The organism is Kitasatospora sp. NPDC088160, from assembly GCF_044741445.1.
Lineage (GTDB): Bacteria > Actinomycetota > Actinomycetes > Streptomycetales > Streptomycetaceae > Kitasatospora.
The window spans coordinates 167,691-210,520 of the sequence record NZ_JBIUSS010000014.1 but is presented as its reverse complement, the minus strand read 5'-3'; the positions used below and the strand labels follow the sequence as shown (position 1 = coordinate 210,520).

39 protein-coding genes (1 of these 39 only partly in view) are annotated in these 42,830 nt (G+C 74.1%); 17 read left to right on the top strand and 22 right to left on the bottom strand.

Going from position 1 to position 42,830, the window contains the following annotated elements; translation table 11 throughout:
- Positions 1-66: 66 nt before the first annotated feature.
- Positions 67-609, bottom strand: coding sequence for a hypothetical protein (locus tag ACIOGZ_RS23265; RefSeq protein WP_363589385.1), 543 nt, complete (start codon positions 607-609; stop codon positions 67-69).
- A gap of 178 nt (positions 610-787) precedes the next feature.
- Between ACIOGZ_RS23265 and ACIOGZ_RS23260 the strand changes: the two genes are divergently transcribed.
- Positions 788-2,875: a BTAD domain-containing putative transcriptional regulator gene (locus ACIOGZ_RS23260; RefSeq protein WP_363589387.1), complete on the top strand. Its 2,088-nt coding sequence runs from the start codon at positions 788-790 to the stop codon at positions 2,873-2,875.
- Between the two features lie 57 nt (positions 2,876-2,932).
- On the opposite strand, the gene ACIOGZ_RS23255 is transcribed toward ACIOGZ_RS23260, so the two are convergent.
- Positions 2,933-3,586 (bottom strand): TetR/AcrR family transcriptional regulator C-terminal domain-containing protein, encoded by a 654-nt coding sequence (locus ACIOGZ_RS23255; protein ID WP_363633749.1) that lies wholly within the window; start codon positions 3,584-3,586, stop codon positions 2,933-2,935.
- Between the two features lie 70 nt (positions 3,587-3,656).
- On the opposite strand from ACIOGZ_RS23255, the gene ACIOGZ_RS23250 reads away from it, so the two are divergent.
- Complete coding sequence (locus ACIOGZ_RS23250; RefSeq protein WP_400987043.1) at positions 3,657-5,108, top strand: FAD-dependent monooxygenase; 1,452 nt, start codon at positions 3,657-3,659, stop codon at positions 5,106-5,108.
- A 135-nt stretch (positions 5,109-5,243) separates the two neighbouring features.
- Here the strand turns inward: ACIOGZ_RS23250 and ACIOGZ_RS23245 are convergent, their stop codons facing one another.
- Together ACIOGZ_RS23245 and ACIOGZ_RS23240 are read right to left on the bottom strand one after the other, a co-directional pair.
- Positions 5,244-6,122, bottom strand: coding sequence for an alpha/beta fold hydrolase (locus tag ACIOGZ_RS23245; protein ID WP_400987041.1), 879 nt, complete (start codon positions 6,120-6,122; stop codon positions 5,244-5,246).
- A 135-nt stretch (positions 6,123-6,257) separates the two neighbouring features.
- The gene (locus tag ACIOGZ_RS23240) at positions 6,258-7,481 is read right to left on the bottom strand and encodes an FAD-dependent monooxygenase (RefSeq protein ID WP_400987039.1); all 1,224 of its coding nucleotides are present in this window, start codon (positions 7,479-7,481) and stop codon (positions 6,258-6,260) included.
- Between the two features lie 306 nt (positions 7,482-7,787).
- Between ACIOGZ_RS23240 and ACIOGZ_RS23235 the strand changes: the two genes are divergently transcribed.
- On the top strand, positions 7,788-9,041 hold the full coding sequence (locus ACIOGZ_RS23235; protein WP_363628416.1) for an MFS transporter: 1,254 nt from the start codon (positions 7,788-7,790) through the stop codon (positions 9,039-9,041).
- 49 nt (positions 9,042-9,090) lie between these two features.
- Here ACIOGZ_RS23235 and ACIOGZ_RS23230 read toward each other — a convergent pair whose 3' ends face one another.
- From ACIOGZ_RS23230 to ACIOGZ_RS23200, 7 genes are all read right to left on the bottom strand, one after another.
- Positions 9,091-9,969 (bottom strand): helix-turn-helix domain-containing protein, encoded by an 879-nt coding sequence (locus ACIOGZ_RS23230; RefSeq protein WP_244293271.1) that lies wholly within the window; start codon positions 9,967-9,969, stop codon positions 9,091-9,093.
- Positions 9,970-10,082: 113 nt separating this feature from the next.
- Complete coding sequence (locus tag ACIOGZ_RS23225; RefSeq protein WP_400987037.1) at positions 10,083-10,925, bottom strand: class I SAM-dependent methyltransferase; 843 nt, start codon at positions 10,923-10,925, stop codon at positions 10,083-10,085.
- On the bottom strand, positions 10,922-12,511 hold the full coding sequence (locus ACIOGZ_RS23220; RefSeq protein ID WP_400987035.1) for a 4-hydroxyphenylacetate 3-hydroxylase family protein: 1,590 nt from the start codon (positions 12,509-12,511) through the stop codon (positions 10,922-10,924). The genes ACIOGZ_RS23225 and ACIOGZ_RS23220 overlap by 4 nt, the downstream gene beginning before the upstream one ends.
- 19 nt (positions 12,512-12,530) lie before the next feature.
- Positions 12,531-13,061 (bottom strand): flavin reductase family protein, encoded by a 531-nt coding sequence (locus ACIOGZ_RS23215; protein WP_079135392.1) that lies wholly within the window; start codon positions 13,059-13,061, stop codon positions 12,531-12,533.
- Positions 13,058-14,893: an asparagine synthase (glutamine-hydrolyzing) gene (gene asnB / locus ACIOGZ_RS23210; RefSeq protein WP_400987033.1), complete on the bottom strand. Its 1,836-nt coding sequence runs from the start codon at positions 14,891-14,893 to the stop codon at positions 13,058-13,060. The genes ACIOGZ_RS23215 and asnB overlap by 4 nt, the downstream gene beginning before the upstream one ends.
- Before the next feature lies 1 nt (position 14,894).
- Complete coding sequence (locus ACIOGZ_RS23205; RefSeq protein ID WP_363589405.1) at positions 14,895-15,674, bottom strand: hypothetical protein; 780 nt, start codon at positions 15,672-15,674, stop codon at positions 14,895-14,897.
- Between the two features lie 255 nt (positions 15,675-15,929).
- Entirely contained in the window at positions 15,930-16,871 is a 942-nt protein-coding gene (locus tag ACIOGZ_RS23200; RefSeq protein ID WP_363628411.1) for a response regulator transcription factor, read from the bottom strand.
- Between the two features lie 741 nt (positions 16,872-17,612).
- Here ACIOGZ_RS23200 and ACIOGZ_RS23195 point away from each other — a divergent pair.
- The 7 genes from ACIOGZ_RS23195 (at position 17,613) to ACIOGZ_RS23165 (ending at position 25,068) form a co-directional block, all read left to right on the top strand.
- The gene (locus ACIOGZ_RS23195) at positions 17,613-18,557 is read left to right on the top strand and encodes an ABC transporter permease (RefSeq protein ID WP_350880832.1); all 945 of its coding nucleotides are present in this window, start codon (positions 17,613-17,615) and stop codon (positions 18,555-18,557) included.
- Between the two features lies 1 nt (position 18,558).
- Positions 18,559-19,494, top strand: coding sequence for an ABC transporter permease (locus ACIOGZ_RS23190; protein WP_400987031.1), 936 nt, complete (start codon positions 18,559-18,561; stop codon positions 19,492-19,494).
- Positions 19,491-20,273, top strand: coding sequence for an ABC transporter ATP-binding protein (locus ACIOGZ_RS23185; protein ID WP_363581888.1), 783 nt, complete (start codon positions 19,491-19,493; stop codon positions 20,271-20,273). The genes ACIOGZ_RS23190 and ACIOGZ_RS23185 overlap by 4 nt, the downstream gene beginning before the upstream one ends.
- On the top strand, positions 20,270-21,055 hold the full coding sequence (locus ACIOGZ_RS23180) for an ABC transporter ATP-binding protein (protein ID WP_400987029.1): 786 nt from the start codon (positions 20,270-20,272) through the stop codon (positions 21,053-21,055). The genes ACIOGZ_RS23185 and ACIOGZ_RS23180 overlap by 4 nt, the downstream gene beginning before the upstream one ends.
- 108 nt (positions 21,056-21,163) lie before the next feature.
- The gene (locus tag ACIOGZ_RS23175) at positions 21,164-22,783 is read left to right on the top strand and encodes an ABC transporter substrate-binding protein (protein WP_363581884.1); all 1,620 of its coding nucleotides are present in this window, start codon (positions 21,164-21,166) and stop codon (positions 22,781-22,783) included.
- A gap of 67 nt (positions 22,784-22,850) precedes the next feature.
- Positions 22,851-23,912, top strand: a complete 1,062-nt coding sequence (locus tag ACIOGZ_RS23170; protein ID WP_400328617.1) for an LLM class F420-dependent oxidoreductase — start codon at positions 22,851-22,853, stop codon at positions 23,910-23,912.
- A 64-nt stretch (positions 23,913-23,976) separates the two neighbouring features.
- The gene (locus tag ACIOGZ_RS23165) at positions 23,977-25,068 is read left to right on the top strand and encodes an LLM class flavin-dependent oxidoreductase (protein WP_363624725.1); all 1,092 of its coding nucleotides are present in this window, start codon (positions 23,977-23,979) and stop codon (positions 25,066-25,068) included.
- 82 nt (positions 25,069-25,150) lie between these two features.
- On the opposite strand, the gene ACIOGZ_RS23160 is transcribed toward ACIOGZ_RS23165, so the two are convergent.
- On the bottom strand, positions 25,151-25,723 hold the full coding sequence (locus ACIOGZ_RS23160) for an RICIN domain-containing protein (protein WP_363628408.1): 573 nt from the start codon (positions 25,721-25,723) through the stop codon (positions 25,151-25,153).
- A gap of 203 nt (positions 25,724-25,926) precedes the next feature.
- On the opposite strand from ACIOGZ_RS23160, the gene ACIOGZ_RS23155 reads away from it, so the two are divergent.
- A complete protein-coding gene (locus tag ACIOGZ_RS23155) occupies positions 25,927-26,283 on the top strand; it encodes a hypothetical protein (protein ID WP_363581876.1) in 357 nt (118 codons plus the stop codon).
- Between the two features lie 7 nt (positions 26,284-26,290).
- Here ACIOGZ_RS23155 and ACIOGZ_RS23150 read toward each other — a convergent pair whose 3' ends face one another.
- On the bottom strand, positions 26,291-27,049 hold the full coding sequence (locus ACIOGZ_RS23150; protein ID WP_363581874.1) for a helix-turn-helix domain-containing protein: 759 nt from the start codon (positions 27,047-27,049) through the stop codon (positions 26,291-26,293).
- A 275-nt stretch (positions 27,050-27,324) separates the two neighbouring features.
- On the opposite strand from ACIOGZ_RS23150, the gene ACIOGZ_RS23145 reads away from it, so the two are divergent.
- Both ACIOGZ_RS23145 and ACIOGZ_RS23140 read left to right on the top strand, forming a co-directional pair.
- Positions 27,325-28,128: an alpha/beta hydrolase gene (locus ACIOGZ_RS23145; RefSeq protein WP_363581872.1), complete on the top strand. Its 804-nt coding sequence runs from the start codon at positions 27,325-27,327 to the stop codon at positions 28,126-28,128.
- 314 nt (positions 28,129-28,442) lie between these two features.
- Positions 28,443-29,183: a class I SAM-dependent methyltransferase gene (locus ACIOGZ_RS23140; RefSeq protein WP_400803045.1), complete on the top strand. Its 741-nt coding sequence runs from the start codon at positions 28,443-28,445 to the stop codon at positions 29,181-29,183.
- A gap of 51 nt (positions 29,184-29,234) precedes the next feature.
- On the opposite strand, the gene ACIOGZ_RS23135 is transcribed toward ACIOGZ_RS23140, so the two are convergent.
- Together ACIOGZ_RS23135 and ACIOGZ_RS23130 are read right to left on the bottom strand one after the other, a co-directional pair.
- Positions 29,235-30,338 carry a trypsin-like serine peptidase gene (locus ACIOGZ_RS23135; RefSeq protein WP_400803048.1) on the bottom strand — a complete coding sequence of 368 codons (1,104 nt, stop codon included), beginning with the start codon at positions 30,336-30,338 and terminating at the stop codon, positions 29,235-29,237.
- Positions 30,339-30,487: 149 nt separating this feature from the next.
- Positions 30,488-31,453: an AraC family transcriptional regulator gene (locus tag ACIOGZ_RS23130; RefSeq protein WP_400987026.1), complete on the bottom strand. Its 966-nt coding sequence runs from the start codon at positions 31,451-31,453 to the stop codon at positions 30,488-30,490.
- A gap of 197 nt (positions 31,454-31,650) precedes the next feature.
- On the opposite strand from ACIOGZ_RS23130, the gene ACIOGZ_RS23125 reads away from it, so the two are divergent.
- The 3 genes from ACIOGZ_RS23125 (at position 31,651) to ACIOGZ_RS23115 (ending at position 35,875) form a co-directional block, all read left to right on the top strand.
- On the top strand, positions 31,651-32,031 hold the full coding sequence (locus ACIOGZ_RS23125; RefSeq protein ID WP_400803054.1) for a YybH family protein: 381 nt from the start codon (positions 31,651-31,653) through the stop codon (positions 32,029-32,031).
- A 188-nt stretch (positions 32,032-32,219) separates the two neighbouring features.
- Positions 32,220-34,091 (top strand): ABC transporter transmembrane domain-containing protein, encoded by a 1,872-nt coding sequence (locus tag ACIOGZ_RS23120; protein WP_400803055.1) that lies wholly within the window; start codon positions 32,220-32,222, stop codon positions 34,089-34,091.
- Positions 34,088-35,875, top strand: a complete 1,788-nt coding sequence (locus ACIOGZ_RS23115; protein ID WP_400843322.1) for an ABC transporter ATP-binding protein — start codon at positions 34,088-34,090, stop codon at positions 35,873-35,875. Before ACIOGZ_RS23120 ends, ACIOGZ_RS23115 begins: the two co-directional genes overlap by 4 nt.
- Positions 35,876-35,912: 37 nt before the next feature.
- Here ACIOGZ_RS23115 and ACIOGZ_RS23110 read toward each other — a convergent pair whose 3' ends face one another.
- Positions 35,913-36,326 carry a cupin domain-containing protein gene (locus tag ACIOGZ_RS23110; protein WP_400987024.1) on the bottom strand — a complete coding sequence of 138 codons (414 nt, stop codon included), beginning with the start codon at positions 36,324-36,326 and terminating at the stop codon, positions 35,913-35,915.
- Positions 36,327-36,418: 92 nt separating this feature from the next.
- On the opposite strand from ACIOGZ_RS23110, the gene ACIOGZ_RS23105 reads away from it, so the two are divergent.
- On the top strand, positions 36,419-37,081 hold the full coding sequence (locus tag ACIOGZ_RS23105) for a TetR/AcrR family transcriptional regulator (RefSeq protein WP_400803063.1): 663 nt from the start codon (positions 36,419-36,421) through the stop codon (positions 37,079-37,081).
- 28 nt (positions 37,082-37,109) lie between these two features.
- Here the strand turns inward: ACIOGZ_RS23105 and ACIOGZ_RS23100 are convergent, their stop codons facing one another.
- The 6 genes from ACIOGZ_RS23100 to ACIOGZ_RS23075 form a co-directional block, all read right to left on the bottom strand.
- Complete coding sequence (locus tag ACIOGZ_RS23100; protein WP_363581854.1) at positions 37,110-38,297, bottom strand: SPFH domain-containing protein; 1,188 nt, start codon at positions 38,295-38,297, stop codon at positions 37,110-37,112.
- 37 nt (positions 38,298-38,334) lie between these two features.
- Entirely contained in the window at positions 38,335-38,571 is a 237-nt protein-coding gene (locus tag ACIOGZ_RS23095) for a hypothetical protein (RefSeq protein WP_350880803.1), read from the bottom strand.
- Positions 38,572-38,829: 258 nt separating this feature from the next.
- Positions 38,830-39,510 (bottom strand): YitT family protein, encoded by a 681-nt coding sequence (locus tag ACIOGZ_RS23090; protein WP_208869047.1) that lies wholly within the window; start codon positions 39,508-39,510, stop codon positions 38,830-38,832.
- A 180-nt stretch (positions 39,511-39,690) separates the two neighbouring features.
- On the bottom strand, positions 39,691-40,323 hold the full coding sequence (locus ACIOGZ_RS23085) for a LysE family transporter (protein ID WP_363624704.1): 633 nt from the start codon (positions 40,321-40,323) through the stop codon (positions 39,691-39,693).
- A 168-nt stretch (positions 40,324-40,491) separates the two neighbouring features.
- Complete coding sequence (locus tag ACIOGZ_RS23080) at positions 40,492-41,790, bottom strand: coproporphyrinogen-III oxidase family protein (protein WP_363624702.1); 1,299 nt, start codon at positions 41,788-41,790, stop codon at positions 40,492-40,494.
- Between the two features lie 65 nt (positions 41,791-41,855).
- A protein-coding gene (locus ACIOGZ_RS23075) for a radical SAM protein (protein ID WP_400803068.1) crosses the window boundary here: on the bottom strand, positions 41,856-42,830 show its 3' portion. It continues 531 nt past the right edge of the window; 975 of the gene's 1,506 nt are visible here — the last part of the coding sequence; its start codon lies beyond the right edge, outside the window; it ends in the stop codon at positions 41,856-41,858.

Genomic DNA, 42,830 nt, shown 5'->3' with positions numbered 1-42,830 from the left:
CGGCCTGCACCACGTGGTGCAGGCCGCCGCCCTTCTGCCGGCAGTCCCGGAGGTTCCAGGCGCCGGTCAGTTCCAGGGGTTGGCCGCCTGGTCGTTGATGGCCGTCCAGAACCGCGTGTTGTTGGGGATGTTGCCGTAGGCCCAGAAGGTCCAGCCACCGGTCTGCGCCAGGTCGGACCCGAAGTGGCCGTCGTGGAACTCGGCCTCGCGCCAGCCGGCCCCGAAGGAGGCCTGGCAGAGGCTGTCCGCCGCGGCCCGGCTGTTGAGCCGGGCGCCCTTGACCGGCTGGCTGAGGGCGACGGTGCCCTGTGCCCAACCGTTGTAGAAGCCGATGCTGATCCCGGACGGGGCCGGGCTGCCGTCGACGTTGAGGCAGAGCACGGGCAGCGAGACCGACGGCGCGGTGTCGCCGTTGTAGGCGTTGCTCGGGCTGCCCCCGGGGCCGCCGACCTGGACAGTGCCCTCCGGGCCGTAGGCGACGACGGACCAGGTCATCCCCAGGTGGGTGCCCGGTCCGGTGGCGGCCTCGGCCGGGGCCGCGGACAGCGGGATCAGGGCGGCTGCGGCGACGGCGGTCGCGGTGGCGACGACCTTCTTCAGACGGTTCATCAACTGCTCCTGGTTCGAGGCGTCTCGTCAGGCGACCGGCTCGTTTCGGCCGGTGCACAGCAAAGGTCTCAACCGGACGCACACAACTGGCATGATCTGGTCATTGATCCATCACCGCCCGTGCCCATCCACGCGCAGCGACGGTCCGGCCCGGCCCGCGGATCCCAGGGAGGGACACTTGGAGTTCAGGATCCTCGGCTCGCTGGAGGTGTGGACCGGCGACGGGAGGCGCGTCCCCTCCGAAGGCTCCCGGCAGGAGCGACTGCTCGCCGCCCTGCTGCTCAACGCGGACATCTCCGTTCCCGTCGCCCGTCTGGTCGACGCCGTCTGGGACGAGCGGCCACCGGCCACCGCCACCCGCCAGGTCCGCAACCTCGCCGGGGTGTTGCGGCGCCGCTTCGCCGAAGCCGACCCGGACGCACCGCCGGTGCTGCTGACCGACGGCCGCGGCTACCGCATCACGCTCACCGGCCACCGCCTGGACGCCCGCGCCTTCACCGACCGACTCGCCCTCGCCCGCCGCGAGGCCGCCGCCGGACGATCCCCGGCGGCGGTCGACGGGCTCCGCGAAGCGCTCGCCCTGTGGCGCGGCCCCGCACTGGACGGACTCGCCGTGGACGCGGACGCCCCGGGCGCGGTCGCGCTGGACGAACTGCGACTGACCGCCTGGGAGGAATGCCTCGATCTGGAGCTCGCCCTCGGCCGGCACCGCGCGGCCGTCCCCGAGCTGACCGCGCTGGTGGTCGACCACCCGCTCCGGGAACGCTTCACCGGACAGCTGATGCGCGCACTGCACGGTTCCGGGCGCGCGCCCGAGGGGCTCACCGCCTACCGCCGGTTCGCCGAGCGGCTGGCCGACGAACTCGGGCTCGACCCCGGGCCGGAGCTGCGGGCGCTGCACCTGGAACTACTGGCCACCGAACCGGTCCGCCCCGAGGCGGCGCCGACCGCAGCGGCCCCGGTGGCCACACCCCCCGTGGCCGCACCGCCCATGGCGGCACCCCCAGCGGCCGCACCCCCGGTGGAGGCGCCGCCGCCCGCCCAACTCCCGCCCGCACTTCCCACCTTCGTCGGACGCGGCACGGAGCTTCGCGTCCTGGACTCGCTGCTCACGACGCCCGCGACCGGTGCCACCGGCGCAGCCGTCCCCGTGTGCGCGCTCTCGGGCCCGGCCGGGGTCGGCAAGACCACCCTGGCCGTCGACTGGGCCCACCGCGCCCGGGACCGGTTCCCGGACGGCCAGCTCTACGCCGACCTGCACGGCTACTCCGTCGCCGCGCCCCTCGACCCGCACACCGTCCTCGCCCGCTTCCTGCGCGCCCTCGGCGTGCCCGGCGACCGGATCCCCGCAGCGCCGGACGAGGCGGCCGCGCTCTACCGCTCCCTGCTGGCCGACCGCCGACTGCTCGTGGTCCTCGACAACGCCCGCGACGCCGAACAGGTCCGCCCGCTGCTGCCGGGTGCCCCGGACTGCCGCACGGTGGTCACCAGCCGCACCCGACTCGACGGCCTGACCGCCCGCAACGGCGCCCGCCCCCTGGTGCTCGATGTCCTGCCCGCCCATCAGGCCCTCCGCCTCCTGGCCCGCATCGCCGGCGAGCACCGCACCCGCGCCGAGCCGCACGCCGCGGCCGAACTCACCGCCGCCTGCGGCCGACTGCCCCTCGCCCTGGCCATCACCGCGAGCCGCCTCGCCGCCTTCCCGGGCCGCAGCCTCGCCGACCACGCCGCCGAACTCCTCGACGCGGAACACCGGTTGAGCGCCCTACAGATCGACGGTGACGCCACCTCGGCGGTCCGCGCCGCCTTCGACCTCTCCTACCGCTCGCTCCCCGCCGAGGCCCGATCCCTGCTCCGGCTGCTCGCCCTGGCCCCGGCCGTCGGCGTCAGCTCCGGCGCGGCAGCCGCCCTGACCGACACCCCCACCGCCGCCGTCCGGCCCGTCCTCGACCACCTGGCCACCGCCCACCTGCTCACCCACGAGGACCGCCACCGCTACCGGCTCAACGACCTCCTGCGCCTCTACGCCGCCGAACGCTGCACCGCCGAGACCGGTACCGCCGAGCGCCGCGCCGCCCTGGAACGCCTCAGCTCCTGGTACCTCCACCACGCCGACTCCCCCACGCCGCCGCCCTCCCCTCCCGCCGCGGACCACCCGTGGAGCCGGGGCCACCACCTGATCGGCCTCCACCTCGACGAATGGGTCGAGGTGGACCGCCTGGCCGCCCTGGCCGCCTGCGCGGCGCAAGCGCCGGACGCCCCCTGATCCCGGCCCCGGCCTCCTGATCCCGGGCCCGGCCGCCGACCCCCGCGGTCCGTACGGCTACCGCACGAGCAGCGTCGCCTCGACGCCGGCCAGGACCGCCACCAGGCCCTGCTCGAAGCCCTGGTCGAAGTCCTGGAACATCACCCGGCCGGCTTCGGCGGCGAGCGGGTGGGCGGCCAGCCGCTCGGCCCGGGCGTCCAGGTCGTAGCCCTCCTCGCCGTCGAAGGGGTTGGGGCCCATGGCCTGCTCCTCGATGACGTAGCCGATCGTGTAGCTGTACGCCGTGTACCAGGCGCGGGCCGCCGCCTGCGGGGTGAAGCCCGCCCCCGTGAGCAGGAGCAGCCCGGCTTCGAGCCCCGCCGCGTACGAGGTGTCGGTGAACCGGGCTCCGCTGTAGACCCTGGCCCCGTCGCGGTAGCGGAGCAGTTCGGCCCGCAGCCCCCGCATCGTCGCCAGGTAGGCCTCCCGCCAGTCCGCCGCCGGGGGGATCCGGGACGGACCGGCGGCCGCGCGCCGCATCATCTCGGTCGCCATCTCGTCGAGCAGCGCCTGCTTGTCCTTGAAGTGCCAGTACAGCGCCGGTGCCTTGACCTCCAGCGCGGCGGCGATGGCGCGCAGGGTGAGGCCGTCCAGGCCCACCTCGTTCAGGAGTGTCAGTGCGGTGTCGACGACCGTCCGGCGGTCGAGCTTCGGGGTTCTCTGCGGCGTCACGGTTGACAGCTTAACGACGTTAAGTGCAGTCTTCCAGCAGCGACCACTTAACAACGTTAAGGAGATGCTCATGGCCACCCGCGCCACCGACCCGCACACCGACGTCCTGATCGTCGGAGCCGGACCGACCGGCCTCGCCCTCGCCGTCGACCTCGCCCGGCACGGCATCACCGCACAGCTCGTCGAACGCGAGAGCGGGCTCTTCCCCGGCTCCCGCGGCAAGGGCCTCCAGCCCCGCACCCTGGAGGTCCTGGACGACCTCGGGGTACTGGCCGACATCCGCGCCGCCTCCGGGCACTACCCGCCGAACCTGTTCTGGCGCGACGGCGAGCCGCAGGACGAACGCCGCATGTACGAACCGACCGAGCCCTCCGAGGCCGAGCCCCACACCGAGACGCTGATGCTGCCGCAGTGGCGGACCCAGCAGGTGCTGCACGACCGGCTGCGCGCCCTCGGCGGTTCGGTCGCCTTCGGACGCGAACTGGTGGGCCTGGCCCAGGACGCGGACGGCGTCACCGCCGAGTTCGCCACCGGCGCCCCGGTCCGGGCGCGGTACGCGGTCGCCGCCGACGGCGGACGGTCGGCGGTCCGCAGGCTGCTCGGCATCGGCATGACCGGGCAGGTCGTCGACCCGGACCCGATGCTGGTCGCGGACGTCCTGGTCACCGGCCTCGACCGCGACCACTGGCACGTCTTCCCGCCCAGCGACGGCGCCGCCGGGCGCGGACCGCTCGGCGGCCTGCTGGCCCTGTGCCCGCTGCCCGGCACGGACGAGTTCCAGCTCGTGGCGCAGTACCCGCAGGACACGACCGTCGACGCGTCCCTGGACGGCATCCGCGACGTGGTCGCCGCCCGCTCGCACCTGACCGCCGAACAGGTCACCGGAGTGCGCTGGGCCTCCGAGTTCCGGCCGCGGGCGGCCCTGGCGGACCGCTTCCGCGCGGGCCGGGTGTTCCTCGCGGGCGACGCGGCGCACGTACACTCCCCCGCCGGCGGGCAGGGCCTCAACACCAGCGTCCAGGACGCCTACAACCTGGGCTGGAAGCTGGCCGCCGTGCTCGGCGGCGCGGCCCCGGACGCCCTGCTCGACACCTACGAGGAGGAGCGCCGCCCCACTGCGGCGGCGATGCTGGACCTGTCGACCCGGGTCCACCACGGCGAGGCCCGCCGGGGCCGGGCGACCCAGCAACTCGGCCTCGGCTACCGGGAGTCGTCGCTGGCCGAGGAGACCCGCCCAGCCCTGCCGGAGGGCGCCCTGCGGGCCGGGGACCGCGCACCGGACGGGCGCCGGGGTGGCGTCCGGCTCTTCGACGCCTTCCGCGGACCGCACTGGACCCTGCTGGCGGTCGGGACCGAGTCCCCGCTCCCGCAGACCGCCTGCCCGGTGGTCCGCATCCCGGACTACGAGGCCTACGGCACCGGCGTGTTCCTCATCCGCCCCGACGGATACGTGGGCTGGGCCGGGGCCACGGCGGACGGCCTGACGACCTACGCCTCCCGGTACGGCGCCCTGCGCCGCTGACGCCCCGGCCCGCCCGGGCCCCGGCCAGGGCTCGGACGGCCACACCTTCTACCTCGGCGGCAACACCTACCCCGGCGGCGTTCCGGGCACTGTCGCCAGCCTGGAGATCATCAACAACTGACGAACGATCAAGTCCTAGACAGCTGAGATACCTTCGACGATCCGGCGGATCTCTCGCGCCAGGGCGTCGGGGTCGCTGGTCGGCACCATGTGGTCGGCGTCGGCCGCCAGCACGTGGCGGCCGACCTCGGCCCGACCGACGCGGTAAGCATGGGAGGCGTTCACGGCTTCCCGGACCTTCGGGCCCATGCCGGTGGAGGTCCGCATGGCCGAGACCACCGTGAGCGGGATGCCGCCGAGGGCCGGCGGGTTCTCCTTCAGGGCGGTCAAGTCCGCGACGACGGAGGCGAGTTCGGCGCCCCTCGTGCGGATGGTGGAGACGGTGAAGCCCTCCTCGCGCATCTCGGCCGCGGCGTCCGCCGGCAGGGCGTCGAGCATCGGGCGGAAGGCCCGGGCCAGCAGGCCGGTGCGGGCCAGCAGCATGCTGACCGCCTGCCCGATCCGCTCCTGGCGGCGCACCGAGGGCGCGAACACCAGGTCGCAGGACTCGTCCGTCGGGTCGGCCAGCACCAGGCCCGCGATCCGCTCGGGGCGGGCCGCGGCGGCGATCCGGACGATCGGCCCGCCCCAGCTGTGCCCGACCAGGACGAACGGCCCGTGGCCGAGGCCGCCGAGGTGGTCGAGCAGGTCGTCGAGGTCCTCGGCGAGGCGGCGCAGCGGGCGCGGCGCCGGATCCGGCGCGCTGCGGCCGAGCCCGCTGCGGTCGTACGCCACCGTCGCCGCGACCCCGTCCAGCCTGAGCTGCACCGGCGCCCAGTACGAGCGGCTGGAGGCGAGCCCGCCCTCCAGCACGACCGTCGGCACGCCCTCGCCGCCGGGCCCCGGCCGCCGCATGTAGAACAGCTCCCGGCCGTCCCGTGTCCGCGCCCGCCCCGGCTCACCCTGACTGTGCATCCCCGGCACCGCCCTCACCCTCGACCGTCCATCAAGTTTGGTTAGCCTAACCTCACTTACCTGGTGATCGCGACCACCCGTGGCCGACCTGCGGGGCGGCGGGGTCGGCGGGGGCGGCGGGGGCGGCGGGGTCGGTCAGTACTCGGCCAGGTCGAAGACCGTGGCCGCGCGGAAGGCCTCGCCCAGCTCGGGGCCGGGCCGGTCGAAGCCCTCGACCCCCTCGGAGTCGGCCTCCGTGGTCTCGAACCGGCCCCTGGTGTGGTCGAGGATGGCCTGATTGGCCGCCACATGGCCGCGCAGCCGCTGCTCGTAGGCCTGGTAGGCGGCCTCGTGGTCGCCGTCGGCCGCGTGCAGTTCCCCGGCCAGCACATAGGCGGCGGTCAGGGCCACGCTGGTGCCCTGGCCGGTGGCCGGGGAGCAGCAGTACCCGGCGTCGCCGAGCAGGGCGACCCGGCCCTGCGACCAGCGGTCCATCCGGATCTGCGCGACCACGTCGTAGTGGAAGGCGTCCCCCTCCCCCAGGGACTTGAGGAACTGCGGCACCTCCCAGCGCATCCCGGCGCAGCGCTCGGCCACCAGCCGCCGCTGCTCCGCGAGGTCGCGCGGCAGCAGGTCCCCGACCGGCTCGTCGGACGTGAAGACGGCGAAGACGCGCAGCTCGCTGTTGTCCCGGACGGTCATCGCCATGCAGCCCCAGGCGGCCTGGCCGTTGGGCTGGTGGATGACCTCCCAGTGGTCGAGGCCGAGGTGGTTGGGGGCGCTCCAGCCGGCGATGTAGATGCTGGTCGGGTGCAGGTAGTCGGCCTCGGGGCCGAAGACCAGGCGGCGGGTGTTCGAGTGCAGGCCGTCGGCGCCCACGACGAGGTCGAAGGACTGCTCGTCGCCGCTGGTGAAGCGGACCTGGACGCCCTCCTCGTGCTGCACGAGGGTGTCGATCGACTCGCCGAACCGGTACCGGACGCCGGGCCGGGCCGCCCCCGCCAGCAGGGCGGCCAGTTCGTCGCGCAGGATCTCCACGTCCGGGCCGTCCACGGCGCCCCCGGTGGCCGTCCACTCGGTGGTGCGCTTGAGCTCGCGGCCGTCCGCGTCGACCAGGGACATGCCGCGCAGTCCGGTCCTGCGGGCCCGGACCTCCTCCAGGAGGCCCATCCGCTCGATGATCTCCAGCGCGTTGCCCCGCACGTCCACCGCCTGTCCGCCGCCCCGGAGTTCCGGGGCGCGCTCGACGACCGTGACGTGGAAGCCGTAGCGCTCCAGCCAGTAGGCGAGGGCGGTGCCGGCGATCCCCGCCCCGGAGATCAGGACCGAGGTCGTGCGCGAGTGGTGCGGTCGGGTGCTGTTCGACATGGTGCTCGACATAGTGGACCTCCCGTGAGTCGATGTCGTGCCGCCAGTCTCGCCACGGCGGCCGACAGGTCGCTCACAGGACGCTGACACGACCGACGAGCGACCGCCGGACCGCCGACAGGCCACCGACAGGCCGTGGCACCGGCCGGACCAGGGCGGCAGCCTGTGACCTGGGGTCACAGGATGACCGCCTGTCTGGCTGGCCGCGAGGGCCGTCCGCAGGATGGCCGCATCGGACTCCTGCCCTCCCGTCGCGGCCGCTCGCGCCTGCCGTCCGAAGGCCCGGCCGCTCCCTCGCACGACAAGGTGGTGATCGCTGTGAGCAGCATCTCCGACCCGCCCCGACCCGAACAGGCCGAGGACGTCCCGCCCCTGGCGCCGGCCCAGGCCTTCGAACGGTGGCGCTACGCGGGAGTGTTCCTCCTGCTGTTCCTGTTCGGCACGGAGACCTTCCTGGTGTCGCCGCTGCTGCCGACCATCGCGGACTCGGTGCACACCACCGAGGCGGCCGCCGCCTCCAGCGTCACCGCCTACGTGCTGGTGTACGCCGTCGCGGCGCCCTTCCTCGGGCTGCTGAGCGACCGGTTCGGCCGCCGCCGCACCCTGGTGGCGGGCACCGTGCTGTTCGTCGTGTCCAACGCGGCGGCCGCCCTCTCCACCGGGCTGACGCTGCTGGTCGTCTCCCGCGCGGTGGCCGGGCTGGCGGCGGCGGCGGCCGGGCCGGCGATCTGGGCGCACATCGCCGAGACCGCGCCGGAGGCGGTGCGCGGCCGGGCCCTCGGCCTGGGCATGGCGCTGTTCTCCTGCGGCCAGGTGATCGGCGTGCCGCTCGGCGGCTTCCTCGCCGGGCTGGCCGGCTGGCGGTCGGCGTTCTGGGCGCTGACCATCGGCACCGCGGCGGCCGTGCCGCTGCTGCTGAGCCAGGTCCAGCGCCGTTCGGCGCAGGCGGACGCGCCGCAGGTGGGGGCGGTCCGGGCGATCCTGGCGGGCTGGGCCGACCCGACGCTGCGCCGCGCCCTGCTGGTCAACACGGTGTTCAACACGGCCAACCTGGGCGCCTACACCTTCCTCGGCGCGGTGTTGGTGCAGCGCTTCGACCTGTCGGTGCAGGCCCTGGGCCTGGTGGGCGTGCTGGTCGGTGCGGGCAGCCTGGTCGGCTCGCTGCTGGGCGGCCGGCTCGGGGACCGGGCCAGGACCGCCGGGCGCTCCGACCTGCCGCTGCTGCCGCTGTGGGGCGTGCTGCTGGCGGCGGGCGTCGCGCTGGCGGCCAAGGGGCCCGGCCTGGTCCTCGCCCTGGCCGGCGTGGTGGTGTGGTTCCTGGCCTCCGGAGGCTTCGTGACGGACCAGCAGACGCTGGCCGGCACCATCGCCCCGGAGCTGCGGGCGACCTCCAGCGCGTGGCTGACCTCGACCATGTACGCGGGCACCGGCCTCGGCGCCTGGGCGATCGGCACGTTCGGCAACGTCGCGGACGGCACCCTGCTGATCGGCACCGGGCTCGCGCTGGTGGCCGCCCTGGGCGCGCTGGCGGTCAGCCTCGGCCTGCGCCGGTCCACCGCATCGGGCACCTGAGGCCCCGCCGGAACGGCCGGGCCGCCCCGGGGGACCGGCGACCGGCGGCTCAGCCGACCCGGCGCTCCCCCTCCACGCCGCCGACCGCGCGCAACGGATGATCGACCAGTTCGGTCATCCGCGCCCGGTCGGCGGCGCCGTGCGGGGTGAACAGCAGCACCGTCGCGGTCGGGTCGTCCACCGGGTGGAAGGACGACAGCGTCAGCCGGACCGGGCCGAGCCCGGCCGGCTCGACGGTGACGGTGCGGACGGTCAGCTCCGCCACCGAGTGGCAGCCCCACCAGTGCCGGAACTCGGGCGCGTCCTCGTCCAGGTGCCGGTAGACCTCGCCGGTGCGGGGGTCGGCCAGGGCGGGGCCGGCCTGCGCCCGGAACTGCTGGAAGACGTTCATCGCGAGCGGCTCCCAGTCGCGGAACACGGCCCGCACCCGGTGGTCGGCGGCCATCACCCACATCAGGTTGCGCCGGTCCGCGGGGACGAACTCGGGCGAGCCCCAGAGCGCGACCCAGGCGGCGTTCCAGCCGAGCAGGTCGAAGTGCCGGTCGAGCAGGACGGCCGGGCTGGTGGGCCAGGAGTCCAGGACCGGCCGGATGGCCTCGGCGAGCCGGTCGGCGCCGTCCTCCGAGGCGGCGGCCGCCGTCGGCTCGTGGTAGCCGGCCAGGCGCATGGCGTGCCGCAGCCCGGCCGCGTCCAGCCGCAGCACCCGGGCGATCGCCTCCAGCACCTGCCGGGAGGCGGTGACCCGCCCCTGCTCGACCCAGGTGTACCAGGCCAGGCCGACGCCGGAGAGGGAGGCGACCTCCTCGCGGCGCAGACCGGGGGTGCGGCGCCGGGTGGTGGCGGTGAGGCCGACGTCGGAGGGCTTGAGGAGCTCACGATGGGCGCGCAGGAAGGCGCCGAGTTCCCTGCCTGCGGGGGGAGTTGACACGGTTGGCTCCTCGGCCCTGGTCGGTGCCGTCGAATGCGGGGGGTGTGGGCTGCCACCAGCGTAGACGCAGCCCGCCGCCCACCCCAGGGGTGAGCGGCGGGCTACACATGTTGTTAACGAGACGTCAGCTGCCACAGCCGGACGGGCATGTGGCTGACGTGGCCGCGCTCCTGCTGCCGGCGCCAGGCGCTCTCGCCGACCGCGCGGAAGAAGGCGGGCCGCTGCTGCGCCGGCACCGCACGGCTGTAGTAGTCGCCGAAGGTGGCGGCGTGGAAGTGCTCGTACTGGGCGGCGCCGTCGACGGTGACCACGGCGTCGCGCTCCAGGTGGCCGGCCACCGCGAGGTGCGGGCCCACCACCGCCGCGAGCTCGTCGGCGGTCCTGGTCCGGGTCGCGATCGGCAGCACCCCGGCGCGCTCCAGGACGCCGGGCACCTCGTCGTACGGGGTGCCGAGGGCGACCAGGGCCTCGCGGACCAGCTCGTCCTCACCGCCGAGGCCGCGCTCGTCCCGGGCCGGGTGGTAGGTGGTGAGCAGGAAGCGACCGCCGGGGGCGAGGTGGGCGGCGGCCCAGGCGAAGATCCGTTCCTCGTCCGGGTACAGCCAGTGCAGCACCGAGGTCTGGGTGATCACGTCGGCCCGGAACGGCAGCGGCTCGGGCACGGTGAGATCGGCCCGGTGCAGGGCGACCCGCTCGCCGTAGGGCTGGAGCCGGGCGGCGGCTTCGGCGATGCGGTGCTCGGAGCGTTCCAGGCCGACGGCGCGCCGCAGGGAGGGGAAGCGCTCCAGGGCCTCCTGGAGCAGCTGGCCGATCCCGCTGCCGAGGTCGATCAGGGACTCGGGGGCTCCGGTGACCTGGTCGAGCACCCAGTCCCGGTCCTGGACCTGGCGCAGCCGGCTGGCGTCGGCGTACCCCGCGAGGGTACGGGCCTGGATCTCGACGGCGGACGTGCTCACGGCTGGTTCTCCTCCACGGTGGACGGCTGTTCGGTGGACGGCTGCTCGGTCGGCGGCTGTGCGGCGGACGGCTGTGCGGCGGACGGCTGTGCGGCGGCGGGCTGCTCCGCGACGCCCTGGTCGACCAGGTGCAGCAGCCGTTCGCGGGCGGCGCTCTGGTCGTAGCGCTTGAAGAGGTTGATCCGGTTGCGGGCCAGGTCGCCCCGGTGCACGTACTCGTAGAGGTCCTGGCGCTGGCCGAAGCCGTCGCCGGTCAGCTCCCAGGCGATCCGGAAGAGCCGGGCCTTGCGTTCGGCGTCGATGTCCCGGCCGCGCATGTAGCGGTCCAGGTGCGGGCGCAGCCGGGGGTTGGCGAGGTCCCCGGCGGTGGGCTGGATGAGCAGCCCGGAGGCGCCGATCCTGCGGACGATCTCGACCGCGCTGCCGGCCACCTCGGCCGACCAGACCCGGGAGGCCGCCGTGTCGCCGGGGGCGAACAGGCCGCCGTCGGTGAGGCCGCCGCGCGCCTCGGCGGCGTCGAGGAAGTACTCGGTCAGTTCGGCGTACCCGGCGAGGCGGCCCAGGTCCTCCTGGATGTTGCGGAAGCCGTCCACGCCGATCGACTCGGCGACCAGGGTGGCACTGGCCAGCAGGGTCCGCAGCCGCTCGCGGTAGCGGATGTGGCCGACGTAGGCGCTCCAGGCGTTGATCCGGCCGAGGCCGGTGCGCGCCAGGTTCGCGTCGCGCAGCAGGAAGACGCGGTCCCAGGGCACCAGGACGTCGTCGAAGAAGAGCATCGCGTCCTGCTCGTCGAACCGCGCGCCGAGCGGGTGGGCGTGCCCCCAGGAGGCGCTGCCGAGCGGTTCGCGGGCGAGGGTGATCAGGCCGGGGGTGTTGAGCGGCAGGGCGAACCAGGTCACGAACTGCTCGCCGCGGCCCTCGGTGAACGACGCCGAGAGGTAGACCAGCACCTCGTGGGCGATCGGGGCGAGCGTGGTGAGCTGCTTGGCGCCGCGCACCACGATGCCCCGGTCGTTCTCCTCCACGACGCGCAGGGCGAGGTCCGGGTCGTCGAGCGGGTTGGCGGAGCGGTCGATCTGCGGGTCGCCGAGGGCGTGCGAGAGGACCAGGTCGTTGCTCGCACAGTGCCGGTACCACGCCTCGGCGTTGGCGCCGAAGCGCGGGTCGGCCCCGGCCAGCTGGTGCCGGAAGTCGTAGACGCCGACGGCGATCGAGGCCATGAAGGCGGGTGAGCGGCCCTGCTGCCCCAGTGCCTCGGCGTGCCACAGCTCGGCGCTGCGGCGCTGGAGCCGCAGGTCCTCCAGGGTGCGCGGGGGCTGGTAGGCGCGGGCGAGCCGCAGGCCGCTGTCCGGGTCCTCCCAGGTGAGCAGGTCGCGGTGGGCCGGGTCGTGCTGGAGGTCGATCAGGCGGGCCAGTTCGTCCACGGCCGGGCGGAACGCGGGGTGCTCGGCGGGGTTCGCGATGCGCTTGCCGTCGAGGTAGAGCTCGCGGCCGTCGTCCAGTTCGGCCCGGTACCGGTCGCCGGTCAGCAGGCCGCGGGCGGTGGCGGGTGCGCCGCGGCCGGTGATGGTGCCCAGCAGTGTCATGCGCCAACTCCGTTTGATGTCAAGGGTTCAAGGGTTTCGGGTCGATCACGCGGTACCGGCCGTCGTGGTAGAGCAGCGGGTCGCCGTCGCCGCGGTCCGCGGCGGCGACCCGGCCGACCAGGATGGTGTGGTCGCCGCCGGGCAGGGTGCCGTGCAGCCGGCAGTCGAACCAGGCCAGGGCGTCGTCGACGAGCGGGGCACCGGTGACCGCCGTCCGCATCGGCACCGCGGTGAAGCCGCCGAGCGCGCGCCCGGCCCCGGGTGTGGCGAAGCGCCGGGCCACCGCCGACTGGCCGTCCGTCAGGACCGAGAGGCCGAACCGTCCGGCGGCGCGGGCCGCGGCCACGAGCGGGCTGTGGCGGCTGACCGCGACGGTGACCAGCAGCGGGTCGAGGGAGAGGGTGCTGAAGGAGGAGACCGTCTTGGCGAAGACCTCCTCGTCCGCGCGGGTGGTGACCACCGCGACCCCGGTGGTCCAGCCGCGGGAGGCGGCCCGGAAGGCCTCCTCGGTGGCCTTCGCCGTGGTCACGGCCGCCGCGGGGCCGCTCATCGCAGCCCCACCCGGTAGGCGCGCAGCCACTCGTCGACCTGGACCAGGTGGTCGAGGCCGCCGACCGGGTTCGGCGCGGTGCGCGGGCTGGGCAGCGGGCGGCCCTCGGCGAGCAGCCGGCGGACCGGCTCGCGGTCCACCAGCTCGAAGACCGGCGCGTTCGGGTCGGCCAGCAGCTCGTGCGCCCGGGCGGTGAGCACCTCGGTGTAGCGGACGGCCGGGGTGGACGGGTAGCCGCTCTTGGGCCGGTCGGTGACCTGCGCCGGGAGGAGGTCCCGGACGGCGTCGCGGAACAGGCCCTTGGCCCGCCCGTCCGGCGCCTTGAGCGCCCACGGGACGTTCCAGAGGTACTCCACCAGGCGGTGGTCGCAGAACGGCACCCGCACCTCCAGGCCGACCGACATCGACACCCGGTCCACCCGGTCCAGCAGCGGGGGGAGCCAGCGGGTGAGCGCGAGGTGGAAGACCTCGCGGATCCGCGCGTCGGCGGCCGACTCGCCGGGCAGGCGCGACACCTCGCCGAGCGAGCGGTGGTAGGCGGCGGCGGTGTACTCCTCGGGTCGCACCTCGGCCCGGACGTCCGGGCGCAGCAGGTCCGCCGGCGTGGCCTTGCCGTGCAGCCACGGGAAGGTGGGCGCGGCGACGGCCTGCGCGTCGTGGAAGTACGGGTAGCCGCCGAAGATCTCGTCCGCGGCCTCGCCGGAGAGCGCGACCGTGGAGCGCCGCCGCACCTCGCGGAAGAGCAGGTGCAGCGAGGCGTCCATCTCGCCCCAGCCGGGCCGGTCCCGGGCGCGCAGGACGGCGTCGCGGGCGTCCAGCAGGTCGTCGTCGGGCACCAGGACGGTGGTGTGCAGGGTGCCGATGTGCTCGGCGGCGGCCTGCACGTACGGGGCGTCGAGGGTGGTCCGCCAGGCGTCCGGGGTGCGGTCGGTGCTGCCGGGGAAGTCCACCGAGAAGCTGGCGATCTTCCCGTGGCCGGCCCGTTCGCGGGCGGCCGCGGCCAGCGCGGTGACGGCGCTGGAGTCGACGCCGCCGGAGAGCAGGGTGCACAGCGGCACGTCGCTGATCAGCTGCCGTTCGACGGCGTCGGCGAGCAGGTCCCGGACAGTGCCGCGGGTGGTCGCGGCGTCGTCCCGGTGCTCGGCCGACTCCAGCCGCCAGTAGCGGAGTTCGCGGGTGGCGCCGCGGCCGACGACCACCAGGTGGCCGGGCCGGACTTCGTGCAGCCCGCGGAACAGCCCGTGGCCGGCGCTCGGCGCGGCGGGCAGCGCGAACAGCTCGGCGATGCCCTCGGCGTCCAGTTCGGCGCGGAACAGCGGGTTCGCGAGCACCGCCTTGGGCTCGGAGCCGAACAGCACCCCGGTGGCGTGGGCGTGCCAGTACAGCGGCTTGATGCCGAGGTGGTCGCGGACCAGCAGCAGTTCCTCGCGCGCGGCGTCCCACAGGGCGTAGGCGAAGATGCCGTTGAACCTGGTCGGCGCGTCCTTGCCCCACTGGAGGTGGGCCCGCAGGACCACCTCGGTGTCCGAGCGGGTCCGGAAGACGTGCCCGAAGGCCTCCAGTTGCGCGCGCAGCTCGCGGTGGTTGTAGAGCTCCCCGTTGTAGCAGAGCACGGCGCCGGCGTCGGGCCCCGGGCGGTCGGCGAGCGGCTGGACCCCGCCGTCCAGGTCGATCACGGACAGCCGGCGGTGGCCGAACGCGGCGTGCCGGGAGAGCCAGACGCCGTCCGCGTCCGGGCCGCGGCAGGCCAGGGTGGCGGTCATCTCCCGGACCGTCCGCGCCTGGTGGCGCAGGTCGGTGTCCCAGTCGATCCAGCCGGTGACACCGCACATCTCAGGACTCCCCCGGTTCGTCGTTGGCGGCGGGCCCGGCCGCGGCGCTCGACTCCCAGCGGCAGCCGTGGCCGGTCGGGCCGTTGGTCAGGCGGTGCGCGGGCCGGTAGCCCTTGGCGCGGATGTTGGCGGACAGCGCCTCGGTGCAGTAGGTACAGGGCGAGGCGAGGGTCAGCTGGACGCCCGAGCGGCGGGCCTTCTCGCGGTAGTCCCAGATCGCGCAGTGTGTGATGGTGAGCGCCGCGTGCTCGGCGCCGGGCGGCTCCTCGTCGTCGAACTCGTACTCCGAGCCGTACAGTTCGGCCTGCCGGGCGATCCGGTGGATCGGGTCGGCGGCGCCCCGGCCGTGGTCGGGTTCGACCTCGCGGTGCACCTCGGCATTGGACCGGGCCCAGTCCCCCAGCCCCTCCTCGCCGTAGCGGCGCACGAGGAAACGTTCCATCAGCGCCTGGTCGCGGAAGAACACCCGCTGCCACTCCGGGGCCGGGGCGTCCGGCGCGGGGAGGTCGGCGAAGAGCTCGGACTGCAGCACGAACCAGTCGGTCAGGTGCAGCCCGTTCCCGCGCGACACCAGGTACCGCGTCAGGCCCGCCTCGGCCTCGTGCAGCCGCTGGCGCCAGAGCGCGGACCGCTCGGCGTCCGACATCGCGCGGTACGGGGACCTCGGCTGCTCCGCGCCGGGGCTCCGGTGACTCGCGGCGGCCAGCACCGCCGTGCGCGGGCCGGCGTCGGCACCCGCCGCACCGGCGGAACCGGTCGGGCCCCCGGTCCTGTCGGACACACCCCCCATCGGGCCATCTCCCTTCGGCTGGACGATCCTTCGGACCGTCTCGTGTGGTGGTCGTTTCCCGCCACGCTACGGAGCGGGCCAGGCGCCCCGGTAGCCCCGAACGGCGCCGCTCAGGGCGCCGATCGTCGCCTCGCGCATGCTCCGAAGGTCACCTGCGGGAGGCGGCCGGAACACGACGGAGGGCGGGCCCCGCGTGCTGCGGGGCCCGCCCTCCGGAGGGTGGCGACGAAGATGTACTGAGACGAACTACCCGGCGAGGCCGTGCCGGTGGGCGTAGAGCGCGGCGCGCAGCCGGTCGGGCTGCCCGATCTTGCGCATGGCCTGGGTGAGGTGCTTCTTCACGGTGGCCTCGGCCAGGGCGAGTTCACGCCCGATCTCGGCGTTGCTCAGCCCGAGCCCGAGCTGGACCAGCACCTCGCGCTCACGCTCCGTCAGCCCGGCGTGCTGCGGCGGCAGTTCGCCGACGTGCTGCGGGGGCACCGCCGCGTGGGTCCGGGCCGGCGGCGGCGCGGGCAGGAACACCGACCCGCCCGCCGCGGCGAGTTGGACGGCGCTGATGATCCGGTCCTCGGCCAGGTCGAGCGGGAAGCAGCCGCTGGCCCCGGCCAGCAGCATCCGGCTCGCCTCCGCGGTCGACTCGGCCCGGCGCAGCAGCAGCACCCGGGCGTCGGGCGCCGCGTCCGGGCCGCGCAGCGCCACCACGACGGCGAGGTCGGCCTCCAGGCTCGCGCCGCGGCCGAGCAGGATGACGTCCGGGGCGACCCGGCGCACGGCGGCCACCGCGCGCAGCGGGTCGCCGGTGGACCCGACCACGGCCAGTCCGGGCACGGTCGTCAGCACGCTGCGCAGCCCGGCGCTGGCCACCGAGTGCCGCTCGACCAGGAACACCCGGGCATCGGCCGTGCGGTCGCGGTCCTCCTCCACGCACATCGGATGGCCGCACCCGCAACCGGTGGCGGTCGGCCCCGCCGGGGGTGGCGGCGTCACCGTCTCCGCCAGCAGCTGGTGACCGGCGATCAGATCGAGCGGGTTGTCGATCTCGGCCTGCGCCGGTGGTGCGGCGTGCACCGGCGGCGCGCCCGCGGCGGGGGCGTCCACCAGGGTGGCGCCGCCGCAGGCACCGCGTCGGGCGGGAAGCCGGCGGCCGCGCGGGCCGGCCGGAACGGCGATCTTGCTCACTGCGGCCATCGCGCACCCCCGGGGGCGGAGGCAGGACGTCTGAGGTACGGCATGGCGATACGGTCCCCTTGCTGGTGGCGGGCCGGCCCGGTGGGCACGGGTGCTGCGGCGAGGATCCGTCGAGGACGCGCACGGGCGTCGGCTGCGGAATCCGGGACTGGGGAGGGGCGCCGACCGCAGCGACTGGGAACGGGGCGGTCAGCGCGCAGCGCGCGGGCGACAGAGCTCGTCGAAACACCGTCGGTGCCACGAGCCGCCGATCCCGACCAGGGTGATGTCGGTCCGCCGAATAGCCATGCGGGGAACCCTAGGTCCGGTTCCTTGTGCAGGTCAAGGACGGAACCGGGGCTCAGCGCCCTGGGCAGTGGCGGTCCTGACACTCCGGATGCTGTGACCAGGAGTAACAGCATCAAGTGCTGACTGGCTGTCCGGGCCACCGGTCCGCAACGCTCCTTCAAGCGGCCGCAGCTGCCGGAGCGGCACCGACGTCCCACGTCCCACGGACCGCCCGACCCGTGCTCCGGCACCCGATCCCGCCCGGACGCGGCACCCGCCCCCGGCGAACGGCCCGTCCCACGGCCCCGGTCCGGCGCTCCAGCCCCCGGACGCCGCCAGTGACTGCCGGTTACCGCTGGTGACCGTCCCGACCCGCTCCCGACCCGCCCCTCCCGGAAGGACCACCAGCCCCATGCCCGCCCCGCCCAACCGGCCCGCCGCCGGCCAGTCCGGCGCCACGCCACGGAGGGCCGGGTGACCCGCTTCCTGCTGCGCCGCCTCCTGCTGGCCGTACCGACCCTGCTCGGCGTCACCGCCGTCGTCTTCGCGACCGTCACGCTCGTCCCCGGCGATCCGGTGGCCCTCTTCCTCGGGCCGGGCGCACCGCCCGAGGCCCGCCGCGAGCTCTCCGAACGGCTCGGCCTGGACCAGCCGTTACCCGTCCGCTACGCCTCCTGGCTCTGGCACGCGCTGACCGGCGACCTCGGCACCTCCGTCTCCGGTCAGCGCCCGGTCGCCGACCTGCTGCTCCCGGCGCTCGGCCAGACGCTGACCCTGACCGCGGCCGCCTTCCTGCTGGTGCTGGTCGGCGGGGTGGCGCTCGGCGCCGTCGGCGCGCTGCGCCCGCGCGGCCCCGGCGGGCGGATCTCCGGCGCGCTGTCCGCCCTCGCGGTCTCCGCCCCGCAGTACTCGGTGGCCCTGCTGCTGATCGCCGTCTTCGCCGTGGGCCTGCGTTGGCTGCCGGCCGGGGGCACCCACGACGTGTTCGGCTCCGGCGGCCTGCCCGACCTGGCCCGCCACCTGGTCCTGCCGGCCGTGGCCGCCGCGCTCGTCCCGCTCGGGCTCACCGCCCGGGTGTTCCGGGCCGCGCTGGGGGGCGTGCTGGCCGGCGAGCTGGCCGACTCGCTGCGCGCCCGCGGCCTGCGCCCGGCCACCGTGCTGCGGCACTGCGTGCACAACGCCTCACCGGCACTGCTCACCATCGGCGGCCTGCAACTCGCCTACCTCCTGGAAGGGGTGATCTTCGTGGAGACCCTGTTCGCCTGGCCCGGCGTCGGCCGGCTGCTGTACGACGCGCTCACCTCCCGCGACCTGCCCCTGGTGCAGGGCGGGGTGCTGGTGGTGGCGGTCGCGTTCGTCGGCGTCAACATCCTCGTGGACGCGGCGCACGCGGCGATCGACCCGCGAGTAAGGAACTGATGTGACGTCACGTGTCCTCGCCCGAGCGAACCTCGGCCTGACCGTCCCCGCCGCCCTGGCCGCGCTGCTGGTCCTGCTCGCGCTCGCCGCGCAGCTGGTCGCCCCGTACGACCCGGCCGCCGGGCGGCTGGCGGACCGGCTGCTCGACCCGGGCAGCCCCGGCCACCCGCTCGGCACCGACGGCCAGGGCCGCGACCTGCTCAGCCGGCTGATCTGGGCCGGGCGCGCCTCGCTCACCGGCGGGCTCGTCCCCGTCGCGGTGGCCGCCGTCGTCGGCACCCTGCTCGGCGTTGTGGCCGGGCTCGGCGGCCGGATCACCGAACAGGCCCTGCTGCGCCTGCTGGACGTGCTCTACGCCTTCCCCGGGGTGCTGCTGGCGATCGCCATCGCCTCGCTGCTCACACCCGGCCTGGGCGCGACCGTGCTCGCGCTGTCGGTGGTGCTCACCCCCGCGGTGGCACGGGTCGCGTTCACCGAGACCCGGCGCGTCCGGGCCGCCGAGTACCTGGTGGCCGCCCGGGTCAGCGGCGCCGGCTGGGGGTCGCTGGTCCTGCGCCAGGTCGCCCCGGTGGTGGCGCCGGTGGTCCTGGTGTACGCGTCCTCGCTGGTCGGGCTGGCCATCATGTACGCCGCAGGGCTGTCCTTCCTCGGGCTCGGGGTCGCCCCGCCGACCGCCGAGTGGGGCGCGATGCTGGAGGAGCTGCGGCCCTCGCTGCTCACCCACCCCTGGGTGGCGGTCCTGCCGGCCCTGGTCATCCTCGCCGTCTCGGTCGTCTTCAACACCCTCGGCGAGACGCTGCGCACCCGCGTCGGCGACACCGCCGCCCTGCTGGCGCACGCCGCCCCCGCCGCCGCGAGCCGGTCCGCCGACCGCTCCACCGACCGCTCGGCCGACGGCTCGGCCCGGCCGCGAGCCGCGAAGCGGGTGGGCGCATGAGCGCGCTGCTGGAGATCGACGGCCTGACCGTCGAGTACCCCGGCGGGGTCCGGGCCGTCGACGACGTCTCCCTCGCCCTGCCTGCCGGCCGCTCCCTGGTACTGCTCGGCGAATCCGGCAGCGGCAAGACCACCGTCGCCCGCACCGTGCTCGGGCTGCCGGGGCACGGCGCCGCCGTCACCGGAGGCGTCCGGCTCGCCGGGACCGACCTGCGGGCGCTCGGCGAACGCGAACTGGCCGACGTCCGCGGCCGGCGCATCGGCTACGTGCCGCAGGACCCGACCGCCTCGCTCGACCCGCTGCGCCGGATCGGCCCGCAGCTCGCCGAGGTGCTGCGGCGGCACGGGATCGCCGCCGACCGCCGGGCCGCCCGCGCGGCCGTCCCGAAGCTGCTCGCCACCGCCGGCATCCCGGACCCGGAACGCGTCGCCCGGGCCTACCCGCACGAGCTCTCCGGCGGCCTGCGCCAGCGCGCCGCCATCGCCGTCGCGATCTGCTGCGGCCCGGAACTGCTGATCGCCGACGAGCCGACCACCGCGCTCGACGCGCTGATCCGCGGGCGGATCCTCGACCTGTTCGCCACCCTGCGCGCCGACTGCGGCATCGCCCTGCTGCTGGTCACCCACGACCTCGCGGCAGCCCGCCGGATCGGCGGCACCGTGGCGGTCATGCGGGCCGGCCGGATCGTCGAGCTCGGGCCCGCCGAACGGGTGCTGGGCGACCCGGAACACGCCTTCACCGCCGCCCTGGTGGCCGCCGAACCGGGAGCCCGCCGATGACCGCCGCCAGCCACACCCCGCACGACGGGCCCCCGGCCCTGCTCGTCGTCGACGCCGTCACCAAGCGCTACGGCGACCGGACCGCCCTGGACGGCGTCAGCCTCACCGTCGCGCCGGGCGAGACCGTCGGCCTGGTCGGCGAATCCGGCTCGGGGAAATCCACCCTGGCCCGGCTCGCCCTCGGGGTGCTGGCCCCTGACGCCGGCAGCGTCCGCTTCGCCGGCCGCGATCCGTACCGGCTGCGCGGCCGCGCCGACCGGGCGCTGCGGGGCCGACTCCAGTTCGTCCCGCAGGACCCGCGCGGATCGCTCAACCCCAGCCTGCGCGCCGGGGAGGCGGTCGCCTTCGCGCTGCGCCTGCACGGCACGCCGCGCGCCGAACGCGCCGCGGCCGTCGCCTGGCTCTTCACCCAGGTCGGCCTGGAGCCCGCGCTCGCCGACCGCTACCCCCGGGAGCTGTCCGGCGGGCAGCTCCAACGGGTGGCCGTCGCCCGGGCCCTGGCCACCGGGCCGGACCTGGTCGTCTGCGACGAACCGACCTCCGCCCTCGACCGCAGCGTGCAGGCCCGCCTGCTCGACCTGCTGACCGACCTCCAGGAACGCACCGGCCTGGCCTACCTGTTCATCTCCCACGACCTCGCCGTCGTCCGGCACCTCGCCCACCGGGTGCTGGTGCTGCGGCACGGCCGGGTGGTCGAGGAGGGCCCCGCCGGCCTGCTCTGGGACTCCCCCGCGCACCCGTACACCCGGGCGCTGCTGGAGGCCGCCACCGGCGTCGCGTGACCCGCCGCCGAAGCCCCGTGCCGACACACCGCTGAACCTCCGTACCCCCGCACCACCGAACCCCCGCACCACCGAACCCCCGCACCACCGAACCGACGAGGAATCCCCATGACGCGCACCAGCCGTATCCGCTCCAGAGCCGTCGCCCTGCCGGCCGCCGCCGTTCTGCTCGCGGCGGCGGCCGGCTGCGCCGGCTCCGACGGCGGCGGCTCCGCGGGGGCGGGCGGCGGTGACGGCCGCGGCGGCACCCTGGTCATCGGCGCCACCGGCAGACTCCCCAACCCCGACACCGTGATCGGCGGCGCCGGCTTCGAGGGCAAGCGGCTGGTCTCCTTCCAGCTCTACGAGGGCCTCACCCGGTACGAACTGCTCAAGGACACCGACAAGCCGCCGGCCGTCACCGGCGCCCTGGCCACCGACTGGCAGGTCGCCGCCGACGCCAGGACGTGGACCTTCACCCTCCGCAAGGGCGTCACCTTCCAGGACGGCACCCCGTTCGACGCCGACGCCGTGCTCTTCAACCTGGCCCGCTACCTCGACAAGAAGAGCCCCGAGTACACCGACGCCCTCGGCGCCGCCGCCGCCGAGTACGCGGGCGACATCGTCTCGTACCGCAAGACCGACGCCGACCACGTCGAGCTGGTCACCAAGGACCCCAACGGCCACTTCCCCGAGGACCTCGCGCACGTCCTGATCGCGAGCCCCACCGCCGTCCGCAAGTCCGGCTCGGCCGACTTCGCCCAGCACCCGGTCGGCACCGGCCCCTTCTCGTTCGTCTCGCAGACCGAGGGCCAGCAGATCGAGCTGGCCGCCAACAGGAGCTACTGGCGCGGCGCCCCCAAGCTCGACCGGCTCGTGATCAAGGCGCTGCCGGACGCCGCGGCCCGCACCGCCGCCCTGCGCTCCGGCGGCGTGAACTGGATCGAGTACCCGAACCCGGACGACATCGACAGCCTCAAGGCCGACGGCGTCCAGATCGCCACGAACAGCTACGACCACCTCTGGTACTGGATCCTGGACACCTCGAAGGCGCCCTGGGACAACCCGCTGGTCCGCAGGGCCGCCAACTTCGCGATCGACCGCAAGGCCATCGCCGAGAAGCTGCTGCACGGCACCGCCGACCCCGCCTACCAGACCGCGCCGCGCGCCACCGCCGCCTACGACCCCGCCGGCGACGTCTACTCCTACGACCCCGCCAAGGCCCGGCAGTTGCTCGCCGAGGCCGGCGTCCCGAACGGCTTCAGCACCTCCGTCACCGTGCCCACCGGCGGCAGCGGCAACCTGCTGCCGGTGCCGATCGCCGAGGCCCTCCAGCGGGATCTCGCCGCCGTCGGCATCAAGGTCGAGCTGCGCACCACCGACTGGACCACGCTGATCGGCGCCGAGGCCAAGGGCCAGGTGGCGCTCGGCTCGGACGCCGTCGCCCAGTCCACCACGCTGTTCCAGTCCGAGGCGCTGCTCCCGCTGTTCATCGGCTCCAAGAGCCCGTTCTGGACCGGCCACTACACCAACCCGCAGGTCGACGAGCTGCTCGCCTCCTCGGCCGCCGATGCCGACCAGACCGCCCGGCAGGCCGGGTACCGCAAGGCGCTCGCCCTGGTCACCCAGGACGCGCCCTGGCTGTTCGTGGTCAACGACCGCAATCCGCGGGCCCTTTCGCCGAAGGTCCAGGGGCTCGTGCAGCCGCAGTCCTGGTTCCTCGACCTGACCACCGTATGGGTCCGCTGACCCGCGGACACCGCCTCTCCCCCGGCTCCGAAGAGCACCGCGCACCACAGGAAGGACGGCCATCCCGATGACCGACCCGCACCGACCGCACCACCACGCCGGGACCGTCCCGCCCGGCTCCGCGCACGGCCCCGTGCCCGCCGCACCGCCCAAGTGGGGCATCACCCTCCCGCTGCCCGGCCTGACCATCGACCGGCACCGCTTCCTGGTCGAGCGGCTGCCCGACCTCGGCTACACCGACGTGTGGAGCGCCGAGGGCGGCGGCACCGACGCCTTCACCCCGCTGGCCGCCACGGCGGCCTGGTCCCCCTCGCTGCGGATCGGCACCGGCATCGTCCCGGTGCACACCCGCGGCCCGGCCGTGCTCGCCCAGACCGCCGCGACGCTCGCCCAACTCGCCCCGGGCCGACTGCTGCTGGGCATCGGCGCCTCGGTGCCCGCCCACGTCACCGACATCAACGGCATCCCGTTCGACGAGCCGTTCAAGCGGACCAGGGACGTCCTGCGCTTCGTCACCCGGGCGCTGCGCGGCGAGTACGTCACCGGCGGGTTCGACACCTTCGACATCACCGGCTACCGGCTGCCGCACCCGCCGACCGAGCCGGTCAAGGTCATCCTGGGCGCGCTGCGGCCCAACATGCTCCGGCTCGGCTTCAACGAGGGCGACGGCGCCATCACCAACCTGCTGTTCCCGCACGACGTGCCGAAGATCCTGGACGCCGTCGGCCCGCAGCCGCCCGGGAAGGAACTGGTCGTCAAGGTCTTCGTCTGCCCCACCGAGGACACCGACTACGCCCACCGCGCCAGCCGGCCGTTCCTCGCCTGGATCCTCAACCGCGAGCCGTACCGCAAGTTCCACGAGTGGCTGGGCCACGGCGAACTCCTCGCCGAGACCCACCGCCTCTGGGCGGCCGGCGACCCGGAGGGCGCCCAGAAGGCGCTGCCCGACGAGGTCGTCGACGGGCTGTTCATCAGCGGCTCGCCGGAGGAGTGCCGGGAGCGCATCCTCGCCTACCACCGCCCCGGCGTCACCACCATCCAGCTGTACGTGTCGCTGCCGCCCGAGGTGTTCGTCAGCCGCGCCAAGCTGCTCGACACCCTGGCCCGGCTCGGGCCGGCCGCCCTCTGACCGTCGCGCCCCACCCGTCCCCATCCCCTGCCACCCTCACGACGCTCACGACCGGAGGAGAGCCGTGCCACTCGAAATCCGCGGCGGGGTCCGCGCCGCACCCGTTCCCGGCCACACCGCGCAGGAACGCCAGGCCCTGCGCTGGGCCCCCGACGGCCGCGACCGCACCGCCGACCCCGCGTACGTCGCCCGCACCGCGCGGGAGAACGAGGAGGACGGGCTGGACAGCGCCCTGGTGGTGCAGTCCAGTTCGTGGCCCGACCCGTGGCTGGTGGCCTCCTGGGCCCTGGCCGCCACCACACGGCTCCGCATCGCGGTCGCCCACCGGGTCGGCACCACCGCGCCGACCGTCGCCGCCCGCTCCCTCGCGACCCTGGACCGCCTCTCCGGCGGGCGGGCGGCGGCCCACGTCATCATCGGCTCCAGCGACCACGACACGGCCCGCGACGGCGACCTCCTGGACAAGCAGGAGCGCTACCGCAGGGCCGACGAGTACCTCGACCTGTTCACCCGCTACCTCGCCGCCGACCAGGACATCGACCACAAGGGCGAGTTCTACACCGTGTCCGCCGCCCGGCCCGGCCTGCACCCCAGACCCGGCGGCGAGCTGCTCTCCTTCGGCGGCTCGTCACCGCAGGGCCTCGACCTGGCGGCCCGCTACGCGGAGGTCTACGCCGTCAGCCCGCTGCCGCTGCCGGACACCCGTCGGCGGATAGCCCAGGTCCGCACCGCCGCCGCCGCGCACGGCCGGACCCTGCGGATCTGGCGGCACGTCACCGTCGTCCTCGCCGACACCGACGAGGCGGCCCGCGACCGCGTCCGCCGGCTGCGCCGCGACGCCCTCCGCCTCACCTCCGGCGGCGGCGGACCCTGGACGGAAGCCGTCCAGCTCGACCGCGACCGCGAGCGCGGCCGCTCCGACCCCTCCCGGGGCGACGAGCAGGTCGCCGCCTACATCCGCCGCTCGCTCACCGCCGCGTACGCCGGCTCCCCCGCCACCGTCGCCGCCCGCATCGGCCTGCTCCGCTCGGCCGGCGTGGACATCGTCCAGCTCGACCTCCCCGTCGAGACCGACCAGGACCGCGAGCTGCGGCGCAGCCTCGTCCGCCACCTCCGCACCGGCCTGGGCACCCCCGCCGACCGCCGCGTCTGGTGACCGGCGCCCCCCGTTCGGCCGGGGCCGAGGCGATCACCGCCTCGACCCCGGCCACGCCGGTCCCCGGACAGGGCCCAGATGTCTAGATGTTGGGGTTGATCGGACGGTCGCTGTCGGAGTGGTGCCAGTCGAACTCCTGGGTCTGCCCCATGCTCGCGTTCCGCCCCAGCGTCCAGAGTCCGTAGGAGTTCCGCGGGCCCTGGTTGCCGACGTAGGTCAGGCAGGCACCGACGGCGTTGCACACGCCGCGGTCGGTGCCGAACGTCCAACGCTGCTTCGGGTCGCCCCCGTTGCACCCCACCGCCGTGGCGCCCGGGCTGTCGGACGGGCCGCTCGGGACGTGGCCCGACAGACAGCGGCCGTCGTTGGTGCTGTGGATGAGGCCGTCCTCCGAGACGAACCAGAACTGGTTCCAGGAGCCGTCGCACGGCCGCAGGACGACCGGCCGGCCGTCGCCGTTGGTCTGCCGGTACTCGTCCATGCAGTAGTAGGTGCCGTTGGGGCCGCCGTTGGCCGGGCGGGCGAGCGCGGCGAGGTAACCGTAGGCGTAGGGCTGCGGATTGGCGGGGTCGGCCTGCGCGGCGGCGACGGGCAACGAGACGCTCAGGCCGATCGCGAGTGCCAGGGCTGAGACGATCTTTCGGGCGGACTTCATGAGGTCCGACACCTCCCTCTCTGACGTCGTGTCACTGCGGAATGCGGCCATCCTGGCAGCGGAGTTGAGGGCCTGGGCAGCTTTCCGAACGATCCCGAACAAACGGGAGTGTATGGATTTCGCCATTTGATTCACCTCAGTTGACAGGAACCCCCGGCGCGAAGAGGCTGTTCACGCAGGCCCGGCGGGGGGAGGACAGAGCGTTGACCTGGTCACCTATGCGCACCACGGCGGCCCCGTGCTCCTGCCGGGCCGCCGAGGTCAACTCCGCTGCGACGCTAGCCCGTTCGCACTCCTTGGACGCGCTCGCCGAGTCCCTCACCCTGCTCAGGCAGGAGGCCGGCAGCCCCTCCTACTCGACCATCGTCCGGCGGATCAGCTCCGTCCGGGCAGCCCGCGGCGTCCCGGCCGGGGAACGCACACCCGGGCGGATCACCGTCTACGACTGCTTCCGCAGCGGACGCCAACGCCTGGACGTCGAACTGCTCTCCGACATCGTCCAGGCCCTCGGCGCGGACCCGGGCCCCTGGCGCCGCGCCTACCGCGCCGCCTCCCGGTGACCGCCGGCTATCCGTGGTCCGGACGCGGAGCGGCCGGTCCGGACGGGGTCGCCTCGGGCTTCGCGTGGAGGATCTCGCGGGCCTGCTCCGCCGCGCGGACGATGCTCTCGGAGACGAAGTCGACGAAACGGGCGATGTTCTCCAGGCGGGTGGCGGCCGGGGTCTGCGGGCCGAGGACGCCGACGCCCTGCCGCGCGACCTCGACGAGGTGGGCGGTGGCGCGGGCGCTGGCCATCATCGACTGGTACCAGACGTCGTCGTCGACGACGTAGCGCTCGCGGCGGCGCTCGTCGCGCTCCCGGCGGACGAGGCCCTGGCCGTCGAGGAACGCGATCGCCTTGGAGATCGACGGCGGGCTGACCTGGAGGTGCCGGGCGAGTTCGGACGCGGTGAGGCTGCCGCTGTCGGTGAGGGTGAGGCAGGCCAGCACCCGGGCCGTCATCTTGGGCATGCCGGAGGCCATCAGGACGGTGGTGTACGTCTCCTGGTACTCGCGCACGGCCTCGGCATCGCGCCCGTGGGCCTGCGGGGGCGCCTCCGGCCCCCGGGGCGCGGCCGGCCTGCGCCGCTGGGCGCGGCGGCGTTCGGTCGCCCGGTGGGCCAGGTCGGCACGGTAGGCAGTGGGGCCGCCGTTGCGCATCACCTCGCGCGTGACCGTCGAGGTGGGGCGGTCGAGACGCCTGGCGATCTCCGCGTAGGCGAGGCCGTCGGCCATCCCCAGCGCGATCTGCTGGCGTTCCTGCTGAGTGAGCCTGCCTCCCGGCACCGCGATTCTCCCTTCACGCTTCCCCGAATGCCCTCACCATAGCGTTCACTCCCATTCCAGTGCAACGAACACGGTGGCTGACGTTGCGTTAAATTCAAGGCCACTGCAACGATAATCGCGTCTTCACCTGCACCAATGCTGATTACGAGCAACGAACTGGTTGCCGCCATCCGTGAAGGCAACGTAGCGTTTCCATCATCAGAAACAACGAACCGCAGCAGAGCGGCCCTCGGCAACCCGCCACCCCCGCATCCGCACCCGGAAGAAGGCACACCATGACCATCGAGCAGCCCGCCTGGACCGGCATGGTCTCCGTCGACGACACCGCCCTGGCCGTGACCGACACCGGCGGGCCCGGCCGTCCCGTGGTCTACCTCAACGGCTCCTACGCCGACCAGTCGCACTGGCGGCGCGTCATCGCCGACCTCGGCGACGACTACCGGCACATCACCTTCGACGAGCGCGCCCGTGGCAAGTCGAAGCGCTCGGCGGACTACTCGTTCGAAGCGTGCCTGCGCGACGTCGACGCCGTCCTCGCCGCGAGGGGCGTGGACCGGCCGATCCTGGTGGGCTGGTCCTACGGCGCGATGCTCGCGGTGCACTGGGCCGCCCGGCACCCGGACCGCGTCCTCGGGGCGGTGTCCGTGGACGGCGCGTTCCCGCACGAGTGGCTCGACGACGCCACCCGGGAGCAGGTCCGCAAGCTGTTCCGCCGGCTGAGCCCGCTGTTCCCGATCGCCCGCCGACTCGGCATGGCCGCGCGGATGAGCGCCGAGCAGCACGCCGAGATCAACCTCGAAATCAACGAGCTCTGCGCGCCCGCCGCCCTCGACCCGGTCTTCGACCGGGTGACCGCACCGGTCCGGTACGTGGTCGCCTCGGGCGGCAACCTGGGCGGCGAGGCGAAGCTGATGGAACAGATCCGCACCAACCTCGACCCGGTGCTCGCCCGCAACCCGAACATCCGGGTCAGCACGAAGGTCGCGAGCAACCACTCCAAGATCCTGCGCAAGGACTTCCACGCCATCGCCGACACGGTCCGCGACCTCGCCGCCACCCCCGCGAGCGTGACCGGCTGAGCCTCGCGCCGACCCTGCGGGGTCACCGCCCCTGCGGGGTCACCGCGACGCGCTCGCACGGCGGGGCGGCCGTTCGGGCGAACTTCCCTCGGAATTACCGCATTCGGGTGACTCGCGGCCGGCCTCGCCCGCCGGGGTCGTTAGCGTGACTGACCGTCATCGGCCGTCCGGTCGGGCGGAGCTGCGCGCAGCTCGGGGGTTCAGGGAAAGCCGGGGGCGCAGGCCTTCGCGGATTCCCTATGCGCCTCCACGCGCCGCTCGCCGTCCGGGGCCGATCCCGACACCGTGCTCCACCAGCTGGGAGGTTCTCCGCCATGCCCGTGTCGAGTCGGTACCTGAACGCCTGGGAGGGCTTCTGGCGCGACGCACCGGCGGAGGCCGGCGCGGTGATCTGGGACGCGGAGCCGGCGCTCACCGCGAGCGTGCACCTCGCGCTGTTCGACCCCTACCTCGCCGACCCGGCGCTGCCCGTCGTCGACGTCGGCTGCGGCAACGGCACCCAGACCCGCTTCCTCGCCGAGCGCTTCGGCCGCGTCCTCGGGGTCGACCTGTCCACCGCCGCCGTGGAGCTCGCCCGCACCCAGCATCCGGACGGGCGGGCCGAGTTCACCCAGCTCGATGCCACCGACGGGCCGGGCGTCCGGGAGCTGCACGCCCGGCTCGGCGATGCCAACGTGTATGTGCGCGGCCTGATCCACCAGTCCGAACCGGCCGACCGCCAGCCGGTCGCCGACGCCATCGCCACCCTGGTCGGGGATCGCGGCCGGGCGTTCGTCGTCGAGCTGTCCGCGTCGGCGAAGGCCGTCCTGGCCGGCCTCGCCCAGAGCCCGCAGGGCCCTCCCCCGAAGCTGCGCCCCGTCTTCGAGCACGGCCTCGCCCCCGCCGAGGTCGTCGACTCGGATTTCGGCGAGCTGTTCCGCACCGCCGGGCTCACCGTCCTCGCCTCCGGCGAACTGCCCTTGTTCCTCACCGAGTTCGCGCCCGACGGCAGCCGGATCGACCTTCCGTCCCACTGGCTGGTGGTGGGCGCGGACGGCGCCGCACCCCAAAGGTGACCTGGTGGGGGCGGTCGGTGGAGTTCCACCGACCGCCCCCACCAGGCGGTGTCAGCCGGCGATCCGGGCGCTTTCGGCCGCCTTGTACAGCGGCTTCGTGATCGCGGAGGTGAACTGCGGGCCGACCAGGTGCCGGGTGCAGGAGGTGTCGCCGAAGTCGCAGACCCGGCCCGAGGAGTCGAAGGACGGGCCCTGGGTGTTGTCGCCCACCACGGTGCCGATCCCCGAGGACGGGTCGAAGTCGGCGATCCGGGGGCCGCCGCTGGAACCGCCGCCCATCACGCAGGGGGCGCCCCACTCACCCGGGGGCACCGGGTGGCCAGGGAAGCCGGGGTGCTCGCGGGTCTGCCCCGCGCAGTAGGCGAGCCGGGCCCCGGTGTATTCGGGCAGGCCCTGGCGCGCCGGATCGCCCGACGCCGCACGCGGGTAGCCGAACTCGTGGACCTTCGCGCTGCCCGGCCGGTCGAAGCCGATGCGCTGCGCGGCGCCGACGGCGTCCTGGACCCGCTTGCCCTCGGCGTTGCCGTTCAGGACCAGGAACGCCTGGTCGTAGGCGGAGTACTTGCCGTCCTGCTGGTCGTTGAGGAGCCAGGTGGCGTGGACGACCCCGGTGCGGGCGACGAACGTGCCGTACGGGGCGGTGCCGTCGTGGTAGCCGGGGACGAACATCGAGTTCGTCAGCCACTCGTTGTTCTCACCGAGCAGGTCGGTGTTGTTGACGCAGTGCGCCGCCGTGACGACGGTGCTGCGGTTGGCGCTGCCGACGACGGTCGCGGTGCAGCTCCCGTCCTCGCCGTGGTCGGTGAAGAAGAGCCGGCCCACCGTCTTGCTCAGGGTGGCGGAGCCGGTCCACGGAGCCCCATCGGGGCCGCTCTTGGGTGGGTTGCCGGAGGACGGCTGGGTCAGGGCGGCCATCCGCTCCGGGGTCCAGTAGTCCAGGACGGCCTGCTGCTGCGCGGGCGTGACCGCCTCCGGGTGGACGGCCACCTGGCTGGTGGCGGCCCCGTCCTGCGGCGCGGCCCCTGCGGGCGCCGCCAGCGCGAGGCCGGCGGCCACCACGAGGGCGGTCAGGAGGACTCGGCCGCGCGCTCGGCCGCGGGCCCGGTCGTGGTTCCGGTTGTGCTGACTGCTGGTCTGGCCATAGGTAGGTGGCATGCGTCGCACGGTAGGAGCGGGATGTCAGGTTCCTGTCGAGGAGGCGTTTCATCCGTCCATCGGTCACGTCAGGTTCCCGTGTGGAGCGCGTCTCATCCGTGTATCGGCCATGAGGATCTCAGGCCCCGTCACCGCTGGGCGGGGTGGAATCATCGCTGGGCCCGGCGGAAGTCGCCCGGGGTGCGGCCGGTCTCGCGGGCGAAGAACTTGCCGAAGTTGGTGGCCTCGGTGAAACCGAGCGCGCGACCGATCGCGGCCACGGGCAGGTCGGTGTGGGCGAGCAGCCGCTGTGCCTGTAGGGCGACGCGGGCGTCGGCGAGTTGCTTGGCGCTGCGGCCGGTGGCGGCCAGGCAGGCGCGGGTCAGGGTGCGCGGGGAGTAGCCGAGCCGCGCGGCGTAGTCCTCGACGGAGCGGGTGGCGGCGAAGGAGCGTTCCAGTTCGCGGCGGAAGGCGGGGTAGACCCCGGCACCGGGTGGGGAGAGGGCGGGGCGTCCGGCCGGGTCCGGGAGGCGCACCATGCGGATGAGCAGCGCGCCGAGGAGCTGGCGCAGCAGCACTCCGGTCAGCTCGGCATCGACATCAGCATCGGCATCGGCATCGGCATCGGCATCGGCATCGGCATCGACGGGCGCTGTCGGGCCGGGGGCCTGCCCGTCCCGCAGCCTCCGGTACTCCGTGTCCAGTTCCGTCACGGCGCGGTCGAAGGCGTCGAGCTCGGCCGGCGGCAGGAGCCGTGCGACGGGGCCGAACCCGTCGAGCATCTGCTGCGTCGCGGGCAGCGGCGGCGGGAAGTCGGCGGTGAACAGCAGCAGGACGGCGTCAAGGTCCGCGGGGCGGCCGTTCGCGTCCGAGGGCAGGCGCTGCACCTGGCCGGGCCGCAGGTGCAGCAGTGTGCCGCGGGTGCACGGGTAGGTGACGAAATCGACCATGGCGGTGCCCTCGCCTCCGCGCACCAGGATGAGCTGGTGGAAGTCCAGGCGGCTCGGCCGGCGGGCGACCGCGCTCTTCAGGCGCGGTTTCAGCGCGTCGAAGGTCAGCACCTCGATGCCGGTCCGCAAGCGGTCGGGGTTGTCGTAGGCGATGTCGACGACGTCGCGCTGTCCACTTTCGACCATGTCGAGTCCCGACTCTACCTCGCCCGAGGGGTGGCTGCGGCGGCATCGTGGAGTCACGGCCGAACGGCGGGCACCGCAGCGAACACCGCAGCGGGCGCCGCACCGGGCGCACGCCCGGCAGCACAGCGAGCACCACACCGGGCGCCGCGCCGAAGGGCCGTCACCACCACCCGTTCCCGACCTGAGGACCCCTCACCATGCTCCCTGTCATCACCGACCCCACGCAGCTGCCGACCGTGTTCCAGGACGCGCTGAACGCCGGCGACGTCGACCACGTGCTGGCCCTGTTCGCCGAAGGTGCCGCCATGCGCACGGTGGCCGGCGAGCTCCTCACCGGCGTCGAGGCACTGCGTGCGGAGATCGGCGGAACCGTCGCCGCCCGCGGCAGGCTGACGAACGTCCCGCGGCACAAGGTCATCGGCGCGGACACGGCCCTCCTGGTCACCGACTGGACCCTGGAGATCGACGGCCCCGACGGCGATCGGATCGCCCCCACCGGCACCACCGCCAACATCGCCCGCCGCGACGCCGACGGCGGCTGGCGCTTCACCGTCCTCAACCCGCGCGGCATCGCCTGAGCCGTGCCGCCCCGCAACCTGGCGGCCCCCGGCGCCGGGTGAGCGCTTCGGGGGGCGGCAGGCCCGCCGCCCCCCGACCTGTGGGTGCGTCAGTTCCGTGGTGGGGCGGTCTGCCAGACTCCGGGAATGAGACATCAGCGAATCCTGGACCAGTTCGCGGCTCGGGGGCCCGTCCGAGGGCAGGCGGGATGACCGGCGCCGGACCGGACCTGCCCGCGGGTGCGCGCCGGGTCCCCTACCGCGATCCCGGGGTGCCGGACCACCGGAGTCCGCTGCGCTTCCTCTGGTGGCTGGTGCGCAGGCAGCGCGGCCGCGTACTGCTCGGCGCGACCTGGGGCAGCCTGTGGATGTGCGCCCTGATGCTGCCGCCCTACCTGATGTCCAGGACGATCGACGAGGGCCTCCGGGCCCGCGACAGCGGCGCGCTGGTCTTCTGGGTGTCGGCCGTCCTCGCGGTCGGCGCGCTCATCGCCGTCCTCGGGATCCTGCGGCACCGCACCATGACCTTCATCCGGGTGGACGCCGCGTACCGCACCGTCCAGGTCATCGCCCGGCACGTCAACCGGCTGGGGACGACGCTGCCGCGCCAGGTGTCGGCCGGCGAGCTGACCCACCTCCAGGCCGGCGACATCGGCCGGATCGCGCAGACACTGACCATCACCGGGCCCGGCGTCGGCGCGGTCATCGCCTACCTCGCCACCGCCGTCCTGCTGGTCCGGATCTCCGTCCTGCTCGCGGCGGTGATCCTCCTCGGGGTGCCGCTGCTGGCCCTCACCGTCGGCCCGCTGCTGGGGAAGCTGCACGGCGCCGAGGGAAGCTACCGCGAGCAGCAGGGGGAGCTGACGGCCCTGGCCGGCGACCTGGTCGCCGGGCTGGGCGTGCTGAACGGCATCGGCGGCAAGCCGATGTTCGCCCGGCGCTACCGGGAGCGCTCGCAGGCCCTCGTGCCGCTCGGCTACCGGGTGGCCTCGTTCACCAGTTGGGTGCAGGCGCTCGGCGCCTGCCTGCCGGTGGTCTTCCTGGCCGTGGTGACCTGGCTCAGCGCCCGGATGGCGGCCGCCGGTTCGATCACGGTCGGTGAACTCGTCTCCGTCTACGGCTACGTGGCGGCCCTGCTGGTGCCCGTCTCCGCCTTCATCGAGGGCGCGGACGACCTGCCGCGCGGGCTGGTCTCCGCCCGCCGGGTCACCGACATCCTGGCGCTGCGGCCGGATTCGACGCGCAGCCGGACACTGACGGACCCGCCGGAAGCGCCGGCGGTGCTGAGCGACCCCGACTCCGGCCTGCTGCTGCGGCCCGGGCGGCTCACCGCGCTGGCCGCCGCCCGGCCCGAGGAGGCCCGGGCCGTCGTCGAACGGCTGGCCGGCTACACCGACTCGGACGCCACCTGGGGCGACACCAGGCTGTCCGACTGGGTGCCCGCCGAGCTGCGGCGCCACGTCCTGGTGTCGGACGACGACGCGTACCTGTTCGGCGGCACGCTCCGTTCCGCGGTGTCGATCCGCGGCGACCGCATCGAGGAGGAACTGCGGCGCGCCCTGCACGCCGCCGCGGCCGAGGACATCGTCGACGCCCTGCCGGGCGGCCTGGACGCGCCGCTCGACGACCGCGCCGGCAACGTCTCGGGCGGGCAGCGCCAACGGCTGCGGCTGGCCCGCGCGCTGCTGGCCGATCCCGAGATACTGCTGCTGGTCGAGCCCACCTCGGCGCTGGACGCGCTCACCGAGGCGGCTGTGGCGGCCCGGATCGGCGCCGTACGCGGCGGCCGGACCACCCTGGTCGTCAGCACCTCCCCCCTGGTACTCGGCCGCGCCGACGAGGTGGTCCACCTGGTGGACGGCAAGGTCCGGGCCACCGGCACCCACGGCGAGCTGCTGGCCCGCGACCCCGGCTACGCGGCGCTGGTGTTCCGCGGCAGCACCGGCGCCCGCCCGGCGGGCGCCGCGACCGACGACCGCCCGCGGACCATCCCGGCAGGCGCCGACCGCCCCGCGAGCGTCACGACCGACGACCACCCGCGGAGCGTCGCCGCGGGCACCGAGGAAGGACTGGCCCGATGAGCGACCCCGACGGCCCCGACGGCCCCGACGACCGCCACGCCCCCCACCGCCTCCCGGTCGCCGACACCGCGACGGTGCGCCGGGCCAGTTGGCGCCTGCTGGCGGACGACGGCCGGGCGATGGGCGCGATCGTCGCCCTCACCTGCCTCGCCGCCCTCGCGGGCGTCGCCGGGCCGTGGCTGCTGGGCCGCATCGTCACCCGGGTCGAGAACGGCGAGCTGACGGTCGGCCAGGTGGACGGCTTCGCCGCGGCGGTCCTGGGGTTCGCCCTCGCCCAGCTGGTGCTCACCCGCTACGCCCGCCGCCTCTCCCACCGGTTCGGCGAACGCGCCCTGGCCCGGCTCCGCGAGGAGGTCGTCGAGCGGACGCTCGCGCTGCCCGGGCGGTACGCGGAACGGGTCGGCGCCGGTGACCTGGTGACCCGCTCCTCGCTGGACGTGGGCACCGTGGCCGCCACCCTGCGCAACGCGGCCCCGGACGTCTTCATCGCCGTCGTCCAGGTGCTGGTCATCCTCACCGCGACGTTCCTGCTCGACCCGCTGATCGGGCTCTGCGCCCTGGTGGGCCTGCCGATCGTCTGGGCGGTGAGCCGCTGGTACCTGTCCCGGGCCCGGGAGGCCTACCTCGCCGAGGGGGCCGCGGCGGGCGGGGTCACCGAGGTCCTCAACTCCACCGCCCACGGCGCCCGGACCATCGAGGCGTACGGGGTCGGGGCGCGCCAGGACGGCGTGGTCGACCGGGCCGTCGACACCGCCTACCGGGCCCGGGTGCGCACCCTGTTCCTGCGGACCGTGCTGTTCCCGGTCACCGAGTTCGCGCACGCGCTGCCGACGGCCCTCATCCTGCTGGTGGGCGGCCTCGGCTACCTCCACGGCTCGGTGACGCTGGGCGCGGTGGTGGCGGGCGGCCTCTACATGTGGCAGCTCGTCGACCCGCTGGACCGGGCGCTCAACTGGGTCGAGCAACTGCAGAGCAGCGGTGCGTCGTTCGCCCGCATCAAGGGCGTCGGCCTGGTGTCGCAGGAGCCGCCGGCCACCGGCCCGCGCCCCGCCGACGACCGGATCGAGGCCGTCGGCGTGCGGTACTCCTACACCGGCTCGCACGACGTGCTGACGGACGTCGACCTGGTGGTCCGGCCGGGCGAGCGGCTGGCCGTGGTCGGCCCGTCCGGCGCCGGCAAGTCGACCCTCGGCAAGCTGCTCGCCGGCGTCGACGCCCCGGACGCGGGGCGGATCCTGGTCGGCGGCGTGCCGGTCGCGGACCTCGCCGCGGCGGGCGAGCTGGGCAACCGCGTCGTCCTCATCACCCAGCAGCACCACGTCTTCATGGGAACGCTCCGGGAGAACATGACGCTGGCCGCCCCGGACGCCGAGGACGCGGCGGTCCTGGCCGCGCTCGCCCTGGTGGAGGCGGACTGGGTGCGCGACCTCCCGGACGGGCTGGACTCGCTCCTGGGCACCGGCGGGACCGAACTCGGCGCCGCGCAGGCCCAGCAGCTCACCCTGGCCCGGGTCCAGCTGGCCGATCCGCACACCCTGATCCTGGACGAGGCGACCTCCCTGCTCGACCCGACCACGGCCCGGCAGGCGGAGCGGGCGATGGCGGCCGTGCGCTCCGACCGCACGGTCATCTCCATCGCCCACCGGCTCCAGACCGCGCACGACGCGGACCGGGTCGCCGTCATGGAGGCGGGCCGCATCGTCGAGCTGGGCACCCACGACGAGCTGGTCGCCGCCGGCGGGCGGTACGCGGCGCTCTGGCGGTCGTGGAGCGGGGAGTCCTGACCGGCCCGGCGGCGGTGCCACCGGGCCGCGCCCGCGGTCAGGGGGTATCGGTGCGCTTTTCGAGCCGGGTGCCGTGGCGCAGGGTGAGCGACATCAGGTCGCTGGGGCCGTCGAGTTCGAGGCGGTGCCAGCGGCCCCGGGGGACGACCACGGCGCTGCCGGCGGGCAGCGGCACCATCTCGTCGGCACCTCCCCCCGCGCCGCGCCCGTCCCCGTCCGCGGGGCGGAGGTGGAGCCGCGCGCCGCCGGTGAGGCAGCACACCGCCTCGTCGGCCTCCGGGTGCATCTCCCAGTGGTCGGCGTGGACGTCGGCGTCGGTCTCCACGTGGAAGGCGCCGAGGTGCCAGATGCCCGGCGCGCCGCCGGCCATCTGCCGCCCGGCGGCTCGGACTTCGCCGTCGGGGTGGAAGTGCAGGGCCGAGGCGAACAGGTCGACGACGGTGGGCGTCATGGTGGCGTTCCTTCCGGTCAGCAATTTCTATACGCGTAAGAAAACTAACCCCGCACGACCGCCGCTGTCGACCCCTGGGGAATGATGGACCCATGCCGACCGCACCGCGCAGGACCTCGGGCCGACCGCCCCGCATCTCCCGTGAGCAGGTCGTCGAGGCGGCCCGCCGGATCGTGGCCGAGGAGGGCGTGGACCGGCTGACCATGCGCCGCCTCGCCTCCGAGGTCGGCAGTACGCCGATGGCGCTCTACCACCACGTGCGCGACAAGGAGGAACTGCTCGTCCTGCTGCTGGACGACTACGCGGCGCGGACACTGCGCCGGCCCGAGCTGCCCACCGACCCGCGCGACCGCGTCGTCGGGTCAGCCGCCGCGATCCACGAGGCGCTGGCCGGCTGCCCCTGGATCGTCGAGGTGCTGACCGCCGACGACCTGATGTCCGCGTCCGCGCTGTGGTTCGTCGAGCAGATCGTCGACGGCCTCACCGCGTGCGGCCTCACACCGGAACGCGCCGTCCAGGGGTACCGCACGATCTGGTACTACACCGCCGGCGAGCTGGTGGTCCGGGCGGCGGCGGCCCGGCGGCGCGCGGACGACGAGCGCGCCACCTACCGGGAGCAGGTTTTCGGCGGCCTCGACCCGGACGAACTCCCCCGCCTCGCACAGGTCGCGGACCGCTGGGCCCCGCTGACCACCGACGACACCTACCTGGACGGCCTGCGGGCCCTGGTGGACGGCCTCGTCGCCGCCCGTTGACGCCCCGGCCCGCAGGCCCCGGCGCGCCTCAGGTCCGTTCCGGGAAGCGGGGCTTGGACTTGCCGTCGCCGAACGGGCCGGTCGAGTGCTGGAGCGAGTGCAGGATGGCGAGGCCCTGGCTGACGATGCCCGCCGCCATCTGGTTGACCCCGTCGCTGCCGTTGAGGACGGTGAGCTCCGCTCCCGACATGCCACGGGCCGCCGCGTCGGCGAGGGCCGGCAGGTTCTCCACGATCCGGTTGGCCGCGATGAGCTCCTGGTTGCCGCCGCGCAGGGAGTCGGCCCGGGCGGTGTTGGCGTCCGCCTGCGCCTGGGCGAGCGCCCGCTCGCTGTAGGCGCTGCCGTCCGCCTCGAACTTCACCCGGTCACGGGCGGCCTCGGCCAGCGTCCGCTGCCGGTAGGCCTCGGCGTCCGCCGGGCGCCGCACCTCGGCCTCCAGTTGCTGGGCGGCCAGCGCGGCCCGGCGCTGGGCGAGCGAGGTCTGCTCCTCGATGACGTCCTGGGAGGCCCGGGCCTCGGCGAGCGGCCCGGCCTGGGCGGCCCGGGCCCTGGACTGCTCGGTCTCGGCGAGGAACCCGGCCCGTTTGATCGCGGTGTTCCGCTCGTACTCGGCCTTCAGCGCGGCCGCCTGCTGCTCCCGCTCGGTGGCCTCCTGGTCCGCCTTGGCCTGGGCGATCCGGGCCTGGCTGGCGACCGCCGCCGCGTGCGGCGCGGCCAGGTTGTCGATGTACCCGGTCGAGTCCTCGATCTCCTGGATCTGCAGCGCGTCGACCACGATGCCGAGCTTCTCCATCTCGCCGTGGCTGCCCGCCATCACCTCCTGGGCGACCCGGCTGCGCTCCCGGATGATCTGCTCGACGGTCAGCCCGCCGATGATCGAGCGCAGGTGGCCGGCGAAGATCCGGCCGACGAGCTCCTCCATCTGGTCCTGTTCCGAGAGGAAGCGGCGGGCCGCGTTGGCGATCGACACGGCGTCGTCCCCGACCTTGAACACGCAGACCGCGCGCACGGTGAGCCGGATCCCCTGCTGGGTCACGCAGTCCTCGGCGATCTCCGCCTCCCGCAGGGCCAGGGAGAGCATGCGGACCTTCTGCTTGACCGGCAGGACGAGGCTGCCGTGCCCGGTGACGATGCGGAACTGGGTGTCCTGCGCCTGGTGCTTGGACCCGGAGATGAGCATCGCCTCGTTGGGTGCGGGAACGTGCCAGAAGAACATGACCGACCACCTGACCAGCTGGGATCCGAAACCGCGGTTAGGGCGGCAGCAGCTCGACGATCACCGAGCGGGCCGAGATCGCGTCCACCACGACCACCCGGACGTCCCGGCCGACCGGCTCCGAGCACCAAGCCGCGAACACCTCCGAACCACCCCGGAGGGCGACCAGGACCTCGCCCGGGCCGCCCGCCGGAATGGGCACCGTCACCTTGCCGACGGCTCCGACCGGGCTCTGCCGGGAGTCGTCGACCGCGGGCATGCTCTCTCGCGCCACCGGCGCCTCCGGTCCCCGCGTCGCACCACGTCGCACCACGTCCGCCGCACCTGCACCGTGGACGGTCACCGGCCACCACCGCCTCCGAAAGGCCCGGGCCGCCGGGCTCGCCACGGGTCGAGGACACCTGCGGCAACCGCCGGCGGCGGCGGTGCCTCGACCCCTCCCACGGTACTCCGGCAACCGGTCCGCCACCGGCCGACGCCGGAGCGGGCCGGACCGCCGCCGAAGCGGGCCGGACCGCCGGACCGGCGCCGGTCAGGGCACGGCCAGGGCGACCGCGAAGCCGTGGTCCGGAATGTCGAGGAAGCGCCGGTTGAACCGGACGAAGGGCTCGATGAGCAGGTCCACGAAGACCAGGAAGGCCACCGTGCCGATGCCCACCGGGCCTCCCAGCAGCCAGCCGCAGAGCAGCAGCACCCCTTCGATCAGCCCCTTCGCGCACCAGAACGGCCAGGTCCAGCGGTGCCGGATGGTGATCGCCAGCAAGTCGATGGCCCGGATGCCGAAGCCGCTCATGATGATCAGCGCCGAGGCGTAGGCGCACAGCAGCGCGCCGAGCAGCATCAGCGGGTAGCTGCTCAGCCCCAACCAGGCGGCAGGCCGCAGCCATTGGAAGAGGTCGATCAGGCTGCCGCACAGGAAGAAGGTCACGAAGGGCGAGACCACCGGGCGCTTGCGGTTCCACGCCGCCCACGCGCCGATGCACACCACCGCGACGGCCGCCTGGCACAGGCCGATGGTGAGCGGCAGGTGCTTGAGCACGCCCAGCGAGAAGACGTCGAGCGGGTCGGTGCCCAGATCGGACTGGATGAAGAAGTGGGCGCCCGTCGAGAAGACCACGCAGCCGGCCAGGTACACCAGCGCCCTGGGCAGTAACTCCCCCAGCCGCCAAGGCTTTCCGTTCGGATCGACGCCAGGGGGACGGTGGGACGCCATCGGTTCCTCCAGGGGGACGGGCGTCCGGCCCGCTGCCGTCCCCGAGGTGCGGAGGCGGGCGGCGGCGCGGACACCGGGCTGTTCGGAAGCCGGGGCACGCCACCGAACTCCCGTCACACAGCTGGGAGTTCGGCGAAGGACCTCGGTCAGCCGCCGCCCGACGCCGTCACCGCGGCCGGTTCAGGCGAGCGACTGGTAGGCCAGGAAGCCGCCGAAGAGGATGACCCCGATCCCGGCGACCAGGTCGACGCCCTTCAGCAGCCGGGCGCTGAAGCGCCGGCGGAACACCACCACGCCCGTGCTCAGCAGGGTGAACCACAGGAGCGTGCCGCAGCCGACGCCGACCAGCATGGACACCGAGGCGGGCAGCGTCCCGGTGACGTTCGCCGCCGTGGCCGCGGCGAAGGCGGCGGCCCAGTAGCCGATCGTCGCCGGGTTGGAGGCGGTGGCCGCCAGCGCCGTGCGGAACGCCGCCAGCGGGCGGACCACTTCGGGGTTCCGCTCGTCCTCGGTGGCCGCCCGGACCCGGAAGGCGGAGCGCAGCGAGCGCGCGCCGATGTACACCAGCACGGCGGCCCCGGCCAGCCCCAGGGCCGTGCGCAGCGCGGGGACGTCCAGCAGCCTGCCGACCCCGGCGAGGCCCAGGCCGGCGTAGGCGATGTCCACCAGGGCCGCGCCCAGGCCGATCGCCCAGCCGGTCGGGAAGCCGTCGCGCAGGACGCTGCGCACGCACAGCAGGCCGATGGGGCCGAGGGGCAGGGCGACCAGGAAGCCGAGGCTGAGCCCGGCGAACCACGCGGGGAGGATGTTCACCGCGGTCCCCCGCAGGTCACCGCGATCATTCCGGTCCGGTGGAAGTCCGGGCGGAAGTCCCCACGAAAGCCCCGGTGGAAGTCCCGGCTCAAGGCCCGGCGGAAGGCCTGGTGCGAGCACGTGCGCGACAATTCGCTCTGCCCCTCGTCACAACACCCGCCGATCAGGTCACTCGACGAGCTCCGATATGCCGAACCGTACCTCATCCCCTTCGGCGGGACTGAGATCTTCCGGCGCGTAGAACAGCTCGTACACATTGGTCGACAACAACTGACCGAGCCTGGTCAGCGCATACACGTCCGTGCCCCGTTCCTCCAGCCATCCCTTGTCGACGAGCTGCTCGATCTCCGCCCCGAAGACGGCCTCCATGGTGACGCCGAACCGGTCGTGGAAGTCCGGCCGGTTGACCTCGCACATCTTGAGGCCGCGGATCATGACGCGGCGCATTTCCTGTTCCTTGGTGAGGTACGTGGCGAAATCCAGCGGGATTTGACCACTTCCAACCATCTCGTAGTACTTCTTGAGCGGCTTGACGTTGACGAACAGCCGGTCGTGGATCACGCTCTTCGACGAGACGCCGAATCCGATCATCGGCCAGGTCCGCCAGTAGTACTCCAGGAAGCGCGAGTAGTCGGCGCAGCGGTCGGGGTGGTAGTACCCGGTCGAGCTGCGTCGGGCGAAGCCCGCCGCCTCCAGCGCGTCGATGGCGTACTCGTACATCCGGCGCTCGTCCTGCGCCGAGGGGAGCGCCATCTTCCCGGACGTGATGAGCGAGTGGAACGCCGTCTTGGGCCAGATCTCCAGGCCGTAGGCCGTGATGCAGGCCGGTTCGAGTTCGATGGCCCGGTCGACGCTGCGCTTCCAGTCGTCCACGGACTGGCCGGGCAGCGGGAAGATCAGGTCGATGTTGGTGTGCGTGAAACCGCCGTCGACGACGGTGCGGAAGGCGCGTTCGGCAGTGGCGAGGTCGTGCGAGCGGTTGCAGATCTCCAGCAGCCGGTCGTCGAAGGCCTGGACCCCGACGCTGAGCCGGGTGAATCCGGCCTCCCGCATGCGCGCGATCTTGGCCTCGTCGACCGTCGAGGGGTCGAATTCCAGGCCGATCTCCGCGCCCTCGTTGAATTCGAACGATTCCCGGCAGGCGTCCAGCAGCCGGGCCGTCTGGTCGCCGGTGAGGATGCCCGGCGTACCACCGCCGAAATACACCGCGTCGACCCGGAACGCGGGGAAGGCCCGATTGGCGGCGAAGGCGCGGATCTCGCGTTCGAGCACGTCGACGTACTGGGCGAAGTGCTGCTCGTTCCGGTTGATGTAGACGGTGTAGTCGCAGAATCCGCACTTGGTGATGCAGAACGGGACGTGCAGGTAGAGCACCGCGTTCTCGGGGCGGAAGTACTCGTCGTACTCGTGGTGCCGGTATTTGAACGGGTACGTGTGGATGTTCCGTCGGATGATCTTCTCGGCCATCTGCTGTCGCTCCTTCGTCGGGGCCGGCCTGGCGTGGTGGTGGACGGGTCCGGGGGCGGAGGCCGTCAGCAGAGGACCTGGAACGGACGGACGTCGGCGGACGCGTCGAGGTCCGGCCGGTCGTTGGGGACCACCGGGCGCCCGCACGAGACGAAGAGGTCGTCGTAGCGCGCCCGCGACCGCTCGCGGTAGTCGGCGGCGGAGCGGGCCAGCATCTTGACGACCTCCTCCGCGAGCATCAACTGGTACTGGCAGGACTCGGTGTTGAGGACGTTCACGTCGCCCGAGGCCACGTGGTTCTCCTGCCGGCAGCCCCCGCCGCACAGGTAGCGGGCCCAGCAGGACCCGCACACCCGGTGCTCGTCGACGGTGCGCCGCCACTCGGGGTGGTCCCGGGTGAGGCCCTCGGCCCCGGTGCCCACGTCGAAGCCCTGGTCGCCGACCAGGCGGTGGCAGGGGCTGACGCTGCCGTCCGGGGAGTGCGTGTAGTACGTCCGGCCGCCCGAGCAGAACGCCAGCGCCGCCGCGCCCTCGGTGACCATCTGCACGGCCCGCTCGTACTCCAGCACGCCCTTGAACCGGTTGTCGGGGGCGAACAGCCGCGGGTAGTGGACCAGGAAGTCCTTGAACTGCTCCACGATGCCGGGCTGGAGGAAGTGGTTGATGTACTGGATGCCCTTCGGCTCGGACAGCTTCCGGTCCCCCAGCGTGAGGGCGATCGGCACCGTCGTGCCCTGCTCCACCGGGTAGACGCCCGGATAGATCTGGAAGTAGTCGAAGAGGTCGAGCCCCCACAGGTCGAGCACGCTCTCGGTGAGGCTGGGCTGCGCCGTCGCGATGGTCATCCGGGCCACCAGGGTGACGTCGTCGCCGCACGCCTCGCGCAGCCGGAACAGGTTGCGGATGATCCGGTCGTAGGAGCCCTTCCCGTTCTTGGACGGGCGGTTGGCGTCCTGGACCTCGCGGCCGCCGTCGATCGAGACCGAGACGATGAACCGGTGGTCGCGGAACAGTTCCTCGACGCCCTGGGGCATCAGGGT

Coding starts and splice junctions, on each gene's coding strand:
- ACIOGZ_RS23265 (WP_363589385.1), bottom strand. CDS start 609: ATGAACCGTCTGAAGAAGGTCGTCGCCACCGCGACCGCCGTCGCCGCA.
- ACIOGZ_RS23250 (WP_400987043.1), top strand. CDS start 3,657: ATGGCCACCCGCGCCACCGACCCGCACACCGACGTCCTGATCGTCGGA.
- ACIOGZ_RS23245 (WP_400987041.1), bottom strand. CDS start 6,122: ATGCACAGTCAGGGTGAGCCGGGGCGGGCGCGGACACGGGACGGCCGG.
- ACIOGZ_RS23240 (WP_400987039.1), bottom strand. CDS start 7,481: ATGTCGAGCACCATGTCGAACAGCACCCGACCGCACCACTCGCGCACG.
- ACIOGZ_RS23220 (WP_400987035.1), bottom strand. CDS start 12,511: ATGACACTGCTGGGCACCATCACCGGCCGCGGCGCACCCGCCACCGCC.
- ACIOGZ_RS23215 (WP_079135392.1), bottom strand. CDS start 13,061: ATGAGCGGCCCCGCGGCGGCCGTGACCACGGCGAAGGCCACCGAGGAG.
- asnB (WP_400987033.1), bottom strand. CDS start 14,893: ATGTGCGGTGTCACCGGCTGGATCGACTGGGACACCGACCTGCGCCAC.
- ACIOGZ_RS23200 (WP_363628411.1), bottom strand. CDS start 16,871: ATGGCCGCAGTGAGCAAGATCGCCGTTCCGGCCGGCCCGCGCGGCCGC.
- ACIOGZ_RS23185 (WP_363581888.1), top strand. CDS start 19,491: ATGAGCGCGCTGCTGGAGATCGACGGCCTGACCGTCGAGTACCCCGGC.
- ACIOGZ_RS23180 (WP_400987029.1), top strand. CDS start 20,270: ATGACCGCCGCCAGCCACACCCCGCACGACGGGCCCCCGGCCCTGCTC.
- ACIOGZ_RS23175 (WP_363581884.1), top strand. CDS start 21,164: ATGACGCGCACCAGCCGTATCCGCTCCAGAGCCGTCGCCCTGCCGGCC.
- ACIOGZ_RS23170 (WP_400328617.1), top strand. CDS start 22,851: ATGACCGACCCGCACCGACCGCACCACCACGCCGGGACCGTCCCGCCC.
- ACIOGZ_RS23160 (WP_363628408.1), bottom strand. CDS start 25,723: ATGAAGTCCGCCCGAAAGATCGTCTCAGCCCTGGCACTCGCGATCGGC.
- ACIOGZ_RS23145 (WP_363581872.1), top strand. CDS start 27,325: ATGACCATCGAGCAGCCCGCCTGGACCGGCATGGTCTCCGTCGACGAC.
- ACIOGZ_RS23140 (WP_400803045.1), top strand. CDS start 28,443: ATGCCCGTGTCGAGTCGGTACCTGAACGCCTGGGAGGGCTTCTGGCGC.
- ACIOGZ_RS23135 (WP_400803048.1), bottom strand. CDS start 30,338: ATGCCACCTACCTATGGCCAGACCAGCAGTCAGCACAACCGGAACCAC.
- ACIOGZ_RS23130 (WP_400987026.1), bottom strand. CDS start 31,453: ATGGTCGAAAGTGGACAGCGCGACGTCGTCGACATCGCCTACGACAAC.
- ACIOGZ_RS23125 (WP_400803054.1), top strand. CDS start 31,651: ATGCTCCCTGTCATCACCGACCCCACGCAGCTGCCGACCGTGTTCCAG.
- ACIOGZ_RS23120 (WP_400803055.1), top strand. CDS start 32,220: ATGACCGGCGCCGGACCGGACCTGCCCGCGGGTGCGCGCCGGGTCCCC.
- ACIOGZ_RS23115 (WP_400843322.1), top strand. CDS start 34,088: ATGAGCGACCCCGACGGCCCCGACGGCCCCGACGACCGCCACGCCCCC.
- ACIOGZ_RS23110 (WP_400987024.1), bottom strand. CDS start 36,326: ATGACGCCCACCGTCGTCGACCTGTTCGCCTCGGCCCTGCACTTCCAC.
- ACIOGZ_RS23105 (WP_400803063.1), top strand. CDS start 36,419: ATGCCGACCGCACCGCGCAGGACCTCGGGCCGACCGCCCCGCATCTCC.
- ACIOGZ_RS23100 (WP_363581854.1), bottom strand. CDS start 38,297: ATGTTCTTCTGGCACGTTCCCGCACCCAACGAGGCGATGCTCATCTCC.
- ACIOGZ_RS23090 (WP_208869047.1), bottom strand. CDS start 39,510: ATGGCGTCCCACCGTCCCCCTGGCGTCGATCCGAACGGAAAGCCTTGG.
- ACIOGZ_RS23080 (WP_363624702.1), bottom strand. CDS start 41,790: ATGGCCGAGAAGATCATCCGACGGAACATCCACACGTACCCGTTCAAA.